45 protein-coding genes are annotated in these 51,108 nt (G+C 70.5%); 10 read left to right on the top strand and 35 right to left on the bottom strand.

Translation table 11 applies throughout. The features are described 5' to 3' along the window. The first annotated feature begins 203 nt into the window (after positions 1–203). On the top strand, positions 204–689 hold the full coding sequence (locus FHG71_RS14715) for a roadblock/LC7 domain-containing protein (protein WP_218014098.1): 486 nt from the start codon (positions 204–206) through the stop codon (positions 687–689). Positions 690–764: 75 nt separating this feature from the next. Here the strand turns inward: FHG71_RS14715 and FHG71_RS14710 are convergent, their stop codons facing one another. The 12 genes from FHG71_RS14710 to FHG71_RS14655 all read right to left on the bottom strand — a co-directional run bounded on the left by FHG71_RS14710 (position 765) and on the right by FHG71_RS14655 (position 12,671). Continuing rightward, a complete protein-coding gene (locus FHG71_RS14710; protein WP_218014097.1) occupies positions 765–1,139 on the bottom strand; it encodes a roadblock/LC7 domain-containing protein in 375 nt (124 codons plus the stop codon). Between the two features lie 730 nt (positions 1,140–1,869). Beyond that, positions 1,870–2,664, bottom strand: coding sequence for a hypothetical protein (locus FHG71_RS14705; RefSeq protein ID WP_139082453.1), 795 nt, complete (start codon positions 2,662–2,664; stop codon positions 1,870–1,872). Between the two features lie 648 nt (positions 2,665–3,312). Next, complete coding sequence (locus FHG71_RS14700) at positions 3,313–4,644, bottom strand: glutamine synthetase family protein (protein ID WP_139082452.1); 1,332 nt, start codon at positions 4,642–4,644, stop codon at positions 3,313–3,315. A 70-nt stretch (positions 4,645–4,714) separates the two neighbouring features. Beyond that, entirely contained in the window at positions 4,715–5,518 is an 804-nt protein-coding gene (locus tag FHG71_RS14695) for an ABC transporter permease (RefSeq protein ID WP_139082451.1), read from the bottom strand. Further along, positions 5,515–6,411 (bottom strand): ABC transporter permease, encoded by an 897-nt coding sequence (locus FHG71_RS14690; RefSeq protein WP_139082450.1) that lies wholly within the window; start codon positions 6,409–6,411, stop codon positions 5,515–5,517. The genes FHG71_RS14695 and FHG71_RS14690 overlap by 4 nt, the downstream gene beginning before the upstream one ends. Positions 6,412–6,655: 244 nt before the next feature. Next, positions 6,656–7,378, bottom strand: coding sequence for a transporter substrate-binding domain-containing protein (locus FHG71_RS14685; RefSeq protein WP_139082449.1), 723 nt, complete (start codon positions 7,376–7,378; stop codon positions 6,656–6,658). Between the two features lie 62 nt (positions 7,379–7,440). After that, positions 7,441–8,163, bottom strand: coding sequence for a transporter substrate-binding domain-containing protein (locus FHG71_RS14680; RefSeq protein ID WP_139082448.1), 723 nt, complete (start codon positions 8,161–8,163; stop codon positions 7,441–7,443). 35 nt (positions 8,164–8,198) lie between these two features. Continuing rightward, the gene (locus tag FHG71_RS14675; protein ID WP_139082447.1) at positions 8,199–9,014 is read right to left on the bottom strand and encodes an ABC transporter ATP-binding protein; all 816 of its coding nucleotides are present in this window, start codon (positions 9,012–9,014) and stop codon (positions 8,199–8,201) included. Positions 9,015–9,042: 28 nt separating this feature from the next. Next, positions 9,043–9,783 carry a phosphate/phosphite/phosphonate ABC transporter substrate-binding protein gene (locus FHG71_RS14670; protein ID WP_139082446.1) on the bottom strand — a complete coding sequence of 247 codons (741 nt, stop codon included), beginning with the start codon at positions 9,781–9,783 and terminating at the stop codon, positions 9,043–9,045. Further along, positions 9,780–10,223 carry a tellurite resistance TerB family protein gene (locus FHG71_RS14665; protein ID WP_139082456.1) on the bottom strand — a complete coding sequence of 148 codons (444 nt, stop codon included), beginning with the start codon at positions 10,221–10,223 and terminating at the stop codon, positions 9,780–9,782. The genes FHG71_RS14670 and FHG71_RS14665 overlap by 4 nt, the downstream gene beginning before the upstream one ends. A 404-nt stretch (positions 10,224–10,627) precedes the next feature. Continuing rightward, the gene (rlmJ, locus tag FHG71_RS14660; RefSeq protein WP_139082445.1) at positions 10,628–11,407 is read right to left on the bottom strand and encodes a 23S rRNA (adenine(2030)-N(6))-methyltransferase RlmJ; all 780 of its coding nucleotides are present in this window, start codon (positions 11,405–11,407) and stop codon (positions 10,628–10,630) included. A 202-nt stretch (positions 11,408–11,609) separates the two neighbouring features. Then, complete coding sequence (locus FHG71_RS14655) at positions 11,610–12,671, bottom strand: NAD(P)/FAD-dependent oxidoreductase (RefSeq protein ID WP_139082444.1); 1,062 nt, start codon at positions 12,669–12,671, stop codon at positions 11,610–11,612. A 122-nt stretch (positions 12,672–12,793) separates the two neighbouring features. Between FHG71_RS14655 and FHG71_RS14650 the strand changes: the two genes are divergently transcribed. Beyond that, positions 12,794–13,396 (top strand): lectin-like protein, encoded by a 603-nt coding sequence (locus FHG71_RS14650; protein WP_139082443.1) that lies wholly within the window; start codon positions 12,794–12,796, stop codon positions 13,394–13,396. Between the two features lie 48 nt (positions 13,397–13,444). Here FHG71_RS14650 and FHG71_RS14645 read toward each other — a convergent pair whose 3' ends face one another. The 7 genes from FHG71_RS14645 to xdhA form a co-directional block, all read right to left on the bottom strand. Beyond that, positions 13,445–14,530 carry a BMP family ABC transporter substrate-binding protein gene (locus tag FHG71_RS14645; protein WP_176559435.1) on the bottom strand — a complete coding sequence of 362 codons (1,086 nt, stop codon included), beginning with the start codon at positions 14,528–14,530 and terminating at the stop codon, positions 13,445–13,447. 37 nt (positions 14,531–14,567) lie between these two features. Further along, positions 14,568–15,500, bottom strand: a complete 933-nt coding sequence (locus FHG71_RS14640; RefSeq protein ID WP_139082441.1) for an ABC transporter permease — start codon at positions 15,498–15,500, stop codon at positions 14,568–14,570. Beyond that, a complete protein-coding gene (locus tag FHG71_RS14635; RefSeq protein WP_139082440.1) occupies positions 15,500–16,621 on the bottom strand; it encodes an ABC transporter permease in 1,122 nt (373 codons plus the stop codon). Before FHG71_RS14635 ends, FHG71_RS14640 begins: the two co-directional genes overlap by 1 nt. A 108-nt stretch (positions 16,622–16,729) precedes the next feature. Next, complete coding sequence (locus tag FHG71_RS14630) at positions 16,730–18,253, bottom strand: ABC transporter ATP-binding protein (protein ID WP_139082439.1); 1,524 nt, start codon at positions 18,251–18,253, stop codon at positions 16,730–16,732. Then, positions 18,250–19,176 (bottom strand): xanthine dehydrogenase accessory protein XdhC, encoded by a 927-nt coding sequence (xdhC, locus tag FHG71_RS14625; RefSeq protein ID WP_139082438.1) that lies wholly within the window; start codon positions 19,174–19,176, stop codon positions 18,250–18,252. The genes FHG71_RS14630 and xdhC overlap by 4 nt, the downstream gene beginning before the upstream one ends. Then, the gene (gene xdhB / locus FHG71_RS14620) at positions 19,173–21,458 is read right to left on the bottom strand and encodes a xanthine dehydrogenase molybdopterin binding subunit (protein ID WP_139082437.1); all 2,286 of its coding nucleotides are present in this window, start codon (positions 21,456–21,458) and stop codon (positions 19,173–19,175) included. The genes xdhC and xdhB overlap by 4 nt, the downstream gene beginning before the upstream one ends. After that, positions 21,455–23,044: a xanthine dehydrogenase small subunit gene (gene xdhA / locus FHG71_RS14615; RefSeq protein WP_139082455.1), complete on the bottom strand. Its 1,590-nt coding sequence runs from the start codon at positions 23,042–23,044 to the stop codon at positions 21,455–21,457. Before xdhA ends, xdhB begins: the two co-directional genes overlap by 4 nt. 220 nt (positions 23,045–23,264) lie before the next feature. Between xdhA and FHG71_RS14610 the strand changes: the two genes are divergently transcribed. The 3 genes from FHG71_RS14610 (at position 23,265) to dnaE (ending at position 28,093) form a co-directional block, all read left to right on the top strand. Beyond that, on the top strand, positions 23,265–23,819 hold the full coding sequence (locus FHG71_RS14610) for a DUF2269 family protein (protein WP_139082436.1): 555 nt from the start codon (positions 23,265–23,267) through the stop codon (positions 23,817–23,819). A gap of 172 nt (positions 23,820–23,991) precedes the next feature. Further along, the gene (locus tag FHG71_RS14605) at positions 23,992–24,519 is read left to right on the top strand and encodes a hypothetical protein (protein ID WP_139082435.1); all 528 of its coding nucleotides are present in this window, start codon (positions 23,992–23,994) and stop codon (positions 24,517–24,519) included. Positions 24,520–24,592: 73 nt separating this feature from the next. Next, positions 24,593–28,093 carry a DNA polymerase III subunit alpha gene (gene dnaE, locus FHG71_RS14600; RefSeq protein ID WP_139082434.1) on the top strand — a complete coding sequence of 1,167 codons (3,501 nt, stop codon included), beginning with the start codon at positions 24,593–24,595 and terminating at the stop codon, positions 28,091–28,093. On the opposite strand, the gene FHG71_RS14595 is transcribed toward dnaE, so the two are convergent. Beyond that, positions 28,090–28,521 (bottom strand): hypothetical protein, encoded by a 432-nt coding sequence (locus tag FHG71_RS14595; protein WP_139082433.1) that lies wholly within the window; start codon positions 28,519–28,521, stop codon positions 28,090–28,092. The genes dnaE and FHG71_RS14595 overlap by 4 nt on opposite strands. A 156-nt stretch (positions 28,522–28,677) precedes the next feature. On the opposite strand from FHG71_RS14595, the gene FHG71_RS14590 reads away from it, so the two are divergent. After that, positions 28,678–29,745 (top strand): LacI family DNA-binding transcriptional regulator, encoded by a 1,068-nt coding sequence (locus tag FHG71_RS14590; RefSeq protein ID WP_139082432.1) that lies wholly within the window; start codon positions 28,678–28,680, stop codon positions 29,743–29,745. On the opposite strand, the gene FHG71_RS24590 is transcribed toward FHG71_RS14590, so the two are convergent. The 8 genes from FHG71_RS24590 to FHG71_RS14555 form a co-directional block, all read right to left on the bottom strand. Then, positions 29,742–31,319 carry a GTPase family protein gene (locus FHG71_RS24590; protein ID WP_139082431.1) on the bottom strand — a complete coding sequence of 526 codons (1,578 nt, stop codon included), beginning with the start codon at positions 31,317–31,319 and terminating at the stop codon, positions 29,742–29,744. The genes FHG71_RS14590 and FHG71_RS24590 overlap by 4 nt on opposite strands. Then, positions 31,316–32,374 (bottom strand): YcjF family protein, encoded by a 1,059-nt coding sequence (locus FHG71_RS14580; RefSeq protein WP_139082430.1) that lies wholly within the window; start codon positions 32,372–32,374, stop codon positions 31,316–31,318. Before FHG71_RS14580 ends, FHG71_RS24590 begins: the two co-directional genes overlap by 4 nt. Positions 32,375–32,478: 104 nt before the next feature. Next, positions 32,479–32,787, bottom strand: a complete 309-nt coding sequence (locus FHG71_RS14575) for a hypothetical protein (RefSeq protein WP_139082429.1) — start codon at positions 32,785–32,787, stop codon at positions 32,479–32,481. 156 nt (positions 32,788–32,943) lie between these two features. Then, entirely contained in the window at positions 32,944–33,669 is a 726-nt protein-coding gene (gene otsB / locus FHG71_RS14570; RefSeq protein WP_139082428.1) for a trehalose-phosphatase, read from the bottom strand. Next, on the bottom strand, positions 33,666–35,039 hold the full coding sequence (locus FHG71_RS14565; RefSeq protein ID WP_139082427.1) for an alpha,alpha-trehalose-phosphate synthase (UDP-forming): 1,374 nt from the start codon (positions 35,037–35,039) through the stop codon (positions 33,666–33,668). Before FHG71_RS14565 ends, otsB begins: the two co-directional genes overlap by 4 nt. A gap of 94 nt (positions 35,040–35,133) precedes the next feature. Beyond that, entirely contained in the window at positions 35,134–35,601 is a 468-nt protein-coding gene (locus FHG71_RS14560; protein WP_218014096.1) for a metallophosphoesterase family protein, read from the bottom strand. Between the two features lie 3 nt (positions 35,602–35,604). Further along, a complete protein-coding gene (locus FHG71_RS23605) occupies positions 35,605–35,772 on the bottom strand; it encodes a hypothetical protein (protein ID WP_176559434.1) in 168 nt (55 codons plus the stop codon). Between the two features lie 58 nt (positions 35,773–35,830). Further along, positions 35,831–37,138 carry an MFS transporter gene (locus tag FHG71_RS14555; RefSeq protein WP_139082426.1) on the bottom strand — a complete coding sequence of 436 codons (1,308 nt, stop codon included), beginning with the start codon at positions 37,136–37,138 and terminating at the stop codon, positions 35,831–35,833. Between the two features lie 142 nt (positions 37,139–37,280). Between FHG71_RS14555 and FHG71_RS14550 the strand changes: the two genes are divergently transcribed. Continuing rightward, on the top strand, positions 37,281–38,129 hold the full coding sequence (locus FHG71_RS14550; protein WP_139082425.1) for an SIR2 family NAD-dependent protein deacylase: 849 nt from the start codon (positions 37,281–37,283) through the stop codon (positions 38,127–38,129). Between the two features lie 7 nt (positions 38,130–38,136). Here the strand turns inward: FHG71_RS14550 and FHG71_RS14545 are convergent, their stop codons facing one another. From FHG71_RS14545 to FHG71_RS14520, 6 genes are read right to left on the bottom strand one after another with little or no spacing between them, the layout of a single operon-like run. Then, positions 38,137–39,246, bottom strand: a complete 1,110-nt coding sequence (locus tag FHG71_RS14545; protein ID WP_139082424.1) for a RuBisCO large subunit C-terminal-like domain-containing protein — start codon at positions 39,244–39,246, stop codon at positions 38,137–38,139. Beyond that, complete coding sequence (locus FHG71_RS14540) at positions 39,243–40,244, bottom strand: transketolase family protein (protein ID WP_139082423.1); 1,002 nt, start codon at positions 40,242–40,244, stop codon at positions 39,243–39,245. Before FHG71_RS14540 ends, FHG71_RS14545 begins: the two co-directional genes overlap by 4 nt. A 1-nt stretch (position 40,245) precedes the next feature. After that, the gene (locus tag FHG71_RS14535) at positions 40,246–41,175 is read right to left on the bottom strand and encodes a transketolase (protein ID WP_139082422.1); all 930 of its coding nucleotides are present in this window, start codon (positions 41,173–41,175) and stop codon (positions 40,246–40,248) included. 50 nt (positions 41,176–41,225) lie between these two features. Further along, entirely contained in the window at positions 41,226–42,275 is a 1,050-nt protein-coding gene (locus tag FHG71_RS14530; protein ID WP_139082421.1) for a substrate-binding domain-containing protein, read from the bottom strand. A gap of 24 nt (positions 42,276–42,299) precedes the next feature. Next, positions 42,300–43,289: an ABC transporter permease gene (locus FHG71_RS14525; protein WP_139082420.1), complete on the bottom strand. Its 990-nt coding sequence runs from the start codon at positions 43,287–43,289 to the stop codon at positions 42,300–42,302. Further along, a complete protein-coding gene (locus FHG71_RS14520; protein ID WP_139082419.1) occupies positions 43,286–44,788 on the bottom strand; it encodes a sugar ABC transporter ATP-binding protein in 1,503 nt (500 codons plus the stop codon). Before FHG71_RS14520 ends, FHG71_RS14525 begins: the two co-directional genes overlap by 4 nt. Positions 44,789–44,919: 131 nt before the next feature. On the opposite strand from FHG71_RS14520, the gene mtnK reads away from it, so the two are divergent. After that, positions 44,920–46,173, top strand: a complete 1,254-nt coding sequence (mtnK, locus tag FHG71_RS14515) for an S-methyl-5-thioribose kinase (RefSeq protein ID WP_139082418.1) — start codon at positions 44,920–44,922, stop codon at positions 46,171–46,173. After that, positions 46,170–47,282 (top strand): S-methyl-5-thioribose-1-phosphate isomerase, encoded by a 1,113-nt coding sequence (mtnA, locus tag FHG71_RS14510; RefSeq protein ID WP_139082417.1) that lies wholly within the window; start codon positions 46,170–46,172, stop codon positions 47,280–47,282. The genes mtnK and mtnA overlap by 4 nt, the downstream gene beginning before the upstream one ends. Here mtnA and FHG71_RS14505 read toward each other — a convergent pair. Beyond that, on the bottom strand, positions 47,279–48,241 hold the full coding sequence (locus FHG71_RS14505; protein ID WP_139082416.1) for a sugar-binding transcriptional regulator: 963 nt from the start codon (positions 48,239–48,241) through the stop codon (positions 47,279–47,281). The genes mtnA and FHG71_RS14505 overlap by 4 nt on opposite strands. A gap of 85 nt (positions 48,242–48,326) precedes the next feature. Here FHG71_RS14505 and FHG71_RS14500 point away from each other — a divergent pair, with 85 nt between their 5' ends. Further along, complete coding sequence (locus FHG71_RS14500) at positions 48,327–50,390, top strand: bifunctional aldolase/short-chain dehydrogenase (protein WP_139082415.1); 2,064 nt, start codon at positions 48,327–48,329, stop codon at positions 50,388–50,390. The last annotated feature ends 718 nt before the right edge of the window (positions 50,391–51,108 follow it).

Below are 51,108 nucleotides of genomic sequence, written 5' to 3'. Positions count from 1 at the left end.
CCCCTCAGACCGGGAGCTTGAATCACACCGTCACAGCGGGAGCGAGCAGATCAATGGGTCCTGAACCTAGATCCGGTCTGAAAGCGAAGCGAGCCGTAAGGGGGGAGCAACGAGGGAGGGGGCATCGACATCCGTTCCATCCGCCATCAGCGGCGGAGAGGACAAGCTGCAGTGACATGAGTGGAATCAGAACGAGTGGCCAAATGCTCGTCCAGCGCTTGAAGCGCATGATCGGAACGGACGATCTCGACGCTGGACAACCAATCCAAATCCCCGAGAAGCCGCCTTCCGGGCCTGCGACTCCGGGCATCCCATCCACGAAGGACGATGACATGCCAACCACCTCCATTGCCGACGCGGTCCAGATCAAGGGCTTCATCGGCGCCTGCCTTGTCGACGGCGACTCCGGCCTGATGCTTGCCTCCGAAGGCGGCGGGCGGCTCGACCTGAACATGGTGGCCGCGCTGAACACCGACTTTGTGAAAGCCAAGCAGCAGGCGATCGACCAGCTCGGACTCAATCAGGAGATCGAGGATATCCTCATCACCTTGGACAAGCAGATCCACCTGATCCGTCCGCTCGAGCGCCAGCGGTCGATCTTCATTTACGTGGCGCTGGATAAAGCCTCGGCCAATCTGGGAATGGCGCGAATGCAGCTGAAGAACCTCGAAGCCAATCTTCGGTTCTAGTCGGATCGACGGTTCCGAAGACGAGAAGGCCGGCGCCTTGCTGGCGCCGGCCTGTGCGTCGCGATGCAGGCCCGGTCAGATCTCCAGGGCGGCTTCCAGGGTCTTGAGCTGGATCCGGGCCATGCCGAGGTTGCAGGTGGCCCGGTCGAGGGCGACGTAGATGAAGATCGACCGCTGGCGCTCGAGCGGCCGGATCAGGTGGACCTGCTTGTCGAGCGTGATGAGGATATCCTCGATCTCCTGATTGAGGCCGAGCTGGTCGATCGCGTGCTGCTTGGCCTTGACGAAATCGGTGTTCAGCGCGGCCACGAGATTGAGGTCGAGCCGGCCGCCGCCTTCGGAGGCGAGCATGAGCCCGGTGTCACTGTCCACCAGGCAGGCGCCGATGAAGCCCTTGATGGCGGTCGCATCGGCGATCGAGGTGGTCGTCGGGCGCATGGTCATGTTCATGGTCGTGTCCTTCTTCGGGATGCAGGGGATCGTCCGGGGGCGTGCGGGGCCGCCCGGCCGTGAGTTCGACAGGTGGAGCGAAGGGGGCGGCGGGACTAACGGTCGGCCGCTCTCCCCTTCGCGCGGGGCGGAACGGTGAGGTCGGCGCGCCGGGATGACGGCGGTCGTATGGTCGAGCCCGGTTCTGGCATGGGCCGATCTCCTCTGGTTGGGCGGGGCCGGATCTGGTTCATCCAGCCCCTTGCCATCCTGAGTAGAGCCACGGCTCGCTGAATGGGAGAGGGTGATGTGTGCGAAGATTGTTGCACGATTACGCGGATTTAGCTGGGAACCGAATGCGTTCGGGCCGCGATGGCAACTGAAGGTTGCAAACGATCATGCCTGCAGCGACCATAGCGTGTACGATCTTGTCGTTCGCGAGCGTTTTGCGGCTGGACAGGCTGCATGGCCTGTGCTGGGCCGGCCAATTGCGGCGGGCGAAGGACGCAGGGCCTCTCCGAAGCGGAGGTGCCCCGTGATTCGAGCGAGCCGATATGCGGATCGGAAAACGGGGGAGCGGACCACGGCGATGGGCGGTCCAGCAGGACCTGTCTGCCAGCGGAATTGCGGCAGAGCGGTTCAGCGAGCGTGGGCAAGGCGATGGAGCCGGGAGCGGCTTGGGCCGGGTGTCGCTTGCGACGGCTCGGGCTGCGGTGCGTTCGGGGGCGCCGGTCGGCGCCCGCCGATCGGGTCAGAGCGCCAGGTTGGCCTCGATGTGCCGGATCTGCAGCCGCGCCATGCCGAGGTTGCAGGTGGCCTTGTCGAGCGCGACGTACAGGAAGATCGACCGGTGCTGCTCCAGGGGGCGGAACAGGTGGATCTGCGTGTCCATGGTCATGAGGATCTCGTCGATGTCCACCGTGTCCTCGTCCAGTTCGAGCTGGTCCACGGTGTAGTTCCAGGTCCGCATGAAGTCGGTGTTGAGCGCGGCGACCAGTTCGAGGTCGATGCGTCCGTCCCCCTCGGCGGCCAGGAGGTGGCCCGAGCCGCCATCGACCAGACAGGCCCCGATCAGGCCGCGGATCTGGTTGGCATCGGCCATGTCGACCGAAGGCGCGCCGGTCCAGGCGGGGCTCGGGTCGCGGGCTTCCACCGGGGACGACGGCGCCTCCGGCTCGGCCCGGTCCTCCTGGACCTGACCCTCGTCGTTGAGGATGCTCGTGACCGCGCCCTGCATCGTAGCGGGGACGTTCAGGATGGTCACGATGCGCGGCCCGCCGTTCGCCATCCCCTTGGCCGACCCTTTCGGCGCATCGTCGGGCATCATGAAGTCCACGAAGGAGTCGACGAAGCTGCGGCGCCGCTTGGCCGGAGGCGGGGTCGCCGGCGTGGCCGGGCGCGCCTGTTCCGGGACCTCCGCCGCCGACTGCCGGATCTGGCTGTCCTTCACGCCGATGTTGCGCAGCCAGGCGATCGCCCGCTCGGCCTTGGCGGCCTCGTCGAAGATCGCGGTCACGGAGCGCATGTCGCTGATGGTCGTCTCCATCCTTGTTCCTTCCTTGCTGGCGTTGCGGCGGCGCTCTGGCCGGCCTTCTGTTTCCCGGGATCGTCGGCGTCCGGGTCCGTCGGTATCCTGGGCTCGGGCGCGTCTTTGGGCAGGGCGCAATACGACGACCGGCAGGCCCGCATTGGGGCGCTCCGGTGGCGTCACTGGGGTGAGATTGGGCGGGGTGGGCTTAGGCCGACGGCGCGGACGGGGGCGGCTGCCCGACCGGGTTCACGATATGGCGGTCTTCGATCCGTCTGATCTGCATCGGCAATTCCTCCCTCCTGACGCCCTGGGGCGACGGCCGGCCGCATGGGAGCCTGCGCATCGCTTGGGGCGGTTCCTGTTCCTTGGGGGGAAGGCGCGAAGGTGGACGGGGCTTTGGTGGACCTGGTGCGCGGTTGTATGGGAACGGCGTTCGGGAACGTGGGTCCGCGCTTCTGGGTCGTCGTGGCGCTGTCCGGCTTGCATCGGCCTTTCGATCCCGTCCTTGGTCACGACAGGGTGTCACGGCATTTTGACCCGATCTTGTCTGCATGCCGACGAAACTGGGACCTTGCCGGCCGAAGAGGAGCAGGCGGCACAGGGCCGCCGCCCGGCCGGGGAGCCGGGCGGCGGCCTGCGTCCCGGCCGGGCCGGTGCGACCGGTCAGACCGTGTCGAGGTAGAGTTCGAGCTGCTGGCGGGGCGTGAGCTCGGCCATGTAGTGCAATTCCTGCCGCTTGGTCATGACGAGGTTGTCGATGAGCTGGGGCGGGAAGATGCGGCGCACGAAGGCGCTGCCCTCGAAGGCGTCGATGGCCTGCTCCCAGGTGTCGGGGATCTGGGCCAGGTCCTGCTCGTAGGCGTTGCCCATGATGGGCGGGGGGGGCTGGAGGTCGTCCTCGATGCCGACGAGCGCGGAGCCCAGGACGGCGGCGAGGAACAGGTAGGGGTTCACGTCGCCACCGGCGACGCGATGCTCCACCCGCCGGGCCTGAACGCTGCCGCCGGGCACGCGCACCGAGGCGGTGCGGTTGTCGTAGGCCCAGCAGATGCCGGTGGGCGCGTGGCTCTCGGGCACGAGCCGCTGGTAGCTGTTGGCGTGGGGGGCGAAGATCAGCGCCAGTTCCGGGATGCCCTTGAGACAGCCGGCGATGGCGTTCCTGAGCAGCGGCGTGCCCTCGAAGCTGCCGTCGGCGAAGGCGTTGCGCCCCCCGGCGTCCAGCACCGAGAAGTGGGTGTGCAGGCCGTTGCCGGCGTAGTCCTCGTAGGGCTTGGCCATGAACGAGGCGGCGAAGCCGTGGTTTCGCGCGAGGCCGCGCACGAGCTGCTTGAAGAGCCAGGCGTCATCGGCGGCCTTGAGCGCGTCGGGGACGTGGCTCAGGTTGATCTCGAACTGGCCCAAGCCCACCTCGCTGATCGCGGCCTCGGCCGGGATGTCCATCGCGTCGCAGGCGTCGTAAAGGTCGTTGAAGAAGCTGTCGAAGGCGTCCAGCGCCCGCAGGGAGAGGATCTCGGCCCCCGGGCGGCGCTTGCCGGAGCGGGGCGAGGGCGGCTGGCGCAGGTCCACGCCGGAGTCGTCGACGAGATAGAACTCCATCTCGGTGGCGACGCAGGGCGTGAGATTGCGGGCCTTAAAGCGGTCCACGATGGCGCGCAGGGCGTGGCGGGGGTCGCCGGCGAAGGGCTCGCCCTCCTCGGTGTACATCCACATCGGCAGGAGCGCGGAGGGGGTGGACAGCCAGGGCATCGGAACGTAGCCGCGCTCGGTCGGGCGCAGGACCCCGTCGGGGTCGCCGATCTCGAAGACGAGGGGGGAGTCCTCAACGTCCTCGCCCCAGATGTCGAGGTTGAGGACGGAGAGGGGGAAGCGGGTGCCTTCCTCCTCGATCTTGCGGGCGAAGCGGACGGGGATGCGCTTGCCGCGCGCCTGTCCATTGAGGTCGACGGCGCCGCAACGGATGTTGCGCACCTCGGGGTGCTGGTCGAGCCAGCTCATGGGTCACCTGTTGGGCTTGGATAGGTTGGGTCGCGTGTCGAGCCGACGGCCTATCGCCGTGGGGGCCATGTCATCGGATCACCTGGAACTTGGCCCGCCAGCGTCTCCCCTGGGCGGGCATGTGACGGTTGAGCCTTCTGGACCCGAGCTGGAACAGGCCGATAATGGCCAGGGTCAGGAGGATGAAGTACCCCGCGAGGATGGGGTAGGGGACGAAGGGGTTGAAGGTCTTTTCCGCGAAGTACTTCGCGTAGTAGAGCGCGTCCCCCTTCTGCTGGATGGCCGGGAAGCCGGTGAAGAACACCAGCGTCGTGGCATGGAAGAGGAAGATCGCCTCGTTGGTGTAGGCGGGCCAGGCCAGGCGCAGCATGGTCGGGAAGGTCACGCGCCGGAACTTGGTCCAGCCCGCGAGGCCGTAGGCGTCGGCGGCCTCCAGGTCGCCCTTGGGGATGGCCTGGAGCGCGCCGTGGAAGATCTCGGCCGAATAGGCGGAGGTGTTGAGGAAGAGCACGATCAGGGCGCCGAGCGCCGCCGAGGTCAGCGGGCTGAAGACCGGGACGCTCTGCTTGAGCGACAGGAACAGGAAGTAGCCGAAGAAGAACTGGATGAAGAGCGGCGAGCCGCGGAAGACGAAGGTGAACCAGTCGGCCGGCTTGCGGAGCCACGCGTGGTCGGAGCCCTTGGCCAGCGCCACGGCCACGGCGAGGAAGAAGCCGGTCAGGAGCGCCAGCGCGCCGAAGTAGATGTTCCAGGCCAGCCCCGAGCCGATCAGCGTCGCCTGCTGGCAGAAGGTGAAGTCGGTCGTGGGCAGGGCCCGTTCGCCCAGGCCGAGGGAGCGGAGGGCGTAGGACTGGAGGGTGTCGAGGCAGCTCATGCGGGGCCTACCATGGCGGTCTTGCGCTGCGCCTCTCCGCCGGCGATGGCCTGGCCGTGGGTCAGGCGGCGCATCAGACGGTCGAGCACGACCTCGGAGACGCGGGTGAAGGCGAGATAGAAGACCAGAAGGAAGAGGAAGTACCACATCCGCCAGTCGCCGTGCGGGTAGTCGGTGAACTGCGGGGTCTTGGAGCCGCCGAGGTCGCGCGCCCAGTAGACGATGTCCTCGACGCCCAGGAGGAAGAGGAGGGGCGAGGCCTTGATGAGCACCATCCAGAGGTTCGACAGGCCCGGCAGCGCATAGACCCACATCTGCGGGACGAGGACGCGCCAGAAGGTCTGGCGATGGGTCATGCCGTAGGCCTCGGCCGTCTCCATCTGGGCACGGGGAACCGCGCGCATGGCCCCGTAAAGGACATTCGCCGCGAAGGCGCCGAAGACGATGGCGAAGGTCAGGACCGCGAGCGCGAAACCATAGATCTCGTGCATCCACTGGGGCGAGGAGTTGAGCGGCAGCTTGGCGATGTCGCAGACCACGAAGTCGTTGCCCTGGCGGACGGGCTGGTCCCAGTCGGCACACATGATGCGGTGGCGAAGGTATTCGAAGCCCTGGTCCAGCGCGACCACGAAGAACAGGAAGAAGGCGATGTCCGGGACGCCGCGCACGATCGCGACGTAGCCCTTGCCGATCCAGGCCAGGGGCGGCACGCGCGAGCGCGCCAGCATGGCGCCGCCGAAGCCGAGGGCCAGTGCGGCCGGCGCGGTCACGGCCAGCAGCAGGAGCACCGTTCCGAAGGAGGTGTAGAAGCTCAGGTGCTTGCCGGTCGTCAGGTAGCACAGATACCAGCTCAGCCCTTCGAGCGTGGACGGGTCGGCGCAGGCGGGCAGCATCAGGCAGTGGCCTCCTCTCGGGGCGCGGCGGGAGGGGCGAGGCAGCGGACCGGACCCGCCCCGCCCTCCCGCGCATCATGGGGGAGGTCGGAGCGGCCGGCAATCGCGACGCTGCGGGCCGAAGGACCCGCAACGCGGGAGCCCGAGGCCGGGTCGCGAAGGGAAGCGCGAGAAGCGTGGGTCCGGGGGGCTTGGGCGTCGATCATGGCGGGGCGGGGCGCCGCGGGGGCGCCCTTCTCCTGGGTCAGAAGGTCTGGGTTTCCTCGCCGAACCACTTGATGAGCATCGTGTTGAGCGTGCCGTCGTCCTTCATGGACTGGATCGCCGCGTCGAAGGTCTCGCGCAGCTCGGCGTCACTCTCGCGGAAGCCGAGGCCGATGCCGCCGCCCAGGGGAACGTCCTCGCCCACGAAGGTGAGCTCGCCGCCCGACTCCCCGACGATGGGCGCGAGGAAGTCCTTGTCGGCCAGCACCGCGTCGGCCTCGCCGTTGCGGACGGCGGCGACGGTCTCCTCGGGGGTGGCGAACTCGACCAGCGTGGCGCCGGTCGAGGCCACGTGCGCGGCCTGGATCGTGCCGGTCTGCGCCGTCACGGTGCCTGTGTTCACGTCCACGTCCGGGGACAGCGCGGCATAGGCCGAGGGGCTGGGCGGATAGTAGTTCTGGGTGAAGTCGATCACCTCGTCGCGCTCGTCGGTGATCGACATGCCGGCGATGATGGCGTCGTAGTTGCCCGAAACGAGGTTGGGGATGATCGAGTCCCATTCGTTCGTCACCCATTCGCAGGTGAGCTGGGCGCGGGCGCAGAGCTCGTCCCCGAGCCCGCGCTCGAAGCCGTCGACCTCGCCCTGGTCGTTCAGGAAGTTGTAGGGGGGGTAGGCGCCCTCGGTGGCGAGGCGCACCACGTCCTGCGCGAGCGCGCCCGTGGCGGCGAGCGCCAGGGCAGAGGCGAAGATGATCCTGGTCATGGTGGTATCCCTGTGGCTGGTCGGAGAGGATCGGGGCGCCGTGCGCGCCCTCTGTATGTCGTTCAGAACTGTGGGGAGTTGTCGGGAAACCACTTGGCGAGGAGGCCGTTCAGGCTCCCGTCCTCCTTCATGGCGGCGATCGCCGTATCGAACCTGTCCCGGAGCTCGGCGTCGCTCTCGCGCAGGCCCATGCCGACGCCCCGGCCGATGATGACGGGCTCGCCCACTATCGTCATCTCGCCGTCCGAAGCGGCGACGATCGGCAGGAGGAAATCGTGGGTGGCGAAGACGGCGTCGGCCTCGCCGTCGCGCACGGCCTGCACCGTTTCCTCGGGCGTGGCGAATTCGAGGAGCGTGGCCCCGGTGTCAGCGACATGGCCCGCGTGGACCGTGCCCGCCTGCGCCGAGACGGTGCCCCCGGCGATGTCGGCGTCGCCGGAGAGCGCGGCGTAGCCCGCCGGCGCAGGCGGCATGTAGGGCTGGGTGAAGTCGATGAGCGCGTCGCGCTCGTTGGTGATGTTCATGCCCGCGATGATGACGTCGTAGTTGCCGCCCAGGAGGTTCGGCAGGATCGAGTCCCACTGGTTCACGACCCATTCGCAGGTGAGGCCCGCGCGGGCGCAGAGCGCGTCGCCCAGCTCGCGCTCGAACCCGTCGACCTCGCCCTGGTCGTTGATGAAGTTGTAGGGCGGATAGGCGCCCTCGGTCGCCAGCCGCACCACCTCCTGCGCCAGCGCGCCGGTGGCCAGACATGCCACGGCGCCTGCCAGTGTCAGGGTCCTCATTCGTCGTCTCTCCCCATGGCGAGCGGTCGTCCTTGTCACGCGGCCTGCGTGGCCGACAGGAAGCCCCGAAGGCGCTCGGTCCTGGGATTGCCGAAGAGCTGGTCGGGAGGGCCTTCCTCCTCGATGCGCCCCTTGTGCAGGAACACGACATGGTCGGCCACGTCGGCCGCGAGCCGCATGTCGTGGGTCACGATGATCATGGTGCGGCCCTCCTGCGCGAGGGCCTTGATGACGCGGATCACCTCCTGCTCCAGCTCGGGGTCGAGCGCGGAGGTGGGCTCGTCGAAGAGAAGCGCCTTGGGCTCCATGCAGAGGGCGCGGGCGATAGCGGCGCGCTGCTGCTGCCCGCCCGAGAGCTGCGCGGGCCAGGCGTCGGCCTTGTCGGCGATGCCCACCTGCGCCAGGTAGCGGCGGGCGCTGTCCTCGACCTCGCGGGGGTTGCGGCGGAGCACGGTGACGGGCGCCTCCATGACGTTCTGGAGGATCGTCATGTGGGACCAGAGGTTGAAGCTCTGGAACACCATGGACAGGTTGGTGCGGATGCGCGTGACCTGCGCGCGGTCGGCGGGGCGGCGGTCCATGCCCGTGCCTCGCCACCGGACCGGTTCGCCGCAGAAGAGGACCTCGCCCTGCTGGCTGTCTTCGAGGAGGTTGCAGCAGCGCAGCAGCGTCGACTTGCCCGAGCCCGAGGAGCCGATCATCGCCACGACGTGCCCGGCGGGCGCGCGGATGTCGACACCCTTGAGCACCTCGAGCGAGCCGTAGGCCTTGTGGAGGTTGCGGATTTCAATGACCGGGGCGGCGTCGGCTGGCACGGTGTCTTCCCTGTGATTCCGGGCAGGAGACGCCATTTGCCGAGTAGTTGCAATGATTTTGGGCTCAAACGGCCGTGACGTCGGGTTCCGGGGGCAGGGGGCGGTCGTAGGCGGAGGGGGGTAGTTCGACGATCGCCCGAAGGCCGAGCAGGTCCGCCTCTGCTGCGGGCAGGGCGGCGATGGCGTCGCCGATGGCCGCGCGGAAGGGGGCGGAGTCGCGGCCCGGAGCGGTGATGAAGGTCATGCCGGGCGTGGCCACCGTGCGGCCCAGGATGCGCAGGCGGGCGGCGGCGGGCTCCCACCGCTGGAGGTTGCGGAAGGTGATGGCGTCGATCCCGGCGAGGTCCGCGCGCCCCTCGGCCACCGCGCGGGCCGAAGCGGCGTGCGAGCCGGTGACGAGCACGGGGCTGAAGGGGATGCCCTGCGCGCGCAGCCAGTCCTGCGGCGCGTCCCAGCCCGAGCAGGACAGGGGATCGCTGATCGCGAGGCGGGGCCCCGGCGCTGGATCGTCGGCCCGCGCCACGATCACGCTGTAGTAGTGGCCGGGCGGGACCTCGGGCAGGCCGTAGTCCGAGGCGGCGATGACGGTGACCCGGCCCCGGTGCCGCGCGCGGAAGGGCAGGTTGCAGATCTGGCCCAGCACGAGGTCGGGCCGGCCCCAGCCCGCATCGTAGGGCGTGGCGCGGTCGAGCGCGTCGGGCGCGGCGACTCCGCGGGCGCGCAGCCCGTGGCGGACCAGCGCCCAGAACGCGTCATGGGCGGCCGCAGTCTCGGGCCGGTCGTACATCGGCAGGCTGGCGATCACCGGGGCCGCGCCTCGACCCGCTGCCGCGCCAGCGCGCTGTCGGCGTCCTCGACCCCCAGCATGGGCGCCACGAGCCGCATGAGCCCGTCCTCGTCCACGTCGCGCCGTCCGTCGGCCAGGGCCACTTCCCACAGCGCCTCAATGACGCCCAGGCGGTCCTCGTAGGGGACGTGGTCCTTGATGGCGCGCGTGAAGCGGACGGTGTCGGGGGCCTCCTCCTCCAGCACCTCGGCTTGGCCGCGCAGACGCGTGGCCTCGAAGGGTGAAAGGCCGAAGCGGGCGCGCAGGACGGCGTCGATCCGCTGGACCTCGGCGGCGTCGTAGTGGTCGTCGGCGCGGGCAAGCCGGACCAGCAGCGCGGCGAGCGCCAGCCGCGCGTCGGGGTCGGGCAGGATCTCGGGCGCGGGGGAAAGGAGGCGGCGGAGCAGGTTCTCGAACATGGCCCCGAGGTATAGCGCGCGCTCGCTGCGGGGGAAGCCCCGCCGGGGAACCGGAGCGCGCGGCAGGAGCGTGGCCCCGGATCCGGCCGCGAGAGCCACGAGGGAGGCGGCACGCTGCAGCCGATCCTGATCCACGCGGGCGCGCTGGTGCTGTCGGAGGTCTGAATCTGGGCCGAGGCCTTTGCCCGGTTCGGGTGTTTCGGGATTCGAGACCGTGGTCTATTGCGCTCGCGGCCAGCAAGATGGTGGGCTTTGGCGACGTACTGCGGTCAAGGGGCGGCGCATCCTAGGGCCACGGCCGCCGGTAACGGCAGCAACGACATAGGCCTGCTGACGGCGCTTCTTCTGGCGTATGGCGGTCGCGCCTCGGCGGCGGGTCCGAGGCAGGCCCGGCCGCCTAAGGATCAACCCAGTGTCGCGAAGCGGTCCGACAGCCAGGCCGCCCGTTCCTCCAGCCCTCGGGGCGGGTTCACGGCGAAGAGGCCCGAGCCGACCATGCCGTGCCCCGCGCGCACGGGGGGGAAGCGGACCTCGTGGCGCAGCGCGCCCGGAAAGGCGCGGGCGAGGCGATCGAGCATGGGCGCGTGACGGACGTCCGCGAGGAGCGGATACCAGAGCAGGAGGATGCCGGTGTTCCAGCGCGCGTGGACCTGCTCGAGGATGTCCGGAACCGAGGCGTAGTCGTCCTTCACCTCCCAGGAGGGATCGACGAGGAGGACGCCGCGGCGCGGTGTCGGGGGCGTGCGCTCCAGAGCCATCGCCAGGCCGTCGCATCGCTCGACCTCTGCGCCGTAAGGGACGAGGTTGTAGTCGAGCTCGTCCCATTCGCGCGGGTGCAGCTCGGCCAGCGTCAGGCGGTCCTGCGGGCGCAGGGAGAGCGCGGCCACCAGCGGCGAGCCAGGATAGGCCCGGGAGCCGTGGCGGTGGCGCGTCTCGGCCAGGACGCGTGCGTAGGGGTCCGAGGCCGGGAACCACGACTCGGCCCGCGCGATGCCGGCGGCCGCCTCGCCGGTCTTGCGCGCCTCGGGGGCGCCCAGGTCGTAGAGGCCCCGGCCGGCGTGGGTTTCGAGGTAGGACAGGGGCTTGTCCTTGCGCGCGAGGTCCGCGAGCAGCCAGGCCAGCATCGCGTGCTTCTGGACGTCGGCGAGGTTCCCCGCGTGATAGCCGTGCTGGTAGGAAAGCATGGCGCGCCACGTAGCGGCGCGGGGGCCGCGAGGGAAGGGGGTTCGCCGCCAGAGGGCAGCCGCCCCCGACGATCGCCAGAACTCGGGGACGGCCTCCTCCACGCGACGGAGGCCGGAGTCCCCGCCGCGCGGCCATGACGGCCCTTTGGGGATAGGAGGGGATTGTGACGCTCTTGCGGAGGAGTCGGGTCGCACCTGCGACCTAGCGCCGGAGGCGGGCCGGGCCGAGCGCCGCGACGAGGTCCGGGCCGAGCGTGGGCGGCGCGGCTGCGGCCAGCTCGGCCAGGTGGCGGCTGGCGGCGCAGGCCGTCTGGAAGCCGTAGCCTCCCTGGCCTGCGCACCAGAGAAAGGCCGGCTCCAGCGGGTCGGGGCCGAGGACGAGCTGCCGGTCGGGCGCGAAGGTCCGAAGGCCCGCCCAGGACGCGAGGAGGCGCGTGACCGTCATGGTGACATGAGCCTCGAACCGGGCGAGGCCCTCGGCCAGGATCATGTCGTCGGCCCAGGCGTCGTGGGGCTCCTGCGGGTCCTCCTCGGCCGGGCAGACGAGGAGGGCGCCGGCGTCGGGCTTCATGTACCAGCTTTCGCCCGCGCCGACGACCATAGGCCAGGCGGAGGGGTCGCCGGGCGACGGAATGCGCGCCATGGAACGGCGCAGCGGCTGGAAGCCCAGGGGCGGCAGCCCCGCGAACGTGGCGATACGGTCGGCCCAGGCGCCGGCGGCGTTCACGAGGACACGGGCCTCGTGCGTGTCGCCCGCCTCGACGGCCCAGCCCATCGCGGTGCGGTGGATGGCCGTGACGGGCGCGCGGGTGAGGACGGTCGCGCCGTTGGCGCGCGCCTCGCGCAGGAAGCCTTGGAGAAGGAGGTCGGTGTCGAGGTCGAGCGTGTCGGGCTGGACGGCGGCGCGGGTGACGGCCGGGCCGAGCACGGGCAGGCGAGCGCGGGCCTCGTCGAGGGGGATCTCCTCCATCTCCAGGGCCCGCAGGTCGGCTTCGAAGAGCGCCTCGTCCTCGTCGCGCGCGACGGTCATCAGGCCACGGGGGGACAGCGCGCCGCGCGCCTCCAGCTCGGGCCGCGAGGCGCGGTTGAGCGCGACGGTGGAGGGGGCGCCATAGGTGCCCTCGAAGACGGCGGCCGAGCGCGACGAGGCGTGATGGGCGAGGCTGCCTTCCGCTTCGAGCAGCGTGACGGAGCCCAGGGCGGAGAGCCGCGCGGCGGCGGAGACGCCGGCGATGCCGCCGCCGATGATGAGGAAGTCGGTCATGGCGCCATCAACACCGGCGGCGCCGACGTGGCAAGTCCCCGGGCTGAACGGGAACAGGCGGAAATCAAACGTGAAAATGCTAGGATCGTACATACCTCGCAGCCCGCTTCGCTTTCAAGGAGATGAACAGGCTGAAGAAACTGTCGGCGCTCGCGCTGGCCATTGGACTGGCCACGCCGGCCTTGGCCGGACCGGTCAAGTGGGAGGGGAACGGACACTACTACGAATTGGTCACCTGGTACTCGCAGGCGACGTTCGGCGGAGCGATGGCGGCTGCGGCCGGACTCAGCTTCCTGGGTGCGAGCGGCCATCTTGCGACGGTGACGTCAGCGTCGGAGCAGATGTTCCTCGATGTCCTCAACTGGACCTCGTCGGGCAACGGAGAAGGTTTCCATGGCTACACGTCGGCTTGGCTGGGGGCCTCGGATGCCGAGGAGGAAGGCGACTGGCGTTGGGTCACGGGCCCGGAAGCGGGTCAGTCCCTGTATTCGACCTGGGACAACTGGGCCGATTGGGAGCCGAACAACATGGGTCGTGACGGGGCGGAGAACTTCGCTGTCGGTTGGTGGTATGACACCATGTGGAACGACATGCAGGATAACTATGCGGCGCTAGCCTACGTCGTCGAGTACGACGTGGCCCCCGTTCCGCTGCCCGCCGGCCTGCCGCTGCTGGCGGCCGGGCTGGGCCTGCTGGGCGTCGCCGCGCGCCGCCGCACGGGCTGATCCGGAGACCGGGCCCGCCGCTTGGGCGGGCCCGGACGGTCGTGGTCGTCAGGCCGGGATCTCGCCCGCGATGCCTTCGACGTAGAAGTTCAGGCCGCGCAGCTCCTCGTCGGTGGCGGTCTGACCTTCGGCCAGCCAGGGCGTGCCGTCCTGCTTGTTCAGCGGACCGGTGAACGGGTGGTACGTCCCGGCGGCGATCTGGTCGCGCAGGGCCTCGGCCTCGGCCTTGACCTCGGCCGGCACGGCCTCGGTGATCTCGCCGATCAGCACCTCGCCGTCGGCGATGCCGCCCCAGAAGGAGTGGGTGGCCCAGGTGCCGTCGATCGCCGCCTGCACGCGGCCGATGTAGTAGGGTGCCCAGTTGTCGATGATCGAGGAGATCCGCGGCACGGGCTTGAAGGCCTCCATGTCGGACGCTTGACCGAAGGTGAAGACGTTCCCGGCGGCCTGCGCGGCGGCCTGCGGGGCGGTCGAGTCGGTGTGCTGCAGGATGACGTCCACGCCCTGCTCGATCATGGCCTGGGCGGCGTCGGCCTCCTTGGCGGGATCGAACCAGGTATAGGCCCAGATCACCACCATCTCGACGTCCGGGTTCGCCTTCCTGGCATGGATGAAGGACGAGTTGATGCCCTGGATGACCTCGGGGATCGGGAAGGAGCCGATGTAGCCGATCTTGTTGGTCTTGGTCATCTTGCCGGCAATGTGGCCGATGACCGCGCGGCCCTCGTAGAAGCGGGCGTCGTAGACGGCGAGGTTGTCGGCCGTCTTGTAGCCGGTCGCATGCTCGAACTTCACGTCCGGGAACTGGGCGGCGACGTTGGCGGTCGCGTCCATGAAGCCGAAGGAGGTCGTGAAGATCAGGTCGGCGCCCGCGAGGACCATCTGGGTGATCGCGCGCTCGGCGTCGGCGCCCTCGGGGACGGATTCCTGGTAGATCGTCTCGACCGCGTCGCCGAAGTGCTCCTCGACCGCAAGGCGGCCCAGGTCGTGCTGGAAGGTCCAGCCGCCGTCGCCGATCGGGCCCACGTAGATGAAGCCGACCTTGAGCGGCTCCGTCTGCGCCCGGACGGGCAGGCCCAGAGTCGCGAGCGTCGCGGCCGAGGCGCCCGAGGCGAGCAGCGTCCGTCTGTTCAGTTTCATGCCAAAACTCCCTGCTTGGATGAGACGCCTCTTAGCGCGAGGCGTGGAAGGGTTGCCCGAGCGAGCCCGGCGCGGCCAGCCGCGCCCGGCCTCGGCCCGAGGAGATCAGCACCAGCACGAGGATGGTGACGAGATAGGGGGCCATCGACAGGACCTCGACCGGGACTGGGACATTCGCGGCCTGAAGGTTGAGCTGCAGGACCGAGATGCCACCGAAGAGCCAGGCGCCGAGGAGGAGCCGCAGGGGCCGCCAGGAGGCGAAGACCACGATGGCCAGCGCGATCCAGCCCGCGCCCGCCGTGACGCCCTCGGTCCATTGGGGAACGCGGACGAGGCTGAGATAGGCGCCGCCCAGGCCCGCGCAGGCCCCGCCGAAGAGGATGGCCAGGAAGCGCAGCCGCAGGACGTGGTAGCCCAGCGCGTGGGCCGCGTCATGGTTCTCGCCCACCGCTCGCAAGGTCAGGCCCGCGCGGGTGCGACTCAGGAACCACCAGGTGCCCGCGACCAGCGCGAGGCCCAGGTAGACAACCCAGTCGTGTCGGAAGAGGATGGGCCCCAGCGCGGGAATGTCGGACAGGAGCGGGATGTCGAGCCGCGCCGTCGAGGGCGCGCGGATGCCCTGGTAGCCTTGGCCGATCAGCGAGGCGAGGCCGAGCCCGAAGAGGGTGAGCGCGAGGCCGGTCGCCACCTGGTTCGACTTGAGCCAGAGCACCAGGACCGCGAAGATCACCGACAGCGCCGCCCCGCCGGCTGCCGCGCCAAGGAAGCCCAGGGCGGGCGAGCCCGTGGCGACGGCCGTGGCGAAGCCGGTGATGGCGCCGGTGATCATCATGCCCTCGACGCCCAGGTTGAGGACGCCCGCGCGCTCCACCACCAGCTCGCCCAGCGCGGCGAGGAGGATGGGCGTCGATGCCACCATGAGGGAGGCGAGGAGGAGGATGGGGGAGATGCCGCCCAGATCCATCAGCTCGCCTCCTGCGGGGCGGCTGCGGCTGCGGGTGCGGGGACGACCGGGGCTCCCTTCCAGCGAAGGCGGAACTGCGTGAGCACGTCCATGGCGAGAAGGAAGAACAGGAGCATCCCCTGGAAGAGCTGGATGGCGGCGGCGGGCAGCGAGAGCTGGAGCTGCGCCATCTCGCCCCCGATGTAGGTGAGCGCCATCAGGAGCCCCGCGAGCAGGATGCCGACGGGGTGCAGGCGGCCCAGGAAGGCCACGATGATGGCCGTGAAGCCGTAGCCCACGTTGAAGTCGATGGAGATCTGCCCGGCGGGCCCCGTCACCTCGAAGAGGCCGGCCGCACCGGCAAGGCCGCCGGACATCGCCATGCAGGCCAGCACCAGCCGCGATGGCGAGACGCCCGCGAAGGCGGCGGCGCGGGGGCTCTGGCCGGCCAGGCGCACCGCGAAGCCGAAGACGTGGCGGGCGAGCAGGACATGGGCCACGATCACCGCAAGCCCCGCCGCGATCACGCCCCAGTGGATGCCGGTGCCCGGAAACAGCTCGAGGTTCGCGGCGGCCAGCCACTGGGACAGGTTGCGCGAGCCGGGGAAGCCCATGCCTTCGGGATTCTGGAGCGGCCCCAGGGCCGCATAGGCCAGAAGGTTGGTGGCCACGTAGACCAGCATCAGCGAGACGAGGATCTCGTTCGTGCCGAAGCGGATCTTGAGGAGCGCGGGGATCAGCGCCCAGGCGATGCCGCCCAGCGCTCCGGCCGCGACCATGAGCGGAAAGACAAGGCGCGACTCGGTCGGGTAGAAGGCCAAGCCCACGGCGGCGCCCGTGAGCGCGCCCAAGATGTATTGCCCCTCGGCCCCGATGTTCCAGATGCCGGCGCGGAAGCCGAAGGACAGGCCGACAGCGATGAGGATGAGCGGCCCCGCCTTGATGAGCAACTGCGGGCGCGTGTAGCTCGCGAAATCGCCGAAGAGCGGGTCCCAGAAGATCGTTCGGATGGCGAGGACCGGGTCCTTGCCCAGCGCGGCGAAGAGGAGCCCGCCCGCGATCATGGTGGCGATCACCGCCAGGACCGGCGTCGCGAAGGCCCAGGCGCGGGACGGGTTCGGGCGCTTCTCTAGGACGATCATGCGGTGCGCCTCCGGCCGGGGTGGGATGCGTATTGGGACCAGGTCGATGAGCGATGCCCTATCAACTTGGCAGAAATACGCCTGCGACGGCGGACAGGGGCGGGCCGGCTAATGGTGGGCATGGGCGACCTCCATGCCGTGCGCACCGCCGAGGAGGAGGCCGATCTCCTCGACCGACAGGCCGCGTGCGGGGCGGGCCGGGGACAGGCGGCCTTCGTTCAGGGCGGCGAAGCGGTCGGAAATCTCCATGAGCTCGTCGAGGTCCTGGCTCACCACCACCACAGCCGCCCCCTGCGAGGCGAGGTCGAGCAGCGCCTGCCGGATCGCGGCGGCGGCGGCGGCGTCCACGCCCCAGGTGGGCTGGTTCACCACCAGCACCTCGGGGCGCTGGAGGATCTCGCGCCCGATCACGAACTTCTGGAGGTTTCCCCCCGAGAGCGAGCGCGCGGCGACGCCGGGGCCGGGCGTGCGCACGTCGAAGCTTTGGATGATCCGCTCGGCGAACCTCGTCGCGGCCCCCCAGTTCACGAGCCCGCGCCGGGCGAGCCCCTCGCGCACGCGGCCCGTCAGAAAGGCGTTCTCGGTGAGGGTCATGTCCGGGGCGCTCGCGTGGCCGTTGCGCTCCTCGGGGGCGCAGAGGAGGCCGCGCGCGCGCCGTTCGGAGGGGCGGCAGGTGCCCACGGGCTCGCCCTTGAGGCGGACCATGCCGGGGGCGGTGCGCATCTCGCCCGAGAGGGCGAGGAGAAGCTCGTCCTGGCCGTTGCCGGCGACGCCGCCGATGCCCAGGACCTCGCCCCGGCTGACCGAGAAGGTCACGTCGCGGAGCGCCGTGCCATGCAGGCGCGGCGAGGACGCGGTGAGCGAGGCCACTTCCAGCACGACCTCGCCCCCGCCGACCGAAGTCCGTGCGGGGGTGCGAAGCGTGCCGCCCACCATCATCTCGGCCATCCGGCGGGCCGAGGTCACGCGCGGGTCGCAGGTGGCGACCACGCGGCCACCGCGCAGGATGGTCGCCTCCTCGCAGAGGGCGCGGATCTCCTCGAGTTTGTGGGAGATGTAGAGGATCGCCATCCCCTCGTCGCGGAGCTGCCGCAGCGTGCGGAACAGTATCTCCACCTCCTGAGGGGTCAGGACCGAGGTGGGCTCGTCCATGATGAGGAGGCGCGGGGACTGGAGGAGGCAGCGGATGATCTCGACCCGCTGGCGCTCGCCGGCCGAAAGGTCGCCCACGCTGCGGCGGGGGTCGAGCGGCAGGCCGTATTCGTGCGAGACCTCCGTGATGCGGGCGGCGAGGTCACGCAGGGGCGGGGGATTCTCCATGCCCAGGGCGATGTTCTCGGCCACGTCGAGCGCGTCGAAGAGCGAGAAGTGCTGGAACACCATCGCCACGCCGGCGGCGCGGGCGGCGCGCGGCTCGGGCGGGGCGTAGGGGCGGCCCCCGAGCGCCATGGTCCCGACGTCGGGCCGCACGAGGCCATAGATCGTCTTGACCAGCGTGGACTTGCCGGCGCCGTTCTCGCCCAGCAGCGCATGGACCGAAGCGGAGCGGATGTCGAAGCTCACGTCGCTGTTGGCGATCACGCCGGGATAGGCCTTGGTCAATCCCCGGATCGCCAGCAGCACGTCGCTCATCCGGTCGCGTCCCTTTCCTGGCGTAGATCGCCTGCCCCTGCGGCCCGCATTAGCGCAGCGGCGACGCCGACGGCAATGGCTTGGGGGTGCTTTCCCAAGGTGGGATCGCCTATCGGGCAGGCAATGCGCGAAATGTGAGCGGCCGTGTGGCCAAGCGCAGCGAGCTTTGTGCGGAAGCGGGCCATCTTGGTGGCCGAGCCGATCAGGCCGAGGCTGGCGAAGCCGTGCCGCAGGAGCGCGTGGCAGAGCTGGAGATCGAGCTCGTGCGAGCGCGTGAGGACCAGATGGTCGGCGTCGGTGGGCGCGTAGCGGACCAGCGCGGGGGGCTCGGCGGCGGGCAGTCTCGTCACGCCCGCGGGCACGCGGTCGGGGTAGCGGTCGGGGCCCAGGTCGATCCAGGTGATCGCCACGCCCGGCCAGGGGGCCAGCACGTCCACGATCGCGCGCCCGACATGGCCCGCGCCCCAGACCCAGAGCGGGCGACCCGGCGCGGGCGCGGTCTCGACCAGCCAGCCGTCGCGGACCTGCGGCGGCGTGCCGGGCGCGGGGTCGAGCGCGGGGCGCGGGGTGGCGCTGCCCCCGAGGGGCCGCGTGTAGGGCAGCGCGGTCGGGAGCGTGGCGGCGTCGAACCGCTCCCAGGCGAGCGTGACCGAGCCGCCGCAGCACTGGCCCAGCGCGGGCCCGAGCGGGATGGGGCGCAGCCGCGGGGCGGGCGCGGGCTCGGCCAGCATGGCCCGCGCCTCGGCGATGGCCTGGTTCTCCAGTTCGCCCCCGCCGATGGTGCCGTCCTCGCCGCCTGCCCAGACGAGCATGGAGGTCCCGGCCTCGCGCGGGACCGAGCCCGCGACGGTGACCACGAGGATGCGGACCACCGCGCCTTGGGTGGCGACCGCCGCGCGGAGGGCAGGAAGGTCGAGGCTCATCCGCCCCGCGCCCGGTGGACCGCCTGGAGCACCCGTTCCGGCGTCGCGGGGGCCTGGAGGTCGGGAAAGTGCGGCCCGCAGGCCGCGCAGGCGTCCCCGAGCGCGAGGAAAACCGAGATGCCTAGCATGAACGGCGGCTCGCCCACGGCCTTGGAACGGTAGATCGTTGCGGATGGGTTCGGCGCGTCCCAGAGGCGCACGTTGAACACGGCCGGGCGGTCGGAGACGGCGGGGATCTTGTAGGTCGAGGGCGCGTGGGTCCGAAGCCGACCCTTGTCGTCCCAGACCAGCTCCTCGGTGGTGAGCCAGCCTGCGCCTTGAACGTAGCCGCCTTCGATCTGGCCGATGTCCAGCGCGGGGTTCAGCGACGACCCGCAGTCGTGCAGGATGTCGGCGCGCAGGATGCGGTTCTCGCCCGTGAGCGTGTCGAGGACGACCTCGGTCACCGCGCAACCGTAGGAAAAGTAGAAGAAGGGCCGTCCCTGGCCGCGCCGCCGGTCCCATTCGAGGTCGGGCGTGGCGTAGTAGCCCGTGGCCGACAGCGACACCCGGCCGAGATAGCAGGCCTCGACGGCCGCGTCCCAGGTGAGTTCCTGCCCGCCGACCGTGACCATGCCGTCCGCGAACTCGACCCGGTCGGGCGTGGTCTGGTGGAGGCCGGCGAGACGCTGGGCCATGCGGTCGCGGATGGTGTCGCAGGCCGCCTGCGTCGCCATGCCGTTGAGATCCGCGCCAGAGGAGGCGGCGGTGGCCGAGGTGTTGGGCACCTTGGTCGTGTCGGTCGCACTGATGCGGACGCGCGACAGCGGCACGCCCAGCCGTGAGGCCGCGACCTGCGTGACCTTGCGATGAAGGCCCTGACCCATCTCGGTCCCGCCATGGTTCAGCAGGATCGAGCCGTCCCGGTAGACGTTCACCAGTGCGCCCGCCTGGTTGAGGTGGGTGAGCGTGAAGGAGATGCCGAACTTGACCGGGGCGTAGGCGAGGCCACGCTTGAGGATCGGGCTTCCGGCATTCCAGTCGCGGATGGCCGCGCGCCGGGCCTCGTAGTCCGAGGAGGCGAGGAGTGCGTCGGTCATCTCATGGAGCGGGAAGTCGGTCACCTCCATGCCGTAGGGCGTGGTCTGGCCCGCCTGGGTTCCCGCCGGAGCGTAGAAGTTCAGGCGGCGGACCTCCACAGGGTCGCGGCCCAACTCCTGCGCGACGTGGTCGATGATCCGTTCCATTCCCAGCATGCCCTGAGGACCCCCGAAGCCGCGGAAGGCGGTCGCGGATTGCGTATGCGTCCTGAGGCGATGCGAGGTGATCCTCATGTGAGGGATGAGGTAGGCGTTATCGGCGTGGAGCATCGCGCGGTCGCAGACGGCGAGGCTCAGGTCCTGCGACCAGCCGCAGCGGGCGTATTGCGTGACGTCGATCGCGAGGAGGTGGCCCTCGTCGTCGAAGCCCACCTCGTAGTCGATGCGGAAGTCGTGGCGCTTGCCGGTGATGACCATGTCGTCGTCGCGGTCGTAGCGCATCCGGCAGGCGCGCCCCGTCCGCTCGGCGGCCACGGCGCAGGCGATGGCGAGCGCGTTGCCCTGGCTTTCCTTGCCGCCGAAGCCGCCGCCCATCCGCCGCATCACCACGCGCACGTCGTTCATGTGGAGCCCGAGGGCATCGGCGACCTTGTGCTGGATTTCGCTCGGGTGCTGGGTCGAGGAGTGGACCTCCATCTGCCCTTCTCCGGGCAAGGCGAGGGCGGCCTGGCCTTCGAGGTAGAAGTGCTCCTGACCGCCCATCTCCAGCACGCCCCTGAGCCGCCGAGGGGCACTGGCAAGGGCCGCGGAGACGTCACCCTTGGTCCAGGTGCGGGGGCCGTCCTCGAAGCGGCTGTCGGCGGCCAGCGCCTCGTCGATGGTGAGGAGGGGCGGGGCGGCCTCGACCTCGGCTCGGGCCAGCTTGGCGGCCCTGCGCGCGGCGAGGTGGCTCGTGGCGATGACGAGGAAGAGCGGCTGGCCGAGGTAGTGGATCGTGCCGTCGCAGAGGAGCGGCTCGTCGTGGACGGAAGGGGAGCAATCGGCGGGGCGGAGGAGGTCCCCGGCTGCCATCACGTCCACCACCCCCGGCGCGGCGCGCACGTCCGAGAGGTCCAGCGAAAGGAGCCGCCCATGGGCGATGTCGGACAGGCCGAAGGCCAGGTGCAGGCAGCCCGCAGGAGCGGGGATGTCGTCGACGTAGCGCGCCTGCCCCGTGACGTGGAGAAGGGCGGAGTCGTGCGTCTCGCGCAGGCCCACGGTCATGGCGTGATCCCCCGGATGTCGATGACGGCGCCGGAGAGCTCGGCGTGGTAGCGCATCAGCATTCCTGCGGCGGCCTCCAGCCGGTAGGTCGCCGAGGCACGCATGTCGGAGAGGGGCGTGAAGTCTTGCGCGAAGGCGGGCATCGCCGCCGCAATGGTCTCGGCGGTCCAGGGCTGGCCGAGGAGGGCCGCCTCGACATGGGACGCGCGCTTGGGCACGCCGGCCATGCCGCCGAAGGCGATGCGGGCGGCGGTCACGGCCCCGTTCTCGATGGTCACGTGGAAGCCGCCGCAGACGGCCGAGATGTCCTGGTCGAAGCGCTTGGAGAGCTTGTAGACCCGGAAGGCAGGAGCCGCGGCAGGGATCGTCACTGCCTCCACGAACTCGCCGGGCTGGCGGTCCTGCTTGCCGTAGGCGAGAAAGAAGGCCTCCAAGGGTATGTCGCGGCGGGTGTCCCCTTTGCGCAGGTGGAGCGTGGCCCCCAGGGCGATCAGAGCGGGCGGGTTGTCCCCGATGGGGCTGCCGTTGGCGATGTTGCCGCCGATGGTGGCGGCGTTCCTCACCTGCGCCGAACCGTAGCGGCGGATGAGCGCGGCCCAGCTCGGGTAGCGGTGGGCGACGGCCGAAAGCACCTCGGTCATGGTGGCGCCCGCGCCGAAGCGGAGGCGGTCGCCCTGGGTCTCGATCCGGGCGAGGTCGCGGGCGCGGTGGAGGAAGGCCACCTTGGGCAGGTCGCGCAGGCCCTTGGTCACCCAGAGCCCCACATCCGTCGCCCCGGCGACCAGCGTGGCGTCGGGGTTGGCGGCATACCAGGCGGCGAGCGCGTCGGCGCTGTCGGGCAGGAAAGCCGCGCCGTCAGGGATTGGCGCAGGGAAGGGCAGGGCGATGGGCGCGGGCTTTGCCGTCCCGGCCGGGACGGCGCCGCCCGTGGTCTCGCCGCGCGTGCCTGTGGGGTCGGGCACGGGGCCTGAGCCGGTGACGCGGGTCTGGGCGGTGTCCACCGCATCCTCGCGCCGGCCGGCCCAGCCCTCGGATGGGGGCATGTCGCCCGCGCCGGGGCCGGAGGGGGTGCCCAGCGCCCCAGAGGGTGCTTCTCCGAAGGGTTCGTCGCGCAACCAGTCGGGCACGGGGACGAGGGCCGCCGCCTCGGCCGCACGAATGATGGGGGCGTAGCCCGTGCAGCGGCAAAGATTCCCGGCGAGCGCCGTGTCGTGGTCGCGGTCCCCGTTCAGGTGCGCGGCCGCCATCGCCACCACGAAGCCCGGGGTGCAGAAGCCGCATTGCGAGCCGTGGTGGTCAATCATCGCCTGCTGCACGGGATGAAGGTCGCCCTCGGGCGAGGCGATCCCCTCGACGGTGCGGACGGCCTTGCCGGCGAGCTGGGGCAGGAACAGGATGCAGGCGTTGAGCGCCCGCGCGCCCCTTGCGTCCGTCACCATCACGGTGCAGGCGCCGCAGTCGCCCTCGTTGCAGCCCTCCTTGGTGCCCGTGAGTCTGCGTTCCTCGCGCAGCCAGTCCAGGAGCGTCCGCGTCGCCGGCCCCCGCGCCGCGACCCGTTCCCCGTTGAGGAGAAACTCGATCTCCATGTGAAAGCCCGCCGCGTTACCCTGTTGGCCGAAAAGGCGCGCGGTCGATGCGGCGTAGACCGCGGCCCGGGCGCCATCAAGGCGCAAGCCGCCCCTCTTGGCAAGCCCTGGAGGCAACTCCTCGCGCGGTCGGGATTTCCTGACTGTCGGGCCGGGGTGGCGCCGTGCCATCTGGCGCCACGATTTTGCCAGTTTCCCCTTTTGGACCGGACCCATTCCCATGGACCCTTATCTTCTTCTCAAACTCGTCCACGTCGTCGGCGCGATCCTTTGGGTCGGCGGCGCCTCGATCATGACCCTGCTCGTCCTGCTCCTCGACCGCCGGGGCGACGATGCCGCCACGATGACCGGCGTCTCCTACGTGGCGCTCCTCGGCAACCGCGTGTTCCTGCCGCTGAGCCTTCTCGTCATCCTCACCGGGCTCGGGCTGGCCTGGCTAGGGGGCTGGGGCTTCGCGGCGTGGACGGTGCTGGCCACGGCGGTCGTCGTGGCCACGGCGGCGCTGGGCGGCGCGGTGTTGGGCCCGACCACGGAACGGGCGGTCAAGGTCTGGCGCGACGAGGGCGACATGGCGCAGGCCATCGCGCTCGGCCGCCGGGTGCTGCGGCTCGTCAAGGTCGACCTGGGCGGACAGTTCGCCATCATCGCGTTGATGGTGCTGAAGCCCGGCTGGACCGACCCCGCGCTGCTCGTGCCCGTCGCCTTTCTGGGCTGCGGCGTGGCGCTTGGACTGATGCCGGGCCGGGCTCGCGCCTCGGCGGCCCAGCCTGCCTGACCCTGGTGCAAGGAACTTCGGCGGGTGTGGCCACGGCCGTTCCCGTCCGGCTGCGCGGGATCGTTCCTACGCCTGCGCGGGAATGCTCCGAGCCGAATGCAACCACCTCCCCCCGTGTCCGGCCGCCGCGTAAAGAGGCGGCCGCAACTCTCCTTGTGGCGGAACGCGTGCGATGGAGCCGATCCTCTTTCTCGCCCTGGCCCACGTCCTGGGCGTCCTTCTCTGGTCCGGCGCGGCGCTCCGGTTGGGCTTGCGACTGGCGGCCGCGCGTCGCGACGAGGCCGCCGTGCTGCGCGCGGTGCGCGAGGGGGCCCGGCTCGACCGGCGGGCGCTTCGGCCCTCGCTGCTGGCCGTGCTGATCTCGGGCGGCGTGCTGGCGGCGACCGAGGGCGTCGCGGTGGAGGCCTGGGCGCTGCTGGCGGCCGCCCTGGGGAGCCTCGCGCTGGCGCTGGGCCGGGCGGGGTTCCAGCCCGCCTGCGCCCGCGCCCTGCGACGTGACGGCGAGGCGGCGCTCATGGCCGGGCGGCGGGCCCTGCGGCACGCGCGGCGAGGCCTTGCGCTGCAGGTGCCGACGATCCTGCTCCTGCTGCTGCGGCCCGGCTGGGGCGGAATCGCCATCTTGGGCGGGCTGCTGGCCTGCCTCGCACTGGCGGCCGCATTGCTGACGTCCCTGGACGACGGAGCGGCTCGGGCAGCCTGACGGCCACGACCGCGCGGCAACCTGCGCCGTCCCGACTTCCCAACTCGGGGGCCGCGGGGGTAGGGTGGCAGACATGGCCGATCCCCGCTTCATCCATCTGCGCGTCCATTCCGAACACTCGCTCCTCGAGGGCGCGGTTCCGGTGAAGAAGCTGCCCAAGCTCGCCGCCGAGGCGGGGATGCCCGCCGTGGCGCTCACCGACACCAACGCCATGTTCGCGGCGCTGGAGTTCTCGGAGACCGCGGCCAAGATGGGCGTGCAGCCCATCGTGGGCGCGCAGTGGGACCTCTGCTACCTGCCGCCCGACCCCGGCCGCGCGCCCTATCGCCCCGCGCCGGTCGTCCTCCTCGCCCAGACCGAGGCGGGGTGGATGAACCTGATGAAGCTGTCCACCTGCGCCTATCTCGTGGACACCAACGGGGACGGGCTGCCGCAGGTGACGCTCGAGGATCTGGAGCGGCATTCGGCGGGGCTGATCTGCCTGACGGGCGGCCCGGACGGCCCCTTGGGGCGGCTTCTGCGGCAGGGGAGCCAGGGGAAGGCGGAGGAGTTCCTGCGACGGCTGGCCGGGATCTACCCGGGCCGGCTCTATGTCGAGCTGCAGCGCCACCCGGTGGACGGCGGGCTCCCCGAGGCCGAGCGTCTGACCGAACGTCCGACGCTGGAGCTGGCCTACGCGCTCGATCTGCCCATCGTGGCGACGAACGACGTCTATTTCCCCAAGGAAGGACTTTACGAGGCGCATGACGCGCTTCTAGCGATCGCCGAGGGGGCCTATGTCGACCAGCCGCAGCCACGGCGAAAGCTGACGCCCCAGCATTATTTCAAGTCTCAGGCCGAGATGGCGACGCTGTTCGCCGACCTGCCCGAGGCGCTGGAGAACACCGTCGAGATCGCCCGGCGCTGCGCTTTCAAGGCGCCCAAGCGCAAGCCGATCCTGCCACGCTTTGCCGAGAACGAGGTCGAGGAGCTGCGGCGGCAGGCCAAGGAGGGGCTGGAGGCCCGGCTCAAGGTCATCCCCCATGCCGCCCCGGTGGAGGAATACGAGAAGCGCTTGGCCTTCGAGGTCGGCATCATCGAGCAGATGGGCTTCCCCGGCTACTTCCTGATCGTGGCCGACTTCATCAAGTGGGCCAAGGCGCAGGGCATCCCCGTGGGACCGGGGCGGGGCTCGGGCGCGGGTTCGCTCGTCGCCTATGCACTGACCATCACCGACCTCGATCCCCTGCGCTATTCCCTGCTGTTCGAGCGGTTCCTGAACCCCGAGCGCGTGTCGATGCCCGACTTCGACATCGACTTCTGCATGGACCGCCGCGAGGAGGTCATCCGCTACGTCCAGCAGAAGTACGGCGAGGACAAGGTCGGCCAAATCATCACCTTCGGCGCGATGCTGTCCAAGGCCGCCGTGCGCGACGTGGGCCGCGTGCTCCAGATGCCCTACGGACAGGTGGATCGCCTGTCCAAGATGATCCCGATGGAGGGCGTGAAGCCCGTCTCCATCACCAAGGCGCTGGCCGACGAGCCGCGCCTGCGCGAGGAGATGCGCGCCGCCGAGGTGGTCAAACGCTGCATGGAGTATGCCGAGCAGCTCGAAGGGCTCCTCCGCAACGCCTCCACCCACGCGGCCGGCGTAGTGATCGGGGATCGTCCGCTCGATGAACTCGTGCCGCTCTACCGCGCGCCGGGCACGGACGACATGCCCGCGACCCAGTTCAACATGAAGTGGGTGGAGCAGGCGGGCCTCGTGAAGTTCGACTTCCTGGGCCTCAAGACGCTCACCATGATCGACAACGCGGTCAAGCTGATCCGCAAGACGCGCGACCTCCACATCGCCGCCGACGGCCGCCGCATCTACGACCCCGCCCCGGGGACCGAGAACGACATCCTCGCCATCCCCTTGGACGACAAGCCGACCTACGACCTCTACTCCCGCGCCCGCACCGTCGCCGTGTTCCAGGTGGAATCCACCGGCATGATGGACGCGCTCAAGCGCATGAAGCCCACCTGCATCGAGGACATCGTGGCTCTCGTGGCGCTCTACCGCCCCGGCCCGATGGAGAACATCCCCGTCTACTGCGAGGTCAAGAACGGCACCCGCGCGCTGGAGCCGCTCCACCCCACCATCGACCACATCCTGAAGGAAACGCAGGGGATCATCGTCTACCAGGAACAGGTGATGGAGATCGCGCAGGTCATGGCGGGCTATTCGCTCGGCGGCGCGGACCTCCTGCGCCGCGCCATGGGCAAGAAGATCCCCGAGGAGATGGCCAAGGAGCGCCCCAAGTTCATCGAAGGGTCCATCCGCAACGGCGTCCCCAAGGACAAGGCCGGCGAGGTCTTCGACCTTCTGGAGAAGTTCGCCAACTACGGCTTCAACAAATCCCACGCCGCCGCCTACGCGCTGGTCAGCTACCAGACCGCCTGGCTCAAGGCGAACCACCCGGTCGAGTTCATGGCGGGCGTCATGAACTGCGACCTGCATCTTACCGACAAGCTGGCCGTCTACTTTCAGGAGGTGCGCAAGCACCTGAAGATCCCGACCGTGCCCCCCTGCGTGAATCGTTCGCAGGCCGTGTTCAGCGTCGAGGACGGGAAGCTCGTCTACGGGCTGGGAGCGCTCAAGAACGTGGGCGTGGAGGCGATGGAGCTGATCGTGCGGGGGCGCGACCGGCGGCCCTTTGCAACGCTCTTCGACATGGCCCGGCGGGTGGACCTCAAGAAGGTCGGCAAGCGGCCGCTGGAGATGCTGGCCCGCGCCGGGGCCTTCGACCAGCTGGACAAGAACCGCCGGCGGGTCTGCGAATCTCTCGATGCGCTGGTGGCCTATTCGGCGGCCGTGCACGAGCAGCGATCGTCGTCGCAGGTCTCGCTCTTCGGCGAGGCAGGGGCGGACCTGCCTGAGCCGCGCCTGCCCAACGGCCCCGACTGGGACCCGCCCGAGCGGCTGGCCGAGGAGTTCAAGGCCGTGGGCTTCTATCTCACCGGCCATCCGCTGGACGACCACCTGTCGGCCTTGAAGCGGGCCAAGGTGATGACCTACGACGAGGTGGCGCTGAAGGTGCAGGACGGCCCCTTCGTCACCCGCATCGCCGGCACCGTCGCTGCCCGGCAGGAAAGGAAGAGCGCGCGGGGCAACCGCTTCGCCTTCGTTTCCATGTCCGACCCGACGGGGCAGTTCGAGGTGACGCTGTTCTCCGAGGCGCTGGAGGCAGGACGGCCGCATCTGGAGCCAGGCAACCGCGTCGTGATCCAGGTCGAGTGCACCTCCGAGGGCGACCAGCTTCGCTTGACGGGCCGGACGGTCACGCCCATCGACGAGGTGGTGGCGGCAGGCCTGATGGGGCTGAGGGTCTTCGTGGAGGCCGAGGAGGCGCTGACCTCGGTCGCGCGCGTGCTGGAGCAGGCCCGGGCCGCCGCCCGGCGCGCGAGGGGCGGGCCGGTGACACTCCTGCTCCAGCACCCGAGTTTGCCGGGCGAGGTGGAACTGGAGCTGGGGGACAACTTCCCCGTCTCGCCCGAGATCCGGCGTGCGCTGCGCTCGGTCGCCGGCGTCGTGGAGGTGGAGGAGGTCTAGGCGGCCAGCGCCTCGGCCGCCTGCCAGCGGAAGAAGCCGAAGACGCGGAAACCCTGCGCCTCCAGCTCGGCCTCGGGCGTCAGCGTCATGCCGTCGGCACGGGTGCAGTGAAGGATATGGCCGGGCGCCACCCAGACGCCGACATGGGCAAGGAGCCGACCTTTCCACATCACGACCGCGTCGCCCTCCTGCGGGCGGCGCACAGGGGTCCAGTTCGGCCTTTGCAGCTCGGCCCGGATCAGGTCTTGGGCGAGTTGCAGATTGCCATGGGCGGGCGAGACCTCGATCTCCAGCCCGAACTCCTGCCGCCAGACCAGGGCGGCGCGATGGGCGCATTCTCCCGCGCCGAGGATATAGGGCAGCCCCACATAGGCCTGGGCCCAAGCGGACGGCTGGGCAGGGTGCGGGGCGGCAATTCGGTCGGTCATCGGAAAACTCCGTGGAACGAAAGGTGGGCCGTGCAAAGGATCGTGAAATGCTTTCCTATTGAACCGATTCAACACCCGATGGTAGGTCTGCGTCAAGAGCCATTTTGAATCGATCCAAACGATGGCGAGGATTCGCGGAGCAGGGGGAACCCGACCATGACGGGCAGCGGCCGGACCATCCGGCTTCGGGATGTGGCCGAGGCGGCGGGGGTGTCGCAGGGCACCGCCTCGAACGTCTTCAACCGTCCCGAGGTCGTGCGCGAGGAGGTGCGCGAGCGGGTGCGCGAGGCGGCGCGCGCGCTGGGCTATGCGGGGCCGAGCCCCAAGGGGCGGCTCCTGCGCGCGGGCAAGACCAATGCGATCGGCGTGGCGGCGGCCGAGCCGCTGGAATACTTCTTCGCCGATCCCTGGGCGCGGCGGCTGATGACCGAGGTAGCGCGGGCCTGCGACGCCCGCGGGGCGGGCCTCGCGCTGGTGTCCGTCGCCGCGGGGCAGCCCGGCTGGAGCATCGAGAGTGCGCTCGTGGACGGTTTTCTGCTGCGCTGCGGGGGGCGCGAGCTTCTGGTGGAGATCGCCCAACGGCGGGGGCTGCCCTTCGTGGCGCTTTCGCTGGACCACGCCGAGCCGGATGTGCCGGCGGTGGACATCGACGACTTCGGCGGGGCCAGACTCGCGGCGCGGCACCTTCTGGGGCTCGGCCACCGCCGGCTCGCCATCCTGGGGATCGGGCTGGGCGCGGCTCCCGACCGGGTCCAGCCCGACCGCGTGCGCGCCACACGCTACATGAACGTGCGCGAGCGCGCGCGCGGCTATTGGGCGGCCCTGGCCGAGGCGGGCCTTCCCGAGGCCGAGGTCCCGATTCTGGCGATCCGCGACGACGGCAGCAACGTGGGCGCGGCGCTGGCTCTCCTGTTCGATGAGCCCGAGCCGCCCACCGGGCTGCTGGCCATGTCGGACAAGGTGGCGATGGCGGCGCTGGGCTGGCTCGCGGAGCGGGGCTTGGCCGTGCCGGGGCAGGTTTCGGTCATGGGCTTCGACGGGGTGCCCGAGGGCGCGCGGACCGAGCCGCCGCTCAGCACCGTCGAGCAGCCCTTCCGCCGCATCGCCGAGCGCGCCGTCGCTGCCATCCTCGACGGACCCATGCCGCAAGGGCGCGAGGTGCTGCCGCTCACGCTCCTTGTACGGGGCAGCACGGGCTCGGCGCCCAACGGCACTGGGGCCTAGGCCGGGTCGGTCGATCCCCTGGGCCTCTCGCCCCCCGGCCGAACGCGCCGCAGGAGCCGGCCGCCGAGCGTCTCGGCCCCAAGGACCAAGCCGCGACCGGCGCGCCCGACCTCCTGCCGCAGGCCGCTGCCCTGCGTCGCCTCCAGTCGCCGTCGGTTGCGCTGGGCCTTGATCGCGCGCGGCAGGGCAGCGATGAGCGCGGTCCGCAGCGCCTCGATGTTCCACTCGGGCGCGATCGCGCAGACCGGGACCGGCAGCCGCACGTCGAGGTCGGCGCCGATGGCCTGCACCGCTTCAGCCACCCGGACCTGCGCCTCGGGCGGCAGGAGGTTCTCGGGGAACGGCCAGCCGGGCAGGAGCCGGTCGACGCCGGTCGCGACGGCGACGATCTCGGGCCGCTGCCGCTCGGGCGTGGCGTCGAAGGCGGCCTGGAAGCGGCGCAGGAGTCGCTGGTCGACGGCACGTCCCGGACGGTTGGCGCGCAGGACCCAGAGGATCAGGTCCGCCCGCTCCATCTCGGCCAGGAGCGTGTCGAGCCCGGCCTCGCCCCCGTCGAGGCCCGCGCTGTCCACCAGAAAGCAGGGAAGGCCATCGATTTCGCCTTCGTGAGCCACGAAGCCCGGCGTGGTGGGCGCGGCGTCGGTCTCGGCGTGGTCGGCCCCGAGAAGCGCGTTGAGCATGGTCGACTTGCCCGCGCCGGTCTGGCCCACGAGGAGGACCCGTAGTGGGGCGTCGGGGGCGACGAGGCGCGCCCGGTCGAGGTCCGCGCCCGCGAGGCCCAGTTCCAGCAGCTCCGCATCCGAGAACCGCAGCCGACCGCCGTAGAGCTCGACCGCCGCATGGGCGACCTCCTCCAGCAGGAGCGCCTGCGCCACTCCCTGCATCTGCCCACCCAGCCAGCCTGCGTTGCCGCCCGCGACGAGGCCTTCGACCTCGCGCAGGATGGCGGCAGGCGGATTGCTTGCAATCCGCGCGAGCCGGTGCGCGGCGCTGGCCCAGGTGTAGCCTTGGTGCAGCGCCCTGCGCCGGGTCCAGGCCCATTCGATGGTGCGGATCGAGACACGGTCGACGAAGGGCACGTGGCGGCGCATCCGGGCGCGGTAGCGCGAGGCGGTGCGCTCCACGAGCAGGAGCGCCTCGGGCAGGGTGAAGTCGAGCACGCCCCGGCCGCCCAGGCCCGTGGCCACTTCGCGCAGCACCTCCATCACGAGGTCGGGCATCCGATTCCAGGGCTGCGCCTCGGCCGTTCGCGCCTCGATCCGGGCGCGCACCCGCCCGAAGACGGCGGTCTCCCGCTCGGACCAGTCCGGGTCGGGGGCCACGGCAAGGTCGGGGGACAGGGCGGACGGGGCGGTGACCGGGCGCCACCGCGCCAGCACGCGCGCGCCCGCCACGAGGGCCGCGAGCGCCGCGCAGCCCCCGGCGAAGGGCAGGAGAAGGCCACGCTCGCCCAACCAGAGGAAGCCTAGGACCGCGGAGACGAGCGTCGGCAGCGCCGCCGCGGTGAGGACCAGGAGCCGGTCCCAGCGCAGGAGCGCCCGTCGCAGGCGTGCGGAGGTCGAGGCAGGGCTCATGGGCGCCCCTGCCGCAGCGCCTCGGCGAAGGTCGCGCGCAGGGCCTCGGGCGAGACCTGCTCCTGCCGGCCGAGGGCGTGGAGATAGAGCGCCGCCGCCCGGCCCAGGGCATAGGTCGTGGCAAAGCTGAGCGCGCCTGCAGCGGCCGCCCCGGCGGTCTGGCCCAGGACGGGGACGAGCTTGGCCATCTGCCGCAACCCGAAGCCCGCCCCGACCCGCAGCGCCACGCCGCCGCCCAGGGCGGTCGCGAACTCGATCATGCGCGGTCGGGTCCATTCGACGCCGTAGCGCCCCGCCAGGGCCGCCAGCATCGCGGCCTGGATGGCAGGGACCGCCACCGCCCCCAGGATCGGCGCCGCGTCCACCGCCCCCGCGCTGCCCGCGTAGCCCAGCACCACCGCGCGGTTCGCGGCCCAGCGGGCCGACTCGCTGCCCCGGTGCGCCGCGCGGGCGAGGAGGAGAGCCACATCTGGAAGCGCCTCGCCCAGGAGCGGGCGCAGCGGCTCGGCCCGGTCGGGGTCGGGCGTGGCGAGGTCGAGTTCGACAAAAGGCAGGCCGTGGCCCGCCGCCCGCTCGAAGCGGGCCTGCGTGGCGTGGCGAGCGCGGGCGCGCTCCTCGGGATCGGGCACGAGGTCGGGGCCGGTGTGGACGACGATCACGCGGATGGCCGGGTCGCGCCGGACCACCCGCGCGAGCGCTTCGGCCACCTCGCCCTGCGCGGGATCGTCGAGCCGGGCGAGCGCCAGCACGAGGTGCGAGGACCGCGCGGCGGCGGCCAGGTCCTCGGCCGGATCGTAGCCCGCCTCGCCCAGGCCGCGCGTATCGAGAAACCGCAGGACCGGCTGTTCCGCAGGCAGGTCATAGCGGCGCGCCGTGCGGGTGCAGGGGGCGTAGCCGTTGCCGATCTCGGCTTCTGACAGGCCGGTGAGAGCGCGCACCAAGGACGACTTGCCCGACCCGGTGCGCCCCAGCAGCCAGACCACGGGAAGCAGCGGCCCCTGCGGCTCGGGCGGCGGTCGTCGGGACCGGAGCCAGTCGGACGGGGCGGTCGTCATCGTCGATCTCCTGCGTCGGCGCATCTGCGCCCCAGGACTGCGACGAAGCGGCCGCCAGGGCAAGCGCGCCGTGACGATCGCCGGCCCGGCCGTCCGTGGCGGGGTCAGCCCCCGGCCAGACGGCGGGCCTCGGCCGCCCAGGCGCGGCAGGCGGCGTCGAGGCTCGGGCAGCCTTCCACCCGGATCCCGGCTAGCGAGAAGTCGACGTCGGTGAGCAGGGGGCTGGTGCGCAGGACGCAGGTCGGCAGCCGCCGGAGCCGGGAGCGCAGCGACTGCTCGGCCTCGTAGCGGCGCTGCGCCAGACGGTCCCAGCGCTCGCCCGCCGTGGGGTTCCAGCGCGGAACGGCCGCTCCCCATTCCTCCACCAGATCAGCCAGGGAAAAAAGGTCGCTCAGCCGGTCGGATCCGTCCATCGTCTGCCTCGCCTTGTTCTGCGGCACAGTCGTCCCGTGCCGTCCTCCCGGCGACAGGCTAGCACCGGGGAAGCCGGCCCGCCGATAGGGACGGAGGTCCGCAGACCGGGGTGCTTCTGTCCCGCCTGTGGCGCCTTTGGCAGAGGGCCGCCGGTGTCAGGCTGCTTCCCGCCCGAGCCAGGCGCGGACGGCGGCAGGATCGGGGGTGCGCAGCGCAGCCACGCTGTCGCCGAGCCCCACCTTGACCGCGAGGCCCCCCAGGTCCAGCGCCGCGCCCATGGCATCCTCGTCGGTGACGTCGTCGCCCAGCATCAATGGGCGGCGGCCGGCGAAGGGCGGCCGATCCATGAGCGCCCGGAGCGCGCGGCCCTTGTGAGCGCTGTCCGGCTTGACCTCCACCACCATCTTGCCCGCCTGCCAGACGCGACCCGGCTGGGCCCGTGCGGCGGCCTCGGCGGCTCGCAGGCAGTCCGGCCCGGCCTCGGGCGCGGCGCGGAAGTGGAGTGCGGCCACCGGTCCCTTGATCTCCAGCCGCACCCCCGGGGCCCGGCAGGCCGCACGCAGGGGCGCGAGCACCTCCTCGGGTGGCGGGGGAAGAGGGGGCGGGGGCGGCTCGTTCGGCGGCAGAACCTCCAGCCCATGCCCGCCCAGTCGCCAGACGCCCCCCGGCGTGCGCCGCGCGAGGTCGCGCAGGTCGCGTCCCGACAGGATTGCCACTGCCCCGTCCAGCCGACGGGCCAGCCCCTCGATGGCGGCCCCGGCCGCCTCGGGAAGCCATATCTCGTCCGGGTCGGGCCCGATCTCCGCGAGCGTGCCGTCGAAGTCGAGCACCAGCGCCCAGCCGGATCCCAGCCGAAGTTCCCCAAGATCGCCCAAGCTCATGCCATCTCCACGTCCCGCAGCGCGTCGAGGAAGTTCCGCCGCCAGGTGGCGACATCGTTGCGCCGCACCTCCTCGTCCAGCGCCTGCCAGCGCTCGACCCTTTCCTCGCGCGACATCCGCAGGGCCCGCAGGATGGCGTCGGCGACGCCACCCACGTCGTGAGGGTTCACCAGAAGGGCCGAGGGCATCCGCTCGGCCGCTCCCGCGAACTCCGACAGGATGAGCACGCCCGGGTCCTCGGGGACCTGCGAGGCCACGTATTCCTTGGCGACGAGGTTCATCCCGTCCCGCAGTGGCGTCACGAGGCCAACCCGGGCCAACTGGTAGAGTCCCGCCAGCACCTCGCGCGAATAGCCCCGCGCGAGGTAGCGGATCGGCGTCCAGTCGAGGTCCGAGTAGTCCCCGTTCACCCGCCCGGCCAAGCGGTCCATCTCTTCGCGCAGGTCGCGGTAGGCGCCCACCGTCTCACGCGAGGGCGGGGCGACCTGGAGCAAGTTCACGCGGCCCCGGAGCTCGTCATGCTCGTCGAGGAGGCGCCCGAAGGCCTGAATCCGCTGCGGCAGGCCCTTGGAGTAGTCCATCCGGTCCGCGCCGATCACCAGGGCGCGGTCGCCGATCATGCGCCGGACGCGGTCGGCCGCCGTGCGCGCCTCCTCGCCTTCCGAAAAGCGACGCATCTCGGCGGGATCAATGCCGATGGGGAAGGCCTCGGCGCGGATGATGCGACCATAGGCCTTCAGGCGACCGTCGGGCAGCAGCTCGGCGCCGTGCTGCTCGACCATGTAGCGGTGGAAATTGCCCACGTCGCGCTCGGTCTGGAAGCCGAGGAGATCGAAGTCGGCCAGACCGCGGGCGATCCGCTGATGCTGGGGCAGCGCCGCAAAGACCTCGGCGGGCGGAAAGGGGATGTGAAGGAAGAAGCCCAGCGGCCCCTGCCAGCCGTTGTTGCGCAGCTCCTGCCCGAGGAGCAGGAAATGGTAGTCGTGCACCCAGACGATGTCGTCGCGGCGCAGGAGCTGGTGCAGGAGCCGACCGAAGCGCCGGTTCACGGTGGCGTAACAGTCCCAGTCCTCGTCGACGAACCGGGCGAGGTCGATGCGGTAATGGAACACCGGCCAGAGCGCGCGATTGGCATAACCCAGGTAGTAGCCCGCCAGCTCGGCCGCGGTGAGGTCGGCGAGAGCGAACTCGACGTTGCCCTCGGTCACGATCCGCAGGCCGCGCGTCTCGCGCTCGACGGTCTCGCCCGACCAGCCGAACCAGAGGCCGCCCCGCTCGGTCAGCGCGTCCCAGAGCGCCACCGCAAGGCCGCCCGCGCGCTCCTCGCCCGGGGCGGCGGTACGGTTCGAGGCGACGATAAGGCGACCCATGGCATCATTCCTTTCGTTGGCGGGGCCGGTCGAGGGCGCCGCGGCGGGCATCAAGGACCGTACTGGCGCCGGGCGCAAGGGTTTCGGGCCCGCTCTAGACATCCAAGGCTTCGATCCGGGCCTCGGCCCGGTCCCCGTCGAGGGTCAGGTGCGCCACCGTCACCGCCAGGCGAAAGCGCCGAGGTCCGGCGCTGCCCGGGTTGAGGAACAGCGTCCCTCCGCGCCGATCAATTCCAGCCCGATGCGAGTGCCCCGAAACCACGACTCCGATTCTTCCGACAGGAAAATCGGGGTCAAGATCCTTCACGTCGTGGACCAGATGCACGTCGATGCCGCCAAGTGTCACGGTGCGCGTCTCGGGAAAGGCCCGCGCCCAGGCGTCTCGGTCGATGTTGCCCCGTATGGCCGTCACGGGCGCGAGCGCCTCCAGCGCCGGCACGATGCCGGGCGCGCCGATGTCGCCCGCATGAAGGATGTGGTCCGAACCCCGCAGGCACGCCACTGCCGCCGGCCGCAGCAGCCCGTGGGTATCCGCGATCACGCCGACCCGCAGCGTTGCCACGGCTCAGGGCCCGCCGGCAACCGATCCCACGACCGCCATGACCAGCGAGTCCAGGTCCACGGACCCGTTCACGACCAGCCGGTCCTCCTCGACGCGGACCTCTGGTCCGCCGTCCTCCTCGGACTGGCGCTGCAGTTCCTCGATGATCGCCGTCCTGAGCTTCTCTTCCATGGCCGGGCTCCCTCCGTCTTGCCCGGTCGCAATGAGCAAGTCGCGCGAGCGGTTCCGATCAGGCGAGCGGGCGGCTTCGCGTCTCCACGTCGATGAGCGCCGCGACGGCGGCCGCGAGAAGGAGGAGCGCCGCGAAGAGCCCCACCGCCGCGCCGAAGCCCTGCGCGACCACCACGGCCAGGGCCGACGGCGCCAGGAGCCCGCCCAGCCGGGCCATGGCGCTGGCCGCGCCCATGCCGGTGGCGCGGCTCGCGGTCGGGTAGATCTCGGGCGTGAAGGCGTAGAGCGAGCCCCAGGTGCCGAGCAGCGCGAAGCTCATGATGAGGAGGGAGGCCGCGATCAGGGGGGCGCTCTGGGCCAGCACGAAGAGCAGGCAGGCGGCGGCGCTGAGCAGGAGGAAGCCGATCAGCGTGGGCTTGCGGCCCCAGCGCTCGACCCCGTAGGCCGCCAGCGCATAGCCCGGAAGCTGCGCCAGCGCGATGAGCAGGATGAAGCCGTAGCCGCGCACGAAGCCGAAGCCCTCGCCCGCCAGCCGCGCCGGCATCCAGGTGAAGACGCCGTAGTAGGAGATCGAGACCAGGAACCAGACCGGCAGCACCAGAAGGGTGAGCCGGCGCAGCCCCGGCGACAGGAGCCCCGCCGAGGGGCGCGCGGGCGGAGCAACAACTGGGCCGTCCAGCGGCGGCTGGCCGTTGGCTACGAGCACGCGGTCGAGCACGGCGCGGGCCTCGGCCGCCTCGCCCCGGCGCAGCAGGTACATGGGCGATTCCGGGACCCAGAGCCGCAGCCAGATCCCGATGAGCGCGGGCAGAGCGGTCAGGGCGAAGAGCCATCGCCAGGGCTCGGCCACGCCCGCCCCGCTCAGGGCCCAGGCGGCCAGCGCGATCGCCACCGTGCCCACCGCCCAGAAGCCTTCGAGGAACACCAGCCACCGCCCGCGCGACCGGGGCGGCAGGAACTCGGCCATGAGCGCATAATCCACGGGCAACGTGCCCCCCACCGCCGCGCCGGTCAGGAAGCGCAGCGCAAGCAGCATTTCGAAGGAGGGCGCGAACACCGACAGGAGCCCGAAGATCCCGTCGCAGGCCACCGTCACGAGCAGCACGCGGCGGCGCCCGATCCGGTCGGCCAGACGGCCGAAGAGGCTCGCCCCCACCAGCATCCCCAGGAAGAACAGCGTTCCCGTCTGGAGCGCTTGCGGCACCGTGAGGCCGAAGCTTGCGGCAATGGAGGGGGCGGTGAAACCCACGGCCAGCACTTGCATGGCATCGGCGGCCCAGACGAAGCCGAAGACGCCCAGGAGGCGTTTCTGGAACGGGCCGGTGCCGGCCCGCGTCAGCGCGTCCTCGACGGCGATGGATCTCATGGCGGCCTCCGGCGGAAGGGATGGCGAGAATGCAAGCTGCGGACCGGCGGCGGGTTCCCGCGGTCTCCGCGCCGTAGGCCAGTCGGGCCCAAGGCGCAAGCCGGGCCGGGAACCCGGCGGGGCCACCCCCGTTCCCCGTCCCATGCAGGACGACCTTGACGACCTCGCCGCCTCCGTCCGGGACCGCCGGGCGATCCTCTTCGTCGGGGCGGGGATCTCGATGACCGTGGGCCTGCCGTCGTGGCAGGCGCTGATCGACCACATCATGGAGGAACTGGGCCTGGAGCCCGAGACCGACCCCGAGGCGAGCCTGGGCCACCCGATCCTGGCCGAATACTACCGCATCCGCTACGGGACGATCGGCCCCCTGCGCAGCTGGATGGACCGCGAATGGAAGGTGAGCGAGGACAGCGTGCGCGACTCGCGCATCCACCAGCTCATCGTGTCCTTGGGGTTTCCTCTGATCTACACGACCAACTACGACCGCAACCTGGAGGTCGCCTTCGAGGCGCAGGGCCAGCCCTATGTCAAGATCGCCAACGAGCGCGACCTGACCATCGCCGACCCGACCTGCACGCAGATAGTCAAGTTCCACGGTGACTTCGAGGATGACGCGAGCCTCGTCATCACGGAGTCCGACTACTTCTCGCGCATGAGCTTCGACAGCCCGCTGGACGTGAAGTTCCGCGCTGACGCGATGAGCCGGACGCTTCTCTTCATCGGCTACTCGCTGCGGGACCTGAACATCCGGTTGCTCCTGCACCGGATCTGGGAGAGCTGGAGCCGGTCGCCCTACGAGCGGAACCGGCCACGCAGCTACATCTTCCTGCCCCGTGCGGGTCCGGCGCAGAAGGCCGTGCTCGCGCGGTGGGGCCTGACGGTCGTGACCTCGCAGACCACGGACCCTGAGGCCGGTCTCACCGACTTCCTGGAGCGCCTGTCGGAACGCGTCAGGGATGGCGCGGACGAAACGCCCGGACGCAGGAAATGAGCGGCCCTCAGCCGTCCAGCGCCCGACGCATCCGCGCAATCTCGGCGCCCAGCCCCTCGCCGTGGCGCAGGAGGCTCCCGCCCAGGAGATAGGCCACGTCCTGACCGTACATGGCCTGCATCTCCTGCGCGCGGTCCACGCTCATGCCGCCGCCAGGGTTGGGGAGGATCGGGCGACCGGGGCCATTCGGGTCCAGGCAGGCCTTTGCAATGGCGCGGCAGTCGCCTTCCGTGAAGCCGAATCGGCCGCCCACGTTGGGGAAGATGGACAGGTCAGACCCCGCGAGGCGCTGGAGCGTGCCGTAGATCACGGCGCAATCCATCCCCGACCCCTCGGACACCACGAAGGGGCCCGTGAGGCTCGGATGCATCATGACAGCGAGGTTCAGCGCCTCGTCGCGGGCGATCCGCGACACAAGTCCCCAACCGAAGAGACCCGGCATCACGACAAGCCCGTCCACCCGCGCCGCCTTGGCGAAGGCGAGGTTCGCCTCGATCCGTTCGAAGGGGCCGGGCAGGGTGGCGAAATAGGCGGGACGCCGTCCCGTCTCGAGCTCGGCGCGGTCGAGAGCGGCGACGACCGCTTCGACCCGCGCGCGGAAGGGGGCGGTGCGCAGGTCCGAAAGGCCGTGGTCCTCCTTGATGATGTCGGCCCCGCCCAGCGCGCAGAGACAGGCGATGCGCGCGATCTCCTCGGCCCCGATGCCCTGCGGCTTGAGGACGGGGCAGATCAGTCCGCCCTCGGGCCGCCGGGCCATGCGGCGGATGCCCTCGACGCCGAAGCGCGCGCCGGGGTGGCGGCGCCGGATCTCGGGGCCCGGGTCGATGGCGATGACACGGATGCCCTTCTGCAGCGAGGAGTTGCCGAAGACGACGTTCAGGAACTGGTGGAAGTCGTCTCCCGCGCTCTCGGGGCTGTAGGAGATGGTCGCCCGGAAGCCGTCGCTGTCGGGGCCGATCTCCTCGATCCGGCCCACGATCTCGTCCCGGACAAAGCCGGGGGGCACCACGTCGGGGGGCACCTCGACCGTCTGCTCGTAGGCGATGCCCTCGGCGCGGGCGCGGGCCTCGGCGGCGTCGGTGGCCCGGATGCGGTAGGTGACGGCGAAGCGGCTCACAGCGCCTCCGCCTTCACGGCCGAATGGACGGCCTCGACGCGCACCGCGCTCAGGTCCTCTTCGGTGATCCCGGTGCTCTGGCCTGTCAGCCGTTCCACGCCGCGCACCAGCGCCAGCGCATCGAGCCCGTAGTGCCGCATGAGGTAGGGCCGCGAGCCGCCGTGCGCGTAAGTGTCCTGCAAGCCCAGCCGCACGAGGCGCTTGGCCAGCCCCGCCTCGGCCAGTGCCTCGGCGACCATGCTGCCGATCCCGCCGGTGACGAGGTGGTTCTCCAGCGTGACGACGCCGTGCCGGACGCTGACCGCGTGGTCGACGATCTGGGCGGCGTCGAAGGGCTTGTGGGTGCTCAGGTGCAGGTGGCGCACTGACACGCCCGCGCGGTCCAGCGCGCCCCGCGCGCGCAGCGCCTCTTCGGTGGCGATCCCGGCCGTGACCACCAGCACGTCCGACCCTTCGGCCAGCACGCGCATCCGGCCGACCTTCAGGGGCGTGTCGAAGAGGCGGGGGACGGAGCCGCGCAGGATACGGCAGTAGACCGGACCGTCCACCGTGTCGGCCTCGGCCACGATGCTCTCGACCTCGGTGGCGTCCCCGGCCTCCAGCACGGTCATGTTGGGAATCGTGCGCATGATCGAGATGTCTTCGATCGCCTGGTGGGTCATGCCGCCCGGCGTCGTCACGCCCGGCAGGAAGCCCATGAGCCGGACCTTGCGGCGCGGATAGGCGACCGAGGCCATGAGCTGGTCGTAGGGCCGCCGGTATAGGAACACGCCGAAGGAGTGCAGGAAGGGCCGGAACCCCGCGAGGCCTAGGCCGCCCGCGAAGCTCATCATGTTCTGCTCGGCCATGCCGAGGCTCAGGAACTGGTCGGGATTGCGGTCGCGGAAGCCGTCGACCTCGCAGGAGGAGGTGAGGTCCGCCGAGAGGCACAGCACCTCGGGGTGCCGGACGGCGTAGTCCTCGAAGGCCTTCGCGTAGGGTCGGTTCACCATCTCCATGTCAGTGGGCCTCCAACTCGACGGGCGGCACGCCCAGCTCGGCCGCGATCGCCGCGTTCATCTCGCGCCGTTCGGCCTCGTCCCTGAAGCGGACGTAGTGGAGGCGCGGGAAGCGGCGCATTAGGAACTCCATCCCCTTCGTGGGCGAGGAATGGGCGAGCACGATCAAGGGTCGCCCTGCGTGTTCGGTCCCCGCCGCCTCGCGCAGCGCGGCAAGGTCGTGCGCGTCCACTTCGGCCACCACGGCGCCGAACTGGCGCAGCTTGGCGGCGATGTCGCCCACCTCCATGACGCTGTCCATGGCGCCGTCGCATTGCTGCCGGTTCACGTCCATGACGGCCCAGAGATTGTCGACCCGGTGGTGCGCGGCGGCCTGCACGGCTTCCCAGGTCTGGCCTTCCTGCACCTCGCCGTCCGACATGAAGACGCAGATCTTTCCCGCCTCGCCCTTGCGCTTGCGACCCCAGGCAAGGCCCGCAGCGGTCGAGAGCCCGATCCCCAGCGTGCCGTTGTGGACCTCCATGCCGGGAGAATGCTCGGCCCCGATCATCTCGACGCTGCTGCCGTCCTTGTTGAACTGCTCCAGCCCTTCGGGTGCCATCCGCCCGACCTCGATCAGGCAGGCATAGGCCACGAGCGCGTAATGCGCGGGCGCGATGAACAGGCGGTCATGCTCCGGCGTGAACGGCCCGTTGTAGCCCGCGCCCGTCACGTAGTCCGGGTTGCCTGCCGAGGGTACGCCTGCGAAGGGCGGCGGGACCAGGGGCCGGGTCGAGGGGCCGAGGTTCAGCGCCTCGTTATAGAGGAAGGCGAGCTGCTCGGCGGCTGAGCAGGCCTGGCTCAGGTAGCCGCCGTTGTTACGGATGGAATGCTCGAAGACCCGACGGCGGATGCCTCGGGCCACGTCCTCGGTTGTTCGCTCGTTGCGCAAGGCGGGGCCTCCTTGGGGGAGGGCGCGGACGAGCCGCGCCCCCGGCTGTCTCAGTTCTGCGACGGCGCGCTGGGCAGGGGCATCCAGTCGGGCGCGGCCACGTCCGCATGGGCGAAGGCGGGCACGCGGGCCGACAACTCCTCCATATTGGTGATGTTCTCGTCGTTGAGCTGCTGTTGCGTGATGAGCGTCGGCGGCACGATGACTTGATCGCCCGGGTCCTCGCCCGCCAGCAGCATCGCCAGCGCCCGCACAGAGACCTCGCCCACCACGGCGGGATTGGTCGCGGCGGTGGCCTTCCAGGCCGACCCGGGCTCGCGCATGGCGGCGATGTCGGCGGTCGAGATGTCGGCCGAATAGATCGAGACCTGCCCCGACATCCCCGCCTCGTCCACGGCGATCTTCACGCCCTTGGCGAACTCGTCGTAAGGCGCGAACATGACGGTGATGTTCGGGTTGGCCGAGATTACCGAACGCGCTTGGTTGGCAACCGAGTTGGCGATGGGGTTGTCGAGCGTGCCGAACTGCGCGACCTCGTTGATCCCCGGATAGCGTTCCTTGAACTCGGTCCAGGTCTCGTGACGGCGGTCGAGCGGCGCGATCCCCGGCACGTAGACGTAGCCGGCCGTCCATTCCTCGCCGTTGTCCGCGATGGCCTGCTCGAGCGCGAGGCGGGCGAGGTCGCGGTCGGACTGCTCTATCTGCGGGATGTTCTCGTTTTCGACGTTCACGTCGAAAGCCACGACGGGGATGCCGGCGTCGAGCGCCCGCTGCGCGGCCTCCTTCATCGACTCGGTCAGGCCATGCTGGATGATGATGCCATCCACGCCCAGCGCGATGGCCTGGTCCACCATGTCGGCCTGAAGCGCCGCGTCCTGCCGGCTGTCGAGCACGCGCAGGTTCACGCCCAGCGCTTCGGCCTGACGCTCCACGCCCGACAGATAGGCTTGGAAGAAGTCGCCGGTGGAGAGATAGCGCACCAACGCGATCTCGACCTCGCCGGGATTGTCGAAGGGGGCGGGCATGGACTGCGCCAGCGCCAGCCCCGGCGCGAGCGCGGCGGAGGCGAGAAGCGCCCCGAAGGTCCGTCTGTTCAGCATGGTTTCTCCTCCCAAGGTTGGCCGTCAGGCGCTCCGGGTTCGCCGCCCGGTCAGCGCGAATGTGAAGACGAGGGCCACGACCAGGACCGCCCCCTTCACGAAGTCTTGCGTGTAGTAGGGGGCGTTCAGCATCGTGAGACCCTGCAGCAGGATGCCCACGAAGAGCGCGCCGATGGCCGTGCCGAAGGCGTTTGGCTTGGAGGCCCCCAGCACCGCGAAGCCGATCAGCGCCGCCGCCACGCTGTCGAGGAGAAGGTTGTTCCCCGAAGCCACGTCCCCGCGCCCGAGCCGCGCCGCCAGAAGGATGCCGCCTACCGAGGCCAGCACCCCCGAGATCACGTAGGCCGCGACCTTGTAACGCTCGACGTTCGCCCCGGCGAGCGCAGCGGCCTGCGCGTTGGAGCCGATGGCGTACATGAGCCGCCCATGGCGCGTCAGTTCCAGAAAGCTCCAGACCAGCACAGCGATGAGAAGCAGGAACACCACCGACAGAGGCAGCACGTCCCCAAGCCGCAGCCGCCCCAGTGCCAGGAAGGCGGGCGAGAAGGTTCCCGTGGCCGTCGTCCCGTCCGGCAGCGCCATGCCGGTGGCGATCGAGTTTCCTTCCGTGGGAATACGCTGGATGCCCAGGAGCACGAACATCATGCCGAGCGTCGCGAGCAGGTCCGGCACCTTCATCTTGACGATGAGGAACCCGTTGATGAGCCCCACGCCCGCGCCCATGAGTAGGCACAAGGCTACCGCCGCGACCGCGCCCATCTCCCACACCACCATGACATAGGCCGAGAGCATCAGGGCCGAGGTGGCGACCGCACCGATGGACAGGTCGAAGCCACCGACGACCAGCGTGCAGGTGACGCCCAGCGCCAGGATGCCGGTGATCGCCACCGACTGAAGGATGAAGACCGCGCTGGGCACCGTCAGGAAGCCGCTCGCCGTCACGCCGAAAACCACGATGAGGCCCGCCATCAGCACGAGGAAGCCATAGCGGATGGCGAGGTCCCGGGCGGTCATGCGGCGGCTCCGTGCGCGTCGGTGACCTGTCGCATGACGGAGGACAGGTCGAGGTTCTCGTTGCGGTGCTCGCCCGCGACCGTGTGCTCGCTCATCACGAGGATTCGGTCGGCGATCTCCATGGCCTCGTCCAGTTCGGCGACCAGTACCAGCGTGGCCCGGTCCCGCGCGGTCGCACGGATCTTGGCACCGATGTCGCGCCGGGCCTGGATGTCCACACCCTGGAACGGCTCGTCGAGGACGAGGAGACGCGAGGCCTCGGCCATCCAGCGCCCCACCGCCACCTTCTGCTGGTTGCCGCCCGAGAGCGTGAGGATGCCGTCACGCGGCGAGCGGCAGACCACGCCCATCTCGGCCACCATGCGGGCGCCCAAGGCGGCCTCGGAGCGGCGGCGCAGGAAGGGACCGCGTGCATGGCGGCGCAGGAAGGGCAAGGACAGATTCCGCGCGATGTCGAAGTCCGCGATCAGCGTGTTCGCCCGCCGGTCCCGCGGGACCATGTAGACGCCGCGGGCGATGGCTGCGATGGGCGAGGCGGGCGCGTACGGCGCCCCGTCCAAACGCATCGCGCCCGCTACCGGCGCCGCGAGCCCGAAGAGCGCGGCCGCCAGCGCCGACTTTCCCGCGCCGACGAGGCCGGTGACGGCGACGACCTCGCCCGCCCGCGCGATTAGGTCGAAGGGACGTGCGCCCGGCCTAAGGACGGTACCCTGCATCGACAGTACGACCGGCCCCGGCGCCGGGATGGTGATGGCGGCCTCGGACAGGTCGCGGCCGAGCATTGCCCGCACCGCGCCCCCGGTGTCGAGCGGCTGGGCTTCGAAGACCCCCGACACGACCCCGTCGCGCATCGACACGATCCTGTCGGCGATGCGCCGGATGTCCGACATGCGGTGCGAGATGTAGAGGAGAGCCACACCCTGTGCCCGAAGCCGGTCGATCAGTGCGAAGAGGCGCTCGGCCTCGGCGGCCGAGAGCGACGAGGTGGGCTCGTCGAGGATCAGCAGGCGCGGCTTGTGCGCCATGGCCCGCGCAATGGCCACGAGTTGCCGGTCGGCAAGCGGCAGCTCCGCCATCGGCCGGCGCAGGTCCACGCGGAGTCCCACCGCCTCGGCCACGGCGCGAGCGCGGTCCCGCAGCTTGCGGCCTGAGGCCACGCCCACGGACCCGTCCGCAATCTGGTCGAGCAGAAGGTTCGATGCCACGTCGAGGTCAGGCACCACGCCGTCGTCGATGTTCTGATGCACGGTCACGACGCCCGCGCGCAGGGCCTGCGCGGGCGAGCCCGGCGCGAAGGGCCGCCCGCCCAGCGTGACCTCGCCCCGGTCGGTCGGGTGGACGCCGCAGAGCACCTTTACGAGCGTCGACTTGCCCGCGCCGTTCGCGCCCATGAGCACCGTGACTGCCCCCGCTGGCAGGTCGAAGTCGATGCCCCGCAGCACTCGGTTGGGCCCGAACGCCTTGCTGAGCCCCCTCACGCGGATCGCCGAGCCGTCCACGCCATCCTCCCTCTTTCCCTGCAGGCGACCCCATCGCCTGTCAAAAGTCAATGCGCTTTGACAAAAGACAGGAATGCGGGGATTATCCGGCCAAGCGGCCCGGGAGGAGGCCCGACGAACGGGAGTTTTCGATGATGCAGGACCCCTATGCCCCCCTGACGGTGGAGACGCTGCCGCAGCGGCTGGGCGACCTGCCCGCGTTGCGGGACCGTCTGGGCGATGCGGGGACGTGGCAGGTGCGCGAGGTGGGCGACGGGAATCTCAACCTCGTCTTCATCGTCGAGGGCGAGGCGGGCGGGCTCGTGGTCAAACAGGCGCTGCCCTACGTTCGGCTCGTGGGCGAAAGCTGGCCGCTGCCGCTGCGGCGCTCCTTCTTCGAATATCACGCGCTCCGCCGGCAGGATGCGCGCGACCCGGGCAGCGTGCCAGAGGTGATCCACTTCGACGAGGCGCAGGCACTGATCGTCATGGAATACCTCGACGGCCACATCATCCTGCGCCGCAGCCTGATCGAGGGGAACCGGCACGAGGGCCTGGGCGAGTTTCTCGGCCGCTTCTGCGCGCGCACGCTGTTCCGCGGCTCGGACCTGTCGATGTCTGCCGCCGATCGCAAAGCTGACCTCGCTCTCTTCGCCGGCAACGTGGAGCTGTGCGACATCACCGAGGCGCTCGTGTTCACCGAGCCCTACTTCGATGCCCCGCTCAACCGTCACACGCCGGCGCTCGATCCGATCGTCCGGGACCTTCGCGCCGACGCCGCTCTCAAGATCGAGGCACAGCGGCTCAAGGCCGCCTTTGCCACTCGCGCCGAGACGATGCTGCACGGCGACCTCCACACCGGCTCCGTCATGGTGCAGGGCGACAGGGCCCGCGTCATCGACCCCGAGTTCGCGATGTACGGGCCCATGGGCTTCGACGTCGGCATGCTGATGGCCAATTTCCTGATGGCCCATTGCGCGCAGCCCGGCCACGGCGACCGCGCTGACCATCAGGAGTGGATCCTGTCCGTCGTCCGCGCGATCTGGACGAACTTCACGGCCGAGTTCACCCATCTGTGGCGCACGGAGCGGACGGGAATGCTGTTCCCTCGGACGCTCTTCGAGGATCAGAGCCAGGCCTGGGCCGCCGAGTCCGCGCGCGAACGGTGGCTGGGGCAGGTCTGGCGCGACGCGTTGGGCATCGCGGGCCTTGAATGCCACCGCCGCATCCTGGGCCTCGCCCACAACGCCGAGTTCGAGCGCATCGCGGACGAGGGTCTTCGCGCGGCTTGCGAGGCCAAGGCACTGGTCTTGGGCCGTGCGCTCCTGATGGGGCAGGGGGACATCGCAGGCATCGAGGCGCTCCTCGGCCTCACGCGCAGCATCTCGGAAAGGGATTGGCTATGAAGATCGACGGGAAACCCTTCCGCTCCATCTGGCGCGAGGAGGACGGCTCGCCCTGGGGCGTGGTGAAGATCATCGACCAGCGCTGGCTGCCCCACGACCTGCGGATCGAGGCGCTGGTTGATCGGCAGGCCTTCGCGGTCGCGATCCGCGACATGTGGGTGCGCGGCGCTCCCCTGATCGGCGCCACGGCCGCCTATGGCGTGGCCGTGCAGATGGCCGAGGACCCCTCCAACGCCTCGCTGGACGAAACCTGGGAGGTGCTGCACGAGACGCGCCCCACCGCGATCAACCTGCGCTGGGCGCTGGACGACATGCGGGCCCGCCTGCGCCCCCTGCCGCCCGAGGAGCGTGCCCGAGCGGCCTTTGCCCGCGCGGACACGATCTGCGAGGAGGACGTGGAGATGAACCGGAAGATAGGCGAGCACGGCCTCGCCATCATTCGGGACATCGCGGCCAAGAAGCAGCCGGGCGAGCCCGTGCGCATCCTCACCCACTGCAACGCCGGCTGGCCCGCGACGGTGGACTGGGGCACCGCAACCTCGCCCATCTACCAAGCGGTCGAGGCGGGCATCCCCGTCCACGTCTTCGTGGACGAGACGCGCCCCCGCAACCAGGGCGCGCAGCTCACCGCTTGGGAGCTGAACTCCCACGGCGTGCCGCATTCGCTGATCGTGGACAACGCGGGCGGCCACCTGATGCAGCACGGCGAGGTTGACATGGTGATCGTCGGCACCGACCGGACCACGGCGAACGGCGACGTGTGCAACAAGATCGGGACCTACCTGAAAGCGCTGGCCGCGCGGGCCAACGAGGTGCCTTTCTACGTGGCGCTCCCGTCGCCCACCATCGACTGGACCGTGAAGGACGGCGTCAGGGAGATTCCCATCGAGGAACGATCGGGCGCCGAGGTCACCCATGTCCAGGGCCGCGACGCCGAAGGCCGGATCGTGACGGTGCAGGTCTCTCCCGACGGCACGGACGCGCGCAACCCCGCATTCGACGTGACGCCAAGGGCGCTGGTCACCGGCCTCATCACCGAGCGCGGCGTCTGCGAAGCCTCGCCCGAGGCGCTGGCCACCATGTTCCCCGACCGGGCCAACAAGGTCTAGGCGGACAGCATCGCCTCGGCCACGCTCGCCCCGGTCACGAGGTGAGTGACATAACCCCCCCGGATCGCAGCGAGCGACGGTAGGACTTTGTCATGCCCGGGGGTGACCATGATCCCCATCTCCAGCCCTACGAGGCGAGGCAGGGGGACGCCGATCATGCGCTCCTCCATGACGTCCGGCACCGCCCGCCCGCTCTCGTCCACGAAGCGCCCGCAGATCACCCCCGCCGCCCCCTTGGCGACGTTGCGGCGGAGGTCCTCTGCCGTGGCGAGGCCCGAGAGGACGATGTGGCTGTCGGGTCCGGCGGTGCCGGTTGAGAACAGGAACTTGTTCACCGTTCCGATCTGGTCGAGCTGCGCCCGCAGGATTGGCTCGGCCCGCAACTCCTCCGCCAGTTCCGGCCGGCTCAGGATCGCCGGGGCGAAGATGTTGACGCAGCGCGCGCCGAGCTGCTGGGCAAGGAGCGTCGAGCAGGCCTCGGCGGTGAAGCCGTAAGGGGTGGCCATGCTGCCTACCAGTTGAAGGACAGTCAGGTCGGGGACGCGACTCGGCTCTACGGCCTCTGCCAAGTCATGCACCGTCCGTCCCCAGGCCACCCCCAGCCGGTCCCCGGGCCCGAGGAGCGACGGCAGCCACATCGCGCCCCCAGCCACGACGCGGCGGAACTGCTCTTCCTCCGCCAGCCCCTCGTCGGGCAGGACATAGGCAGCGCGGAGGCCGAACCTCTCACAGAGCGCGACCGCCAGCCGATGCTGCACAAAGGCCGGGGCGGCCAGCGAGATGCGGATGAGGCCCTGCGCCCGCGCCTCCTGGAGATGGTTCACCACGGTCGCCCGCGACAGGCCCAGCCGGTCGGCGATTTCCTTTTGATTGAGACCGTCCTGATAGTAGAGCCAAGCGACCTCGATCAGCACGTCGCCGCCCATGCGCCCCGGCCCGCGCCGCCGCCCGCCCACCATCCCCATGCTCCGTCATTTGTCAGGGTTTCTTGACTTCTGTCGAAAACCGCCCTGAGGTCAACGGCGACAAAGGGGAGGGGGTCGGATGTTCGAGAACTTGTGGCGCGACGACGAAGCGGCGGCGTTCGAGACGGCGGCAGGCGACGACCCGAATGCCCGGCTGCTCGCGCTCCGCGTCTACAGCTCGCGCCTGATCGGCCGCGTGCCGGACCTCGTGATGCATGGAGGCGGCAACACTTCGATCAAGCTCACTGCCCGCGACGTCTTTGGCGACGAGGTGGAGGTCCTGCATGTCAAGGGTTCCGGGGCCGACCTCGACTCGATCACGCCCGCGGGCCTGCCGGCCGTGCGGCTCCAGCCGCTCCACCGCTTGCGGGGACTCGGCGCGCTGTCGGACGAGGCCATGGTGAATGTCCAGCGCGCCAACCTCCTCGACAGCGCTGCGCCGAATCCATCGGTGGAAACGCTGCTCCACGCTTGGCTCCCCGACCGGGTGATCGACCACACCCACGCCACGCCTTTCTTGGCGCTGGCGAACCTGCCCGAGGTCGAGGCAGCCGTGCGCGAGATCTTCGGGTCGCGCCTCGCGCTCGTGCCCTACATCATGCCGGGCTTCGCCCTGGCCAAGGCGGCGGCAGCCGTCCGCGACGCGCATCCCGAGGCCGAGGGCCTGCTTCTTGTCAACCACGGCCACTTCACCTGGGGCGCGACCCCGCGCGAATCCTACGATCGCCTGATCGACCAGACCAACGATGTCGCGGTCTGGCTCGCGGCCCAGGGTCGTCCCACGAACCGCCCCGCGCAGGCGCGCCGGTCCGACCCAGAGGCCGGGCCTGTCCTGGCCGCGCTTCGGGGGGCGCTCGCTTCGGCTCTCCCCAAGCGCGCGGCGCTGCCCGTCCTCGACCTGCGCGACGACGATGGGGTGCGAAGCTTTCTTGAACGCCCTGACCTCGCGGACCTCGCCACGCGGGGCGTCGCCACGCCAGACCATGTGATCCGCACCAAAGCCGGTCCGTTGCACCTCAACCGCCCGACGCTGGAAGCCGGCCCCGAGGCGATGCGGCAGGCCGTGGTCGCCTTCGCTGACCGGTACCGCGCGTACTTCGACCGGCAGGCCAGGCGCGCCGCCACGCCCAAGACGATGCTCCCGCCCATGCCCGGCCTTGTCTGGGCCGAGGGGCTAGGCGTGGTGGGCGTCGGCGCGACAGCCGCCGCCGCCCGCATCGCGGGCGACATCGGCACGCAGACGTTGCGCGTGATGGAGCAAGGCGAGTCCGTCGGCGGCTACCACCCTATTGGCGAAGCTGACACCTTCGACATGGAGTACTGGTCGCTGGAGCAGGCCAAGCTTGGCAAGGGCGCCAAGCCCCCGCTCCAGGGCCGCATCGTGCTCGTGACAGGCGGGGCCGGAGCTATCGGGCGTGCGGCGGCCAGGGCCTTCGCAGGGCAGGGCGCAACCGTGGTCCTGACCGACCGCGACGAGGGCGCGCTCGGCGCCGCGCTCAAGGACCTGGGGCGGGACCATGGCGCGGTGGCGGCGGACCTGACCGCCCCCGGCGCGGCGGCGCGGATCGTGGCCGCCTGCGTCCGCCGCTTCGGCGGGCTCGACATCCTCCTCTCCAACGCCGGCGCCGCCTGGCAGGGCGAGATGGCAACGCTCTCCGACGCCACTCTGCGCGAAAGCTTCGAGCTCAACTTCTTCGCCCATCAGGCCTTGGCGCAGGCGGCGGTCGCCGTCTTCCGCGAGCAGGCCCGTGGACTGGGCGGGCGGGCGGGCGGGCAGATTATTTTCAACGTCTCCAAGCAGGCCGTGAACCCGGGAAAGGGCTTCGGCGCCTACGGTCTGCCCAAGGCCGCGACCTTCTTCCTGCTGCGTCAATTCGCGCTCGAGCTCGGTCCCGAGGGGATCCGCGTGAACGGGGTGAACGCCGACCGTATCCGCTCAGGCCTTGTAACCGAGGCCTTCATTGCCGAGCGCGCACAAGCGAGGGGTGTCACGCCCGAGCGCTACATGGCCGGCAACCTCCTGGGGCAGGAGGTCGAGGCGCGTCACGTGGCCGAGGCCTTCGTGATGCTGGCTCTCGCCGAGAGAACCACTGGCCATGCCATGACGGTCGACGGCGGCAACATCGAGGCGGCGCTGCGTTAGCGAGCAATCGGGCGACCATTCTGCCTGGGTCGCCATTTGCCCACGAGGGAGAAGCGCTCTCCGGATCCGTTTCGCGGAGGTCGTAAGCTACATAGGGGGTGCCCCTGTTTCGGTGCCGGCCCTGCGCGTCGCTCCAAGGAGGCGCTACCTGTCACGCGCCCTTGGCGGGCGCGACGTACTCGCTGTGACTGATAGATCCAGCACATGCCATACAGGTCCGGCGATGACGGCGGTTGCGACGGCTCGGAGCAACAAGTTGCCGTGTCAGGTGTCCTGCCTGGCAAGGCCCTCCTTCGGTCAGCCGCAAGCGTTCGCGATGGGCAGCGCGCCGTATGGGGGCGACGCGGTTGTGGGTCGCCGGGCGTTTCCTGCTCGCGCCAGTCGAGCCGTGACGGCCCTCTTGTTCCCTACGCGACAGCAGCGCTTCCAGATGACCATCGGTTCATAATCTGGAGCAAGCAGTGACTGTCCCTGTTGCGACAATTTCCGACGCATCTCATGAAGGCAGTCGACGACCTGCACTCGCGTCGTCCCTCTGAAGCGCCGTTCAGCGGTCGCCGAGGAACAGCCACTCGCGGCGTCCATCGCTCGCCACAGACAGCCGCTGCGCGCCACAAATCAGATCGTATCCACGGGACATCGAACCGGGGCGTTGTTGCGCAACTCGAGTTGAGGCCGAGTTCGCCCCTTTCCCCTCGAGGTCAGGCGACGCGCGTGA

The sequence above is a fragment of the Rubellimicrobium roseum genome (assembly GCF_006152145.1).
In the GTDB taxonomy this organism is placed as follows: Bacteria; Pseudomonadota; Alphaproteobacteria; order Rhodobacterales; family Rhodobacteraceae; genus Rubellimicrobium; species Rubellimicrobium roseum.
Note: the sequence above shows the minus strand (reverse complement) of the source record. Positions and strands in the feature narration are given on the sequence as shown.

Bases quoted from the DNA above. Each gene is read 5' to 3' on its own strand.
- FHG71_RS14715 (WP_218014098.1), top strand. From the start codon at position 204: ATGCTCGTCCAGCGCTTGAAGCGCATGATCGGAACGGACGATCTCGAC.
- FHG71_RS14710 (WP_218014097.1), bottom strand. From the start codon at position 1,139: ATGAACATGACCATGCGCCCGACGACCACCTCGATCGCCGATGCGACC.
- FHG71_RS14705 (WP_139082453.1), bottom strand. From the start codon at position 2,664: ATGGAGACGACCATCAGCGACATGCGCTCCGTGACCGCGATCTTCGAC.
- FHG71_RS14700 (WP_139082452.1), bottom strand. From the start codon at position 4,644: ATGAGCTGGCTCGACCAGCACCCCGAGGTGCGCAACATCCGTTGCGGC.
- FHG71_RS14695 (WP_139082451.1), bottom strand. From the start codon at position 5,518: ATGAGCTGCCTCGACACCCTCCAGTCCTACGCCCTCCGCTCCCTCGGC.
- FHG71_RS14690 (WP_139082450.1), bottom strand. From the start codon at position 6,411: ATGCTGCCCGCCTGCGCCGACCCGTCCACGCTCGAAGGGCTGAGCTGG.
- FHG71_RS14685 (WP_139082449.1), bottom strand. From the start codon at position 7,378: ATGACCAGGATCATCTTCGCCTCTGCCCTGGCGCTCGCCGCCACGGGC.
- FHG71_RS14680 (WP_139082448.1), bottom strand. From the start codon at position 8,163: ATGAGGACCCTGACACTGGCAGGCGCCGTGGCATGTCTGGCCACCGGC.
- FHG71_RS14675 (WP_139082447.1), bottom strand. From the start codon at position 9,014: ATGGCGTCTCCTGCCCGGAATCACAGGGAAGACACCGTGCCAGCCGAC.
- FHG71_RS14665 (WP_139082456.1), bottom strand. From the start codon at position 10,223: ATGTTCGAGAACCTGCTCCGCCGCCTCCTTTCCCCCGCGCCCGAGATC.
- rlmJ (WP_139082445.1), bottom strand. From the start codon at position 11,407: ATGCTTTCCTACCAGCACGGCTATCACGCGGGGAACCTCGCCGACGTC.
- FHG71_RS14655 (WP_139082444.1), bottom strand. From the start codon at position 12,671: ATGACCGACTTCCTCATCATCGGCGGCGGCATCGCCGGCGTCTCCGCC.
- FHG71_RS14650 (WP_139082443.1), top strand. From the start codon at position 12,794: ATGAACAGGCTGAAGAAACTGTCGGCGCTCGCGCTGGCCATTGGACTG.
- FHG71_RS14640 (WP_139082441.1), bottom strand. From the start codon at position 15,500: ATGGATCTGGGCGGCATCTCCCCCATCCTCCTCCTCGCCTCCCTCATG.
- FHG71_RS14635 (WP_139082440.1), bottom strand. From the start codon at position 16,621: ATGATCGTCCTAGAGAAGCGCCCGAACCCGTCCCGCGCCTGGGCCTTC.
- FHG71_RS14630 (WP_139082439.1), bottom strand. From the start codon at position 18,253: ATGAGCGACGTGCTGCTGGCGATCCGGGGATTGACCAAGGCCTATCCC.
- xdhC (WP_139082438.1), bottom strand. From the start codon at position 19,176: ATGAGCCTCGACCTTCCTGCCCTCCGCGCGGCGGTCGCCACCCAAGGC.
- xdhB (WP_139082437.1), bottom strand. From the start codon at position 21,458: ATGACCGTGGGCCTGCGCGAGACGCACGACTCCGCCCTTCTCCACGTC.
- xdhA (WP_139082455.1), bottom strand. From the start codon at position 23,044: ATGGAGATCGAGTTTCTCCTCAACGGGGAACGGGTCGCGGCGCGGGGG.
- FHG71_RS14610 (WP_139082436.1), top strand. From the start codon at position 23,265: ATGGACCCTTATCTTCTTCTCAAACTCGTCCACGTCGTCGGCGCGATC.
- FHG71_RS14605 (WP_139082435.1), top strand. From the start codon at position 23,992: ATGGAGCCGATCCTCTTTCTCGCCCTGGCCCACGTCCTGGGCGTCCTT.
- dnaE (WP_139082434.1), top strand. From the start codon at position 24,593: ATGGCCGATCCCCGCTTCATCCATCTGCGCGTCCATTCCGAACACTCG.
- FHG71_RS14595 (WP_139082433.1), bottom strand. From the start codon at position 28,521: ATGACCGACCGAATTGCCGCCCCGCACCCTGCCCAGCCGTCCGCTTGG.
- FHG71_RS14590 (WP_139082432.1), top strand. From the start codon at position 28,678: ATGACGGGCAGCGGCCGGACCATCCGGCTTCGGGATGTGGCCGAGGCG.
- FHG71_RS24590 (WP_139082431.1), bottom strand. From the start codon at position 31,319: ATGAGCCCTGCCTCGACCTCCGCACGCCTGCGACGGGCGCTCCTGCGC.
- FHG71_RS14580 (WP_139082430.1), bottom strand. From the start codon at position 32,374: ATGACGACCGCCCCGTCCGACTGGCTCCGGTCCCGACGACCGCCGCCC.
- FHG71_RS14575 (WP_139082429.1), bottom strand. From the start codon at position 32,787: ATGGACGGATCCGACCGGCTGAGCGACCTTTTTTCCCTGGCTGATCTG.
- otsB (WP_139082428.1), bottom strand. From the start codon at position 33,669: ATGAGCTTGGGCGATCTTGGGGAACTTCGGCTGGGATCCGGCTGGGCG.
- FHG71_RS14565 (WP_139082427.1), bottom strand. From the start codon at position 35,039: ATGGGTCGCCTTATCGTCGCCTCGAACCGTACCGCCGCCCCGGGCGAG.
- FHG71_RS23605 (WP_176559434.1), bottom strand. From the start codon at position 35,772: ATGGAAGAGAAGCTCAGGACGGCGATCATCGAGGAACTGCAGCGCCAG.
- FHG71_RS14555 (WP_139082426.1), bottom strand. From the start codon at position 37,138: ATGAGATCCATCGCCGTCGAGGACGCGCTGACGCGGGCCGGCACCGGC.
- FHG71_RS14550 (WP_139082425.1), top strand. From the start codon at position 37,281: ATGCAGGACGACCTTGACGACCTCGCCGCCTCCGTCCGGGACCGCCGG.
- FHG71_RS14540 (WP_139082423.1), bottom strand. From the start codon at position 40,244: ATGGAGATGGTGAACCGACCCTACGCGAAGGCCTTCGAGGACTACGCC.
- FHG71_RS14530 (WP_139082421.1), bottom strand. From the start codon at position 42,275: ATGCTGAACAGACGGACCTTCGGGGCGCTTCTCGCCTCCGCCGCGCTC.
- FHG71_RS14525 (WP_139082420.1), bottom strand. From the start codon at position 43,289: ATGACCGCCCGGGACCTCGCCATCCGCTATGGCTTCCTCGTGCTGATG.
- mtnK (WP_139082418.1), top strand. From the start codon at position 44,920: ATGATGCAGGACCCCTATGCCCCCCTGACGGTGGAGACGCTGCCGCAG.
- mtnA (WP_139082417.1), top strand. From the start codon at position 46,170: ATGAAGATCGACGGGAAACCCTTCCGCTCCATCTGGCGCGAGGAGGAC.
- FHG71_RS14505 (WP_139082416.1), bottom strand. From the start codon at position 48,241: ATGGTGGGCGGGCGGCGGCGCGGGCCGGGGCGCATGGGCGGCGACGTG.
- FHG71_RS14500 (WP_139082415.1), top strand. From the start codon at position 48,327: ATGTTCGAGAACTTGTGGCGCGACGACGAAGCGGCGGCGTTCGAGACG.